The 53,086-nt window shown below is 68.2% G+C and carries 73 protein-coding genes (2 of these 73 only partly in view); 58 read left to right on the forward strand and 15 right to left on the reverse strand.

The window, feature by feature from the left end:
- Positions 1-412, forward strand: the 3' portion of a protein-coding gene (locus ACT3T5_RS08530; protein ID WP_444579950.1) for an IMPACT family protein. The gene continues 242 nt to the left of window position 1, outside the view; the window shows 412 of its 654 coding nt (coding positions 243-654); its start codon lies off the left edge, out of view; it ends in the stop codon at positions 410-412.
- A 94-nt stretch (positions 413-506) separates the two neighbouring features.
- On the opposite strand, the gene ACT3T5_RS08535 is transcribed toward ACT3T5_RS08530, so the two are convergent.
- Positions 507-791 (reverse strand): GlsB/YeaQ/YmgE family stress response membrane protein, encoded by a 285-nt coding sequence (locus ACT3T5_RS08535; protein ID WP_444579949.1) that lies wholly within the window; start codon positions 789-791, stop codon positions 507-509.
- Between the two features lie 271 nt (positions 792-1,062).
- Here ACT3T5_RS08535 and ACT3T5_RS08540 point away from each other — a divergent pair, with 271 nt between their 5' ends.
- Both ACT3T5_RS08540 and ACT3T5_RS08545 read left to right on the forward strand, forming a co-directional pair.
- Entirely contained in the window at positions 1,063-4,950 is a 3,888-nt protein-coding gene (locus ACT3T5_RS08540; protein WP_444594148.1) for a Pls/PosA family non-ribosomal peptide synthetase, read from the forward strand.
- Positions 4,947-6,278 carry a M1 family metallopeptidase gene (locus ACT3T5_RS08545; protein WP_444594149.1) on the forward strand — a complete coding sequence of 444 codons (1,332 nt, stop codon included), beginning with the start codon at positions 4,947-4,949 and terminating at the stop codon, positions 6,276-6,278. The genes ACT3T5_RS08540 and ACT3T5_RS08545 overlap by 4 nt, the downstream gene beginning before the upstream one ends.
- A 49-nt stretch (positions 6,279-6,327) precedes the next feature.
- Here the strand turns inward: ACT3T5_RS08545 and ACT3T5_RS08550 are convergent, their stop codons facing one another.
- Complete coding sequence (locus tag ACT3T5_RS08550) at positions 6,328-6,687, reverse strand: 4'-phosphopantetheinyl transferase family protein (protein ID WP_444594150.1); 360 nt, start codon at positions 6,685-6,687, stop codon at positions 6,328-6,330.
- Between the two features lie 351 nt (positions 6,688-7,038).
- Positions 7,039-8,007 (reverse strand): class 1b ribonucleoside-diphosphate reductase subunit beta, encoded by a 969-nt coding sequence (nrdF, locus tag ACT3T5_RS08555; RefSeq protein WP_343922057.1) that lies wholly within the window; start codon positions 8,005-8,007, stop codon positions 7,039-7,041.
- A gap of 466 nt (positions 8,008-8,473) precedes the next feature.
- Between nrdF and ACT3T5_RS08560 the strand changes: the two genes are divergently transcribed.
- Positions 8,474-10,087 carry a DUF418 domain-containing protein gene (locus ACT3T5_RS08560; protein WP_444594151.1) on the forward strand — a complete coding sequence of 538 codons (1,614 nt, stop codon included), beginning with the start codon at positions 8,474-8,476 and terminating at the stop codon, positions 10,085-10,087.
- A gap of 103 nt (positions 10,088-10,190) precedes the next feature.
- On the opposite strand, the gene ACT3T5_RS08565 is transcribed toward ACT3T5_RS08560, so the two are convergent.
- The 7 genes from ACT3T5_RS08565 to ACT3T5_RS08595 form a co-directional block, all read right to left on the reverse strand.
- A complete protein-coding gene (locus ACT3T5_RS08565) occupies positions 10,191-11,651 on the reverse strand; it encodes an MFS transporter (protein WP_444594152.1) in 1,461 nt (486 codons plus the stop codon).
- 297 nt (positions 11,652-11,948) lie between these two features.
- Positions 11,949-12,722, reverse strand: coding sequence for an IclR family transcriptional regulator (locus tag ACT3T5_RS08570; protein WP_444594153.1), 774 nt, complete (start codon positions 12,720-12,722; stop codon positions 11,949-11,951).
- A gap of 96 nt (positions 12,723-12,818) precedes the next feature.
- Positions 12,819-14,006 carry a D-2-hydroxyacid dehydrogenase gene (locus tag ACT3T5_RS08575; protein WP_444594154.1) on the reverse strand — a complete coding sequence of 396 codons (1,188 nt, stop codon included), beginning with the start codon at positions 14,004-14,006 and terminating at the stop codon, positions 12,819-12,821.
- Positions 14,007-14,295: 289 nt separating this feature from the next.
- Positions 14,296-16,428 carry a class 1b ribonucleoside-diphosphate reductase subunit alpha gene (nrdE, locus tag ACT3T5_RS08580; protein WP_444594155.1) on the reverse strand — a complete coding sequence of 711 codons (2,133 nt, stop codon included), beginning with the start codon at positions 16,426-16,428 and terminating at the stop codon, positions 14,296-14,298.
- Positions 16,429-16,433: 5 nt separating this feature from the next.
- On the reverse strand, positions 16,434-16,832 hold the full coding sequence (nrdI, locus tag ACT3T5_RS08585) for a class Ib ribonucleoside-diphosphate reductase assembly flavoprotein NrdI (RefSeq protein WP_343922047.1): 399 nt from the start codon (positions 16,830-16,832) through the stop codon (positions 16,434-16,436).
- Positions 16,833-16,862: 30 nt separating this feature from the next.
- Positions 16,863-17,120: a glutaredoxin-like protein NrdH gene (gene nrdH / locus ACT3T5_RS08590; protein WP_193118877.1), complete on the reverse strand. Its 258-nt coding sequence runs from the start codon at positions 17,118-17,120 to the stop codon at positions 16,863-16,865.
- Positions 17,121-17,731: 611 nt separating this feature from the next.
- Complete coding sequence (locus ACT3T5_RS08595; RefSeq protein ID WP_444594156.1) at positions 17,732-19,309, reverse strand: Gfo/Idh/MocA family oxidoreductase; 1,578 nt, start codon at positions 19,307-19,309, stop codon at positions 17,732-17,734.
- Between the two features lie 268 nt (positions 19,310-19,577).
- On the opposite strand from ACT3T5_RS08595, the gene ACT3T5_RS08600 reads away from it, so the two are divergent.
- Complete coding sequence (locus ACT3T5_RS08600) at positions 19,578-20,252, forward strand: lysophospholipid acyltransferase family protein (RefSeq protein ID WP_444594157.1); 675 nt, start codon at positions 19,578-19,580, stop codon at positions 20,250-20,252.
- A 102-nt stretch (positions 20,253-20,354) separates the two neighbouring features.
- On the forward strand, positions 20,355-20,738 hold the full coding sequence (locus ACT3T5_RS08605; RefSeq protein ID WP_444578293.1) for a universal stress protein: 384 nt from the start codon (positions 20,355-20,357) through the stop codon (positions 20,736-20,738).
- A gap of 158 nt (positions 20,739-20,896) precedes the next feature.
- Here the strand turns inward: ACT3T5_RS08605 and ACT3T5_RS08610 are convergent, their stop codons facing one another.
- Together ACT3T5_RS08610 and ACT3T5_RS08615 are read right to left on the reverse strand one after the other, a co-directional pair.
- Positions 20,897-22,390 (reverse strand): catalase, encoded by a 1,494-nt coding sequence (locus ACT3T5_RS08610; RefSeq protein ID WP_444578292.1) that lies wholly within the window; start codon positions 22,388-22,390, stop codon positions 20,897-20,899.
- Positions 22,391-22,497: 107 nt separating this feature from the next.
- On the reverse strand, positions 22,498-22,965 hold the full coding sequence (locus ACT3T5_RS08615) for a Fur family transcriptional regulator (protein WP_444594158.1): 468 nt from the start codon (positions 22,963-22,965) through the stop codon (positions 22,498-22,500).
- Positions 22,966-23,257: 292 nt separating this feature from the next.
- Between ACT3T5_RS08615 and ACT3T5_RS08620 the strand changes: the two genes are divergently transcribed.
- Complete coding sequence (locus ACT3T5_RS08620; protein WP_444594159.1) at positions 23,258-23,803, forward strand: hypothetical protein; 546 nt, start codon at positions 23,258-23,260, stop codon at positions 23,801-23,803.
- A gap of 105 nt (positions 23,804-23,908) precedes the next feature.
- On the opposite strand, the gene ACT3T5_RS08625 is transcribed toward ACT3T5_RS08620, so the two are convergent.
- Positions 23,909-24,262: a hypothetical protein gene (locus ACT3T5_RS08625; RefSeq protein ID WP_444594160.1), complete on the reverse strand. Its 354-nt coding sequence runs from the start codon at positions 24,260-24,262 to the stop codon at positions 23,909-23,911.
- A 311-nt stretch (positions 24,263-24,573) separates the two neighbouring features.
- On the opposite strand from ACT3T5_RS08625, the gene ACT3T5_RS08630 reads away from it, so the two are divergent.
- Entirely contained in the window at positions 24,574-25,812 is a 1,239-nt protein-coding gene (locus ACT3T5_RS08630) for a tyrosine-type recombinase/integrase (RefSeq protein WP_444594161.1), read from the forward strand.
- A 56-nt stretch (positions 25,813-25,868) separates the two neighbouring features.
- On the opposite strand, the gene ACT3T5_RS08635 is transcribed toward ACT3T5_RS08630, so the two are convergent.
- Both ACT3T5_RS08635 and ACT3T5_RS08640 read right to left on the reverse strand, forming a co-directional pair.
- On the reverse strand, positions 25,869-26,183 hold the full coding sequence (locus tag ACT3T5_RS08635) for an ImmA/IrrE family metallo-endopeptidase (protein ID WP_444594162.1): 315 nt from the start codon (positions 26,181-26,183) through the stop codon (positions 25,869-25,871).
- Between the two features lie 22 nt (positions 26,184-26,205).
- A complete protein-coding gene (locus tag ACT3T5_RS08640; protein WP_444594163.1) occupies positions 26,206-26,691 on the reverse strand; it encodes a hypothetical protein in 486 nt (161 codons plus the stop codon).
- Between the two features lie 177 nt (positions 26,692-26,868).
- Here ACT3T5_RS08640 and ACT3T5_RS08645 point away from each other — a divergent pair, with 177 nt between their 5' ends.
- From ACT3T5_RS08645 to ACT3T5_RS08890, 50 genes are all read left to right on the forward strand, one after another.
- Complete coding sequence (locus ACT3T5_RS08645; RefSeq protein ID WP_444594164.1) at positions 26,869-27,141, forward strand: helix-turn-helix transcriptional regulator; 273 nt, start codon at positions 26,869-26,871, stop codon at positions 27,139-27,141.
- Between the two features lie 65 nt (positions 27,142-27,206).
- Positions 27,207-27,413, forward strand: a complete 207-nt coding sequence (locus ACT3T5_RS08650) for a hypothetical protein (protein ID WP_444594165.1) — start codon at positions 27,207-27,209, stop codon at positions 27,411-27,413.
- Entirely contained in the window at positions 27,410-27,811 is a 402-nt protein-coding gene (locus tag ACT3T5_RS08655) for a GIY-YIG nuclease family protein (RefSeq protein ID WP_444594166.1), read from the forward strand. The genes ACT3T5_RS08650 and ACT3T5_RS08655 overlap by 4 nt, the downstream gene beginning before the upstream one ends.
- A 133-nt stretch (positions 27,812-27,944) precedes the next feature.
- Positions 27,945-28,091 (forward strand): hypothetical protein, encoded by a 147-nt coding sequence (locus tag ACT3T5_RS08660; RefSeq protein WP_444594167.1) that lies wholly within the window; start codon positions 27,945-27,947, stop codon positions 28,089-28,091.
- 5 nt (positions 28,092-28,096) lie between these two features.
- A complete protein-coding gene (locus ACT3T5_RS08665) occupies positions 28,097-28,423 on the forward strand; it encodes a hypothetical protein (protein WP_444594168.1) in 327 nt (108 codons plus the stop codon).
- Positions 28,420-28,764, forward strand: coding sequence for a hypothetical protein (locus tag ACT3T5_RS08670; RefSeq protein WP_444594169.1), 345 nt, complete (start codon positions 28,420-28,422; stop codon positions 28,762-28,764). The genes ACT3T5_RS08665 and ACT3T5_RS08670 overlap by 4 nt, the downstream gene beginning before the upstream one ends.
- A complete protein-coding gene (locus tag ACT3T5_RS08675; protein WP_444594170.1) occupies positions 28,757-28,948 on the forward strand; it encodes a hypothetical protein in 192 nt (63 codons plus the stop codon). Before ACT3T5_RS08670 ends, ACT3T5_RS08675 begins: the two co-directional genes overlap by 8 nt.
- Entirely contained in the window at positions 28,945-29,148 is a 204-nt protein-coding gene (locus ACT3T5_RS08680) for a hypothetical protein (RefSeq protein ID WP_444594171.1), read from the forward strand. The genes ACT3T5_RS08675 and ACT3T5_RS08680 overlap by 4 nt, the downstream gene beginning before the upstream one ends.
- Positions 29,145-29,267, forward strand: a complete 123-nt coding sequence (locus ACT3T5_RS08685; protein ID WP_444594172.1) for a hypothetical protein — start codon at positions 29,145-29,147, stop codon at positions 29,265-29,267. Before ACT3T5_RS08680 ends, ACT3T5_RS08685 begins: the two co-directional genes overlap by 4 nt.
- Positions 29,257-29,484 (forward strand): hypothetical protein, encoded by a 228-nt coding sequence (locus ACT3T5_RS08690; protein WP_444594173.1) that lies wholly within the window; start codon positions 29,257-29,259, stop codon positions 29,482-29,484. Before ACT3T5_RS08685 ends, ACT3T5_RS08690 begins: the two co-directional genes overlap by 11 nt.
- On the forward strand, positions 29,481-29,900 hold the full coding sequence (locus tag ACT3T5_RS08695; protein WP_444594174.1) for a hypothetical protein: 420 nt from the start codon (positions 29,481-29,483) through the stop codon (positions 29,898-29,900). The genes ACT3T5_RS08690 and ACT3T5_RS08695 overlap by 4 nt, the downstream gene beginning before the upstream one ends.
- A gap of 174 nt (positions 29,901-30,074) precedes the next feature.
- A complete protein-coding gene (locus ACT3T5_RS08700; protein ID WP_444594175.1) occupies positions 30,075-30,764 on the forward strand; it encodes a lambda exonuclease family protein in 690 nt (229 codons plus the stop codon).
- On the forward strand, positions 30,764-31,345 hold the full coding sequence (locus tag ACT3T5_RS08705; RefSeq protein ID WP_444594176.1) for a hypothetical protein: 582 nt from the start codon (positions 30,764-30,766) through the stop codon (positions 31,343-31,345). The genes ACT3T5_RS08700 and ACT3T5_RS08705 overlap by 1 nt, the downstream gene beginning before the upstream one ends.
- A 4-nt stretch (positions 31,346-31,349) precedes the next feature.
- Complete coding sequence (locus ACT3T5_RS08710) at positions 31,350-31,853, forward strand: single-stranded DNA-binding protein (RefSeq protein WP_444594177.1); 504 nt, start codon at positions 31,350-31,352, stop codon at positions 31,851-31,853.
- Between the two features lie 38 nt (positions 31,854-31,891).
- Entirely contained in the window at positions 31,892-33,082 is a 1,191-nt protein-coding gene (locus tag ACT3T5_RS08715; protein WP_444594178.1) for an AAA family ATPase, read from the forward strand.
- A gap of 168 nt (positions 33,083-33,250) precedes the next feature.
- Entirely contained in the window at positions 33,251-33,559 is a 309-nt protein-coding gene (locus ACT3T5_RS08720; protein WP_444594179.1) for a hypothetical protein, read from the forward strand.
- Positions 33,560-33,829: 270 nt separating this feature from the next.
- The gene (locus ACT3T5_RS08725) at positions 33,830-34,255 is read left to right on the forward strand and encodes a hypothetical protein (protein ID WP_444594180.1); all 426 of its coding nucleotides are present in this window, start codon (positions 33,830-33,832) and stop codon (positions 34,253-34,255) included.
- Positions 34,252-34,446: a hypothetical protein gene (locus tag ACT3T5_RS08730; RefSeq protein WP_444594181.1), complete on the forward strand. Its 195-nt coding sequence runs from the start codon at positions 34,252-34,254 to the stop codon at positions 34,444-34,446. Before ACT3T5_RS08725 ends, ACT3T5_RS08730 begins: the two co-directional genes overlap by 4 nt.
- Before the next feature lie 145 nt (positions 34,447-34,591).
- Positions 34,592-34,744, forward strand: a complete 153-nt coding sequence (locus tag ACT3T5_RS08735) for a hypothetical protein (RefSeq protein WP_444594182.1) — start codon at positions 34,592-34,594, stop codon at positions 34,742-34,744.
- 2 nt (positions 34,745-34,746) lie between these two features.
- Complete coding sequence (locus ACT3T5_RS08740) at positions 34,747-35,523, forward strand: hypothetical protein (protein WP_444594183.1); 777 nt, start codon at positions 34,747-34,749, stop codon at positions 35,521-35,523.
- A 166-nt stretch (positions 35,524-35,689) separates the two neighbouring features.
- Positions 35,690-35,899, forward strand: a complete 210-nt coding sequence (locus tag ACT3T5_RS08745; RefSeq protein WP_444594184.1) for a hypothetical protein — start codon at positions 35,690-35,692, stop codon at positions 35,897-35,899.
- A complete protein-coding gene (locus ACT3T5_RS08750; protein ID WP_444594185.1) occupies positions 35,896-36,075 on the forward strand; it encodes a hypothetical protein in 180 nt (59 codons plus the stop codon). Before ACT3T5_RS08745 ends, ACT3T5_RS08750 begins: the two co-directional genes overlap by 4 nt.
- A gap of 100 nt (positions 36,076-36,175) precedes the next feature.
- A complete protein-coding gene (locus tag ACT3T5_RS08755) occupies positions 36,176-36,490 on the forward strand; it encodes a hypothetical protein (RefSeq protein WP_444594186.1) in 315 nt (104 codons plus the stop codon).
- On the forward strand, positions 36,483-36,797 hold the full coding sequence (locus tag ACT3T5_RS08760) for a hypothetical protein (RefSeq protein ID WP_444594187.1): 315 nt from the start codon (positions 36,483-36,485) through the stop codon (positions 36,795-36,797). The genes ACT3T5_RS08755 and ACT3T5_RS08760 overlap by 8 nt, the downstream gene beginning before the upstream one ends.
- The gene (locus ACT3T5_RS08765; protein WP_444594188.1) at positions 36,794-37,297 is read left to right on the forward strand and encodes a hypothetical protein; all 504 of its coding nucleotides are present in this window, start codon (positions 36,794-36,796) and stop codon (positions 37,295-37,297) included. Before ACT3T5_RS08760 ends, ACT3T5_RS08765 begins: the two co-directional genes overlap by 4 nt.
- 456 nt (positions 37,298-37,753) lie before the next feature.
- Complete coding sequence (locus tag ACT3T5_RS08770; protein ID WP_444594189.1) at positions 37,754-38,926, forward strand: RtcB family protein; 1,173 nt, start codon at positions 37,754-37,756, stop codon at positions 38,924-38,926.
- Between the two features lie 71 nt (positions 38,927-38,997).
- A complete protein-coding gene (locus ACT3T5_RS08775) occupies positions 38,998-39,120 on the forward strand; it encodes a hypothetical protein (protein ID WP_444594190.1) in 123 nt (40 codons plus the stop codon).
- Positions 39,120-39,485, forward strand: coding sequence for a hypothetical protein (locus tag ACT3T5_RS08780; protein WP_444594191.1), 366 nt, complete (start codon positions 39,120-39,122; stop codon positions 39,483-39,485). Before ACT3T5_RS08775 ends, ACT3T5_RS08780 begins: the two co-directional genes overlap by 1 nt.
- Positions 39,486-39,496: 11 nt before the next feature.
- Positions 39,497-39,898 carry a GIY-YIG nuclease family protein gene (locus ACT3T5_RS08785; RefSeq protein ID WP_444594192.1) on the forward strand — a complete coding sequence of 134 codons (402 nt, stop codon included), beginning with the start codon at positions 39,497-39,499 and terminating at the stop codon, positions 39,896-39,898.
- Entirely contained in the window at positions 39,898-40,749 is an 852-nt protein-coding gene (locus ACT3T5_RS08790) for a hypothetical protein (protein WP_444594193.1), read from the forward strand. Before ACT3T5_RS08785 ends, ACT3T5_RS08790 begins: the two co-directional genes overlap by 1 nt.
- The gene (locus tag ACT3T5_RS08795) at positions 40,746-41,210 is read left to right on the forward strand and encodes a hypothetical protein (protein ID WP_444594194.1); all 465 of its coding nucleotides are present in this window, start codon (positions 40,746-40,748) and stop codon (positions 41,208-41,210) included. The genes ACT3T5_RS08790 and ACT3T5_RS08795 overlap by 4 nt, the downstream gene beginning before the upstream one ends.
- A complete protein-coding gene (locus ACT3T5_RS08800) occupies positions 41,207-41,572 on the forward strand; it encodes a hypothetical protein (protein ID WP_444594195.1) in 366 nt (121 codons plus the stop codon). Before ACT3T5_RS08795 ends, ACT3T5_RS08800 begins: the two co-directional genes overlap by 4 nt.
- 82 nt (positions 41,573-41,654) lie before the next feature.
- On the forward strand, positions 41,655-41,819 hold the full coding sequence (locus ACT3T5_RS08805) for a hypothetical protein (protein ID WP_444594196.1): 165 nt from the start codon (positions 41,655-41,657) through the stop codon (positions 41,817-41,819).
- On the forward strand, positions 41,816-42,055 hold the full coding sequence (locus tag ACT3T5_RS08810; RefSeq protein WP_444594197.1) for a hypothetical protein: 240 nt from the start codon (positions 41,816-41,818) through the stop codon (positions 42,053-42,055). Before ACT3T5_RS08805 ends, ACT3T5_RS08810 begins: the two co-directional genes overlap by 4 nt.
- Positions 42,052-42,705: a hypothetical protein gene (locus tag ACT3T5_RS08815; RefSeq protein ID WP_444594198.1), complete on the forward strand. Its 654-nt coding sequence runs from the start codon at positions 42,052-42,054 to the stop codon at positions 42,703-42,705. Before ACT3T5_RS08810 ends, ACT3T5_RS08815 begins: the two co-directional genes overlap by 4 nt.
- Before the next feature lie 659 nt (positions 42,706-43,364).
- Positions 43,365-43,670, forward strand: a complete 306-nt coding sequence (locus ACT3T5_RS08820; RefSeq protein WP_444594199.1) for a hypothetical protein — start codon at positions 43,365-43,367, stop codon at positions 43,668-43,670.
- 153 nt (positions 43,671-43,823) lie between these two features.
- Positions 43,824-44,423, forward strand: a complete 600-nt coding sequence (locus tag ACT3T5_RS08825) for a hypothetical protein (protein ID WP_444594200.1) — start codon at positions 43,824-43,826, stop codon at positions 44,421-44,423.
- A 38-nt stretch (positions 44,424-44,461) separates the two neighbouring features.
- Entirely contained in the window at positions 44,462-44,842 is a 381-nt protein-coding gene (locus ACT3T5_RS08830; protein ID WP_444594201.1) for a hypothetical protein, read from the forward strand.
- Positions 44,826-46,646, forward strand: coding sequence for a terminase (locus ACT3T5_RS08835; RefSeq protein WP_444594202.1), 1,821 nt, complete (start codon positions 44,826-44,828; stop codon positions 46,644-46,646). Before ACT3T5_RS08830 ends, ACT3T5_RS08835 begins: the two co-directional genes overlap by 17 nt.
- On the forward strand, positions 46,643-47,980 hold the full coding sequence (locus ACT3T5_RS08840) for a phage portal protein (RefSeq protein WP_444594203.1): 1,338 nt from the start codon (positions 46,643-46,645) through the stop codon (positions 47,978-47,980). Before ACT3T5_RS08835 ends, ACT3T5_RS08840 begins: the two co-directional genes overlap by 4 nt.
- Positions 47,955-48,779, forward strand: coding sequence for a VG15 protein (locus tag ACT3T5_RS08845; protein WP_444594204.1), 825 nt, complete (start codon positions 47,955-47,957; stop codon positions 48,777-48,779). Before ACT3T5_RS08840 ends, ACT3T5_RS08845 begins: the two co-directional genes overlap by 26 nt.
- Before the next feature lie 79 nt (positions 48,780-48,858).
- Positions 48,859-49,416 carry a hypothetical protein gene (locus tag ACT3T5_RS08850; protein ID WP_444594205.1) on the forward strand — a complete coding sequence of 186 codons (558 nt, stop codon included), beginning with the start codon at positions 48,859-48,861 and terminating at the stop codon, positions 49,414-49,416.
- 66 nt (positions 49,417-49,482) lie between these two features.
- Entirely contained in the window at positions 49,483-50,385 is a 903-nt protein-coding gene (locus ACT3T5_RS08855; RefSeq protein WP_444594206.1) for a hypothetical protein, read from the forward strand.
- Positions 50,386-50,390: 5 nt separating this feature from the next.
- The gene (locus ACT3T5_RS08860) at positions 50,391-50,843 is read left to right on the forward strand and encodes a hypothetical protein (RefSeq protein ID WP_444594207.1); all 453 of its coding nucleotides are present in this window, start codon (positions 50,391-50,393) and stop codon (positions 50,841-50,843) included.
- 10 nt (positions 50,844-50,853) lie between these two features.
- Positions 50,854-51,285 carry a DUF6093 family protein gene (locus ACT3T5_RS08865; protein WP_444594208.1) on the forward strand — a complete coding sequence of 144 codons (432 nt, stop codon included), beginning with the start codon at positions 50,854-50,856 and terminating at the stop codon, positions 51,283-51,285.
- Entirely contained in the window at positions 51,275-51,661 is a 387-nt protein-coding gene (locus ACT3T5_RS08870; protein ID WP_444594209.1) for an HK97 gp10 family phage protein, read from the forward strand. The genes ACT3T5_RS08865 and ACT3T5_RS08870 overlap by 11 nt, the downstream gene beginning before the upstream one ends.
- Positions 51,658-52,074: a hypothetical protein gene (locus ACT3T5_RS08875; protein ID WP_444594210.1), complete on the forward strand. Its 417-nt coding sequence runs from the start codon at positions 51,658-51,660 to the stop codon at positions 52,072-52,074. The genes ACT3T5_RS08870 and ACT3T5_RS08875 overlap by 4 nt, the downstream gene beginning before the upstream one ends.
- Entirely contained in the window at positions 52,074-52,238 is a 165-nt protein-coding gene (locus ACT3T5_RS08880; protein WP_441448959.1) for a hypothetical protein, read from the forward strand. Before ACT3T5_RS08875 ends, ACT3T5_RS08880 begins: the two co-directional genes overlap by 1 nt.
- Positions 52,239-52,240: 2 nt before the next feature.
- On the forward strand, positions 52,241-52,765 hold the full coding sequence (locus ACT3T5_RS08885) for a phage tail tube protein (RefSeq protein WP_444594211.1): 525 nt from the start codon (positions 52,241-52,243) through the stop codon (positions 52,763-52,765).
- Between the two features lie 143 nt (positions 52,766-52,908).
- A protein-coding gene (locus ACT3T5_RS08890) for a hypothetical protein (protein WP_444594212.1) crosses the window boundary here: on the forward strand, positions 52,909-53,086 show its start. Its footprint extends 392 nt past the window's final position; 178 of the gene's 570 nt are visible here — the first part of the coding sequence; its start codon is at positions 52,909-52,911; its stop codon lies beyond the right edge, outside the window.

Consider the following 53,086-nt stretch of genomic DNA (forward strand, 5'->3'; position numbering starts at 1 on the left):
GATGCCGATGCTGCAGTCGCTGCTGCATGCCGGGCTCGTCGACACCCTCGCGATCGTCATCCGCTATTTCGGCGGGGTGAAGCTGGGAGCCGGCGGGCTGGTGCGCGCCTATACCGCCGGGGTCGAGCAGGCCGTCTCCGCAGCGACTCTGCTGCGTCGCACCGAGCTGGTCGTCGCCGAGCTCGACGTGCCGCTCGCCGAAGTGGGCATCGCGGAGAACGCGGTGCGGATCTGGGCAGGGGCGCACGCCGCCCCGGTGGAGCCCACGACGTACTCCTCCCGGGACGCGACCCTGACTGTGCTGCTCAGCCCCGAGCTCCTCGAGGACCTGCGTGCGGATACCGCACGGTGGTCCTCCGGACGCATCGAGGTGCGCGACGCGGGTCGTCGCACCGCGGACCTTCCCCGCTGACCCGTCCTGCTCCGGCGCGACACCGCCGGACACGACGGCGGCGCCGCCCCGGAGATCCGGGACGGCGCCGCCAGTGTGAAGACGCTGCCTAGGGTCAGGCGCGGTTCTTCGTCGCGAGACCGTAGATGAACATGACGATGAGGGCACCGATCACCGAGAGCACGATGGTCCAGAGGCTCCACGGGTCACTCATGACGCCGCTGATGCCCTTGCTGCCCAGCAGGCCGCCGATGAAGCCGCCGACGATCGCGCCGATGACGCCCAGGACGATGGTCAGACCGAGGCTCATGGCCTGCTTGCCGGGCATGATCGCCCGAGCGATGAGGCCGATGATGCCGCCGATGATGATCCAGGAAATGATTGCCCAGAGAAGTCCCATGATCGGATCTCCTGTCTATGAAGGGGAAGGGAAGTATTACTGCACCCATAGTGTGCACCGTTTTGAACACGTATTGCGGGATGCGAGCATCAACGCAGATCAGACGGACGACCACGCGGTCTATGTGATCTGCACGAGTCGTAGGACATTCCTCGGATGCGACGTCCGGGAAAGGCGAGAATTTTCGACCATCGGCTCGACGTGCGCGGCATCACGTCCAGGACGACGCCCTGGACACCTTCTCGTCACCTCGACGTACGACACTCCCGGGGTGACCCCCGCCCAGTACGGCCTCCTCCCCGAGCTCCTCGCCGCAGATCGGGCCCCCGCCCCGAGCTCCCTCGTCGAGATCTTCCGACGCACCGTCGAGACCTGCGGCGACTCCCTCGCGGTCGACAACGGGATCGACCCGCTGACCTACACGGAGCTCCACGAGGCCGCCTCCGAGCTCGCGGCCCGGCTCGCCACGGTCGGCGTCGGCCCTGGCGACAAGGTCGGCGTGCGCATCAAGTCCGGCACCACCGACCTCTATGTCGCGATCATCGGCATCCTCGTCGCCGGCGGCGCCTACGTGCCCGTCGATGCGGACGACCCCGACGAGCGCGCCCGGGTGGTCTTCGAGGAGTCCGCCGCCGTGGCCCTGGTCGGCAACGACCTGGCCATCACACCCACCGCCGTCGGCCGCGCCGCCACCCCCACGCCCCCGCGCGAGGTGCGTCCCGAGGATGACGCCTGGGTGATCTTCACGTCCGGCTCCACGGGCAGGCCCAAGGGCGTCGCCGTCACCCATCGCAATGCGGCCGCCTTCGTGGACGCCGAGTCCGCGATGTTCCTCCAGGAGCGGCCGATCGGTCCCGGGGACCGGGTGATGGCCGGGCTCTCCGTCGCCTTCGATGCCAGCTGCGAGGAGATGTGGCTGGCCTGGGCGTACGGCGCCTGCCTGGTCCCTGCCCCGCGCTCGCTCGTGCGCTCGGGGGTCGACGTCGGCCCCTGGCTGGTCGCCAACCGCATCACCATCGTCTCCACGGTCCCCACCCTCGTCGCCCTATGGCCCCACGAGGCCCTCGCCGAGGTGCGGCTGCTGATCATGGGAGGTGAGGCCTGCCCGTCCGAGCTCGCCTCCCGGCTCCAGGCCGAGGGCCGCGAAGTGTGGAACACCTACGGGCCCACGGAGGCCACCGTCGTCGCGTGCGGTGCACTCCTGGACGGCACCGAGCCGGTGCGGATCGGGCTGCCGCTGGACGGCTGGGACCTCGCCGTCGTGGACCCCGAAGGGCACCCTGTCGGCCCGGGCGAATCCGGCGAGCTGATCATCGGCGGGATCGGGCTGGCCCGCTACCTCGACCCGGAGAAGGATGCCGAGAAGTACGCCGCCATGCCCACGCTGGGCTGGGAGCGGGCCTACCGATCCGGCGACATCGTGCGCAACGACCCCGCCGGGCTCCTGTTCGCCGGCCGCTCCGACGACCAGATCAAGCTCGGTGGCCGACGCATCGAGCTCGGCGAGATCGACGATCAGATGCTGCGACTGCCCGGCGTGGTCTCCGCGGCGGCCGCCGTGCGCTCCACCCGCTCGGGCAACAAGCTGCTGGTCGGGTACCTCACGACCGATGCACGGTACGACGCGGGCGCCGCCAAGCAGCTGCTGCGCGAGCGGATGCCCGCCGCCCTCGTGCCCCGCCTGGCGGTGCTCGACGAGCTCCCCACCCGCACCTCCGGCAAGATCGACCGCGACGCGCTGCCCTGGCCGCTGCCCACCCGGCATGAGCCGGCCGCCGCGCTCGCGGGCACGAGCGCCTGGATCGCGGAGATCTGGGCCGAGGTGCTCGGCGCCGAGGTCACCTCCCCCGCCGATGACTTCTTCGACGCCGGCGGCGGCTCGCTGAGCGCCGCCCAGGTGGTCAGCCGGCTGCGGGAGAAGCATCCCGAGGTCACCGTCGGCGATGTGTACTCCCACCCGTCGATCGCCGGACTCGCCGTTCACCTCGACGCCATGGGCACCACCGTGACCCGCAGCGACCGCACCGTGCGCCCCCTGCGCCGCCGCAGCCAGCTCGCGCAGCTGCTCGCCCTGGTGCCGCTGCGGGCGCTGGCCTCGATGCGCTGGATCACCTGGCTCATGATCGCCTCGAGCCTCGGGACCGCTCTCACCCCGATCCCCTGGCTCACCGCCTTCCCGCTGTGGCTGATGATCGTGATGGGCCTCGTGTTCGTGCTGCCACCGGGCCGGATGGCCCTGGCCGCGGGCCTCGCCCGGCTGCTGCTGCGCGGCGTGACCCCGGGCAGCCACCCCCGCGGCGGCCGGGTCCACCTGCTGCTCTGGCTCGCCGAGAAGATCCAGGAGGAGCTGGGCGCGGCGGGCCTCGCCGGGGCCCCGTTCTTCCTCCCCTACGCCCGCCTGCTGGGCGCACAGATCGGCCGCGACGTCGATCTGCACGCCCTGCCCCCGGTCACCGGGATGCTCACGATCGGGGCGGGCGCCTCGATCGAACCGGAGGTCGACCTCGCCGGCTACTGGATCGACGGCGATCTGCTCCATATCGGGGAGGTGCGGATCGGTAAGCGGGCACGGATCGGCGCTCGCAGCATGCTCAACCCCGGTGCGACGATCGGACGGGAGGCGGAGGTCGCTCCGGGCTCCTCCGTGCTGGGCGAGGTCCCCGCCGGAGAGTTCTGGTCCGGCTCCCCTGCCGAGCACCAGGCCGCCTCGCGCGGCCCCTGGTCCACGGACGCCCCGCCCCGCGGCACCGCCTGGCTGCTCCTGTACGCCCTGGTGGCCGGCGTGATCGCGGCGCTCCCTGCGATCGCGGTGCTCGCCGGAGCGGCCGTGCTCCTGCCGGCGCTGTCCGGCACGCAGAGCCTCGGGCAGGCTCTCGGCGCGGCCCTGCTGCGGCTGCCGCTCGCGGCCCTGGCCGGCTACGCCCTGCTCATCCTCCTGGTGCTCGGACTCACCAGGCTCTTCGGCCTCGCCATCAGCCCCGGCCACCGCCCGGTGCGCTCCCCGTCGGGCCTCGCGATCTGGGGAACGCTCCGGCTCCTCGACGAGGCCCGCACCTGGCTCTTCCCGATCTACTCCGGAGCCCTCACCCCGATCTGGCTGCGGCTGCTCGGCGCCAGGGTGGGCACGGGCGTGGAGGCTTCCACCGTGCTGCTGATCCCCTCCCTGGTCACCGTCAACGACCACGCCTTCCTGGCCGATGACACCCTGATCGGACCCTATGAGCTGGGCGGCGGCTGGATCCGCGTCGAACGGGTGAAGGTCGGCAAGCGGGCCTTCGTGGGCAACTCCGGCATGCTCGCCCCGGGCCGCAAGGTCCCCAAGCAGTCGCTCGTCGCGGTGCTCTCCGCCGCCCCGCGTCGCACCCAGGCCAAGGCCGGGACCTCGTGGCTGGGCAGCCCGCCGCGGAAGCTGCGTCGGGCCCAGGACGAGCAGGACGACAGCCGCACCTACGCGCCCTCGCGCCGCCTGCACGTGTATCGCGGACTGGTCGAGACCCTCCGGGTCGTGCCGATGCTCCTGGCCGTGCTGCTCCGCCTCGGCGTCGGCGTGCTCCTGTACCTGATCCTGCGCACGGGCCAGGTCGAGGGCGTCGGGATCCTGCCCGCCCTGCTCCTCGGCGGGCCCGTGCTGATCGCCGGCAGCCTCGCCGCCGCCGCAGTCACGGTGCTCGCCAAGTGGACGATCGTGGGCCGTCACCGCATCGGCGAGCACGCCCTGTGGACCTCCTTCGTGTGGCGCAACGAGCTCGCCGACACGTTCACGGAGGTGCTCGCCGCCCCGTGGTTCGCGCAGGTCGCCTCGGGGACCGTCGCCCTGAACGCCTGGCTGCGCCTGCTGGGCGCGAGGATCGGCACAGGGGTGTGGTGCGACTCCTACTGGCTGCCCGAGACGGACCTCGTGGAGCTCGGCGACGGGGCCACCGTCAACCGCGGCTGCGTGGTCCAGACCCACCTCTTCCACGACCGCGTGCTGAGCATGGACACCGTGGGTCTGGGTGCAGGTGCGACGCTGGGGCCGGGCAGCGTGATCCTTCCCGCCGCGTGGATCGACCGCCACGCCACCGTCGGACCCGTCTCGCTGGTCATGCGAGGTGAGAGAGTGCCTTCTGGAACACGCTGGACCGGCAACCCGATCGGTCCCTGGGAGGACGACGCATGAGCAGCACGCACTCTTCGACCAACGCCGGGAGCGACCCCTATGTGCCCGGACATGGCGACCGGAGCTTCGACGTCCTCCACTACGACCTGTCGCTGGTCTACAAGGTCGACTCGAACCGTCTGGACGGAGACGCCACCCTGCGGTGCCGCGCCGCCGGCGACACCGACGTCCTCCACCTCGACCTCCACGCCCTGCGCCTGCAGAAGGTGCTCGTGGACGGGCGCCCGCAGAAGGTCACCCACCACAAGGACCGCATCGTCCTGAAGCATCCGGTGCGTGCGGGCGAGGAGTTCGAGATCCGGGTGCGCTACTCCGGCAAGCCGAAGCCGGTGCCATCTCGGCTGCACGGGAGCACCGGCTGGGAGGAGCTGGCCGACGGGGTCATCGTCGCCGCGCAGCCCCATGGCGCCCCGTCCTGGTATCCCTGCAACGATCGGCCCGACAACAAGGCCACCTACTCCCTGGCCGTCGCGGTCCCGCCGGGCTATCACGTCGCCACCGCCGGCGAGCAGACCGGGACCCGGCGCAGCGGGGCCACCGTGACCTGGTGCTCCGAGCAGGCGGTGCCGATGCCGACCTACCTGGCCACGGTGCAGATCGGCCGTTACGAGGTGACCGAGCAGCGGGGCGCCCCGATCCCCGTGCGCACCATCGCCCCGCCCCAGCAGGACGCCGAGGAGTTCGCGGCCTCCTTCGGCCGGCAGCCGGAGATGATCCGCTGCTTCGCCCGCCTCTTCGGGCCCTACCCGTTCCCCTCCTACACCGCCGTGATCACCGAGGATGATCTCGAGATCCCGCTGGAGTCCCAGGGGCTGTCCACCTTCGGCCAGAACTTCGTGGACTCCGACTGGGAGGCCGTGCGCCTGGTCGCCCACGAGATCTCCCACCAGTGGTTCGGCAATGCGGTGACCCTCGCCCGCTGGCAGGACATCTGGCTGCACGAGGGCTTCGCCTGCTACAGCGAATGGCTCTGGGCCGAGGAGTCCGGCGTCTCGACGGTGCAGGAGCAGGTCGACGAGCATCACGCGAAGCTCGCGGACCTGCCGCAGGACCTCCTGCTCGCCGACCCCGGCGCGGAGCTGATGTTCGACGACCGGATCTACAAGCGCGGCGCCCTGACCGCGCATGCGCTGCGGGTGCGGGTGGGCGACGCGGCCTTCTTCGAGATCCTCCAATCCTGGATCGCGGAGAACAGCGGCGGCAACGTCACCACCGGGATGTTCCGCGAGCATGCGCAGCGCGTGTCCGGTGAGGACCTCGAGGACCTGTTCACGCCGTGGTTGGATGCCCTCGAGCTCCCTGCGTGCCCGCGCGGCATCCGCGCCTGAGCCTGCTGCGCCCGACGTTCACGCCGCTCCGACCACGCTGCAGCAGCGGTCACCGGCGGCGGCCGAGGCCTGAGGCCTGGTCGGGGGCTGCGACGAGCAGGCCGTCGCTCGCGACCGCCGCGACGTATCCGGGCGGAGCCGGCACGTCTATCACCTCGTGCTCCGCCAGGACGATCTGCGCCATCGGCACCGCGAGGCCCGTGCCGCGCGCCTTGAGCACGGCCTCCTTGCGGCTCCACATCCGCGCCTGCTCCAGCGCGGTCGTCGCGAGGCCCCGTTCGCTCGGGTGCGCGACGAGCGCCTCGTCCCAGCGCGAGGCGACCGCCCGGATCTCCTCGATGTCCACACCGATCGGACCGCCCGCCCGGCAGGCGGTGGCGAGGTGGGGTCCGGAGCGGGAGAGGCTCACCCCGATCGGCGTCGACAGGGCCGCGACCCGTGCCCAGGGCCGGCCGTGCGCGGCGGAGCCGCAGCGCGGGCAGAGGCGGCCGACGTGGATCGCGGCAGCGGCGTGCGCTCCTGCGCCCGCGTCGGCGTCGGCGTCGGCGTCTGCGTCTGCGTCTGCGTCTGCGTCTGCGTCGCACGATGCGAGCGTGCTGGTGGCCGCACCGAGCAGGTCCGCGATGCGTGCGCGCAGGATGTCGTCGGCGTCCTGCTCGACGGCGTGGAAGCGGACCGTCGCTCGCAGATCGCCGGTCGACCCCGGGATGTGAAGCGCCGTCGGCGGGATGTGCGGGCATGGGCTGCTCCGCGGCGGGGCTCAGAAGTCCCAGTCGTCGTCCTCGGTCTCGACGGCCTTGCCCATGACGTAGCTGGAGCCCGAGCCGGAGAAGAAGTCGTGGTTCTCATCCGCGTTCGGGGAGAGCGCGGCGAGGATCGCCGGGTTGACCTCGGTCTGATCCTGCGGGAACAGACCTTCGAAGCCGAGGTTCATGAGCGCCTTGTTCGCGTTGTAGCGCAGGAAGGTCTTGACCTCCTCGGTCCAGCCCACCGGGTCGTAGAGATCCTCGGTGTACTCCTCCTCGTTCTCGTACAGCTCGAACATCAGGGACATCGTGTAGTCCTTGAGCTCCTGGCGGCGCTCCGGAGAGGCCTTCTCCATCGCCTTCTGGAACTTGTACCCGATGTAGTAGCCGTGGACCGCCTCGTCACGGATGATCAGGCGGATGATGTCGGCGGTGTTGGTGAGCTCGCCGTGGGCGGAGTAGTGCATGGGCAGGTAGAAGCCCGAGTAGAACAGGAACGACTCCAGCAGCGTGGAGGCGACCTTGCGCTTCTCCGGGTCATCGCCCGCGTAGTAGCCCATGACGATCTGAGCCTTCTTCTGCAGCGGCTCGTTGAACTCGCTCCAGCGGAACGCCTCGTCGATCTGCTTCGTGTTCGACAGCGTCGAGAAGATCTGGGAGTACGACTTCGCGTGCACCGACTCCATGAACGCGATGTTGGTGTACACCGCCTCCTCGTGGGGGGTGATCGCGTCGGGGATCAGCGAGACCGCGCCGACGGTGCCCTGCACCGTGTCCAGCAGGGTGAGCCCCGTGAACACGCGCATGGTCAGGTTCTTCTCGGTCTCGGGGAGCCGGTTCCAGGACTGGATGTCGTTGGACAGCGGGACCTTCTCCGGCAGCCAGAAGTTGCCGGTCAGGCGGTCCCACACCTCCTGGTCCTTCGGGTCCGGAATCCGGTTCCAGTTGATCGCCTGGACCGTCGTCTTCAGGTGGTCGTTCACCGCAGCCTCACTGTCGCAAAGAATCGGGGGTGTAGCTCCCCGCCAGGGGGTCTAGTTCCCCGCCAGTCTAGGCAGTACGGGCGCTCGGCCGGGCCATCCCCGCTCCTCCGGGACGGGTGTCTCTGGACACCACGTCCGCGCCATGGCCACGACCTGCATCGCGGTCCCAGGAACGGCGGTGCGGAGTGCGGAGATCCGCCCCCAGGACCTCGTCCCGGCGCGTCGTGTCGCGCGGCCCGTCGAACCGCATCGCACCATCCCCGACGCCCTGACCGCTGCGATCGCTCCGATCGCTCCGAGCGCTCCCGCCCGTCCCTGACATCCGTCACGCCGATCCATGACAGGCACCCGACTTTGGTCGCGGGACATCCTCCCTGCGCCTCACTAGGTTCGGGAGACGACGCGAAGCGCCCGCAGCGAGCAGTGCTGGAGATCCGGGTGCGCCGCCGCAGAGGAAGGCCCCGACGTGACCGACGTACCCACCCCGGCCACCGACCCGACCCCGTCCGACCGGAACCCGCCTGATCCCGCCCCGGCCGATCCGAGGCCGTCCGATCCGAGGCCGGCCGACCAGGGGCCATCTGCGCCGGCGATTCCGTCCGCCGCCCCGCCGCGGTCCCTCGCGCCGGACATCGCCCGTGGGCTGATGCTCGCGCTGATCGCGATCGCGAACGTGTCCTGGTATCTCTGGGGCCACGAGGGCTCCGTGGGCATGACCCCGCACGTCCCTGCCCGCAGCGGCGCCGACTGGGTGGTGCAGGTCGCCATGACCATCGCGGTCGACCACCGGGCGATGCCCCTGTTCGCGGTCCTCTTCGGCTACGGGATGGTGCAGTTCTACCGCTCCCGCCTCGACCGCGGCATGGAGCCACGCATCGTGCGCGCCATGATGCGCCGCCGCCACTGGGCGATGCTTCTGCTGGGCCTGCTCCACGCCGCTCTGCTGTTCTACGGGGACATCCTGGGGGCGTACGCGGTCGCCGGACTGCTGATGGTGTGGATCTTCTTCGGTCGACGCACGCGCACCCTGGTAATCTGGATCGGGGTGCTCGTCGCGCTGATCCTCCTGTTCGCCCTGTTCAGCATCCTCAGCGCCATCTCACTGGCCTTCTTCGCGCCGCCCGAGGTCATCGGCTCCATGGAGTCCGGATCCTTCGGGATGGGGCTCGTGCGGGACTACGCCTACGGGCAGCCGTATCTGGTCTCCATCCTCGCCCGCCTGGCGATCTGGACCATGGGGCTGCTGCCTGGCGCTCTGCTCCTCACCCCGGTGTCGATCCTGGTGGGCTGGGTCGCCGCCCGCCACCGGGTGCTCGACGAGCCGCGGCGACACACCCGCCTGCTGGCACGCGTGGCGGTCGGCGGCATCGCCATCGGCTGGCTCGGCGGGGTGCCCGACGCCCTCCTCATCACGGGGGTGATCCCCCTGCCAGAGGCGGTGGGCTGGGCGTTCAGCGGTCTCAACTCGCTGGCCGGCATCGCCTGCGGGATCGGGTACGCCGCGGCGTTCGGCCTGCTCGCAGTCCACCTGGAGGGACGTGCCCCCGCGAGGACGACGTCAAGTCCTGACCTGGACCCGGGCTCGGAAACGAGCTCAGGCGCGGGTGCGGGCTCTGGCTCGGGCTCGGGCTCGGGCTCGGGGGACGGTCCTCTGGACAAGGCGGCCCAGCGCGAGAGACGCCGGGAGGCCGCCGCCGCGGACGCGGCGCGGGAACCGGCTCAGCGTGCCTATGGCCTTCCCTCCTCCACACAGGCGCGAGTTCCCGGGGTCGCCCCGACGGGGGCGTCGGCGCCCCGGACCGGCGCGCTGGTGCGTGCGCTGAGCGCCGTCGGGCAGCGCTCGCTGACCTTCTATCTGCTCCAGTCCCTGCTGCTGGCGCCGCTGATGGCGGACTGGGGACTGGGACTCGGCGTGCACCTGAGCACTGCCGGCGCCGTCGCGATCGCTCTCCTGGTGTGGCTGCTCTCCCTGCCCCTCGCAGCCTGGATGGACTCACGAAGCGTGCGCGGCCCGGCGGAGATGCTGCTGCGGCGGCTGACGTACGGTCGCCTCGATCCGCAGCGGCCCCGGCAGCCCTGATCACCGGCCCCCGACGGGAGGGAGACAGTGAGACCTCGGAGTCTCCCTCGTCGCCGACGGCCCGCCGTCGGACGCTCGACCGCTCGGCACGGCACCGCCGGCCTCAGGACTGTGGCGTGCTGAGGGTCCTCGAGGCGGAGGTTCGCGCACTGCCCGAGGCGAGAGCCAACTCCGCCGCACGGTCCTCGCGGTCGGACTCATCGAGCGAGAGGCGCAGGGCGTCCTGCACCGACAGCAGGTCCCGGCCGCGGGTCTCCGGCACCAGGAACGTGGCACCCACGGTGATGGAGGCGAGCGTTCCCATGTAGACGGCCAGCACGATCCAGTTCCCGTCGGTCCAGGCCAGCAGCGCCGCACCGAGCACACCGGCCAGGCCGCCGGCGAGCACCGCGGAGATCTCCCGGGCCATGGCGACGCCGAGGTAGCGGTGGCGGGCGCCGAACAGCTCGGGCAGCATCGCGCACTGCGGACCGAGCATGGTGTTCACCGCGATGCCGAGACCGATCGCGATGACCGCCACCGCGACGACCTCGCTGCCGATGGACAGCAGGTACCAGGCCGGGAACGTGTACGCGAGCATGAACACGGCGCCGGCGCGATAGACGGGCACCCGACCGAAACGATCGGAGAGGTGCCCGCTCAGCGGCACGGTGACCATGCCCAGCAGCGAGCCGAGGGTGACGCCCCAGGTGACGATTCCCCGGTCCAGGCCGATCGCGGCAGAGGTGACGAAGGCGAGCGCGAGCGACTGGAACATATAGCTGCCGCCGTTCTCGGCCATGCGCAGCCCGATGCCCACGACCACGCCGGGCCGGCCGCGGGTGAAGATCTCCCGCAGCGGCCGCTCGGCGACCTGCTCGTGCTTCTCGAGATGCACGAAGGTGGGGGTCTCCCGCAGGTGGGAGCGGATCAGCAGCGCGACGATGATCAGCACGAACGACGCGAGGAACGGGATCCGCCAGCCGTAGGCGAGGAAGGCGTCCTCGGGCATCAGCGTGAGCAGCGTGAAGACGAGCGCCGCGAGCAGCGTGCCGGCCTGGATGCCGATGAACGGCAGTGCGGAGAAGAAGCCGCGGCGTCGCACCGGGGCGTACTCGGCCATGAGCACGGTGGCCCCGGCCTGCTCGGCGCCGGCTCCGAGGCCCTGCAGCAGGCGCAGGATCACCAAGAGGATCGGGGCGAGGTAGCCCGCCTGGTGGAAGGTGGGCAGCACCCCGATGAGGGTCGAGGAGCCGCCCATCAGCAGCACCGTGACGACCAGGACCCACTTGCGTCCCACCCGGTCACCGAGGGTGCCGAAGATGAGGCCGCCGAAGGGGCGGGCGACGAACCCGACGCCGTAGATCCCGAAGGCGGCGACCGTGTTCATCGCCGGGTCACCGTCGGGGAAGAAGAGGGTGTTGAAGACCAGGGCGGTCATCAGGCCGTACATCGCGAAGTCGAAGTACTCCATCGCGCTGCCGATGCTCGAGGAGAGCGTTGCACGACGGAGGTTCGCGGCGTACTCCTGATCGGACAGATGCTGCGCGCCCTCGGGGCGAGGTGCGCTCGTCGTCGAGCTCATGGCATCTCCTTCGATGCGTCGGGTGCGTGCGGTGGCGCTGGAGCGCGGCAGAGCCGCGCGGCGTCGCCCACTGTACTCAATTGTGAACGCAGTGCAGCTGGTTGAACACGTGGCGGGCAGAGCGTGGGTGGTGAAGGGCCACCGATCAGGGGGCGCGACTGGATCGCCGTCGGGCGAGACAGCGCGACAGCAGGCCGGTCCTCACGCGGGTCGGCCCGACAGCGGGCTCGCCGTCACGCGGGTCGGCGCGACAGCGGGCTCACCGTCAGACGGGTCGCCCCGACAGCAGGTCGGTCTTCACGCAGGCCGGCGCGACAGCGGATTCGTGAGCTCCGCGGAGATATCGAGCAGTGCGGCGCCGAGGGCGGCGATGGTCGTCTCGTCGGCCTCGGAGGCACCGAGAGGGACGCCGACGGCCATGCGTGGATCGCCCGGCTGCCACGGCTCCAGGGGTGCGGCGACGCCGAAGATGCCCGGGAAGGACTCGCCGTGGTCGACGGCATAACCGCGCTCGCGGCCTTCGGCGATCTTCGTGCGCACCTGATCGGGTGTGGTCACGGAGCGCTCGGTCTTCGGGACGAAGGTCGACGCGGACAGGACGGCCTCGACCTCCTCCTCCCCCATCCCGAGCAGCATCGCGTTGCCGACCGCGCAGTAGACCAGTGGCAGCCGGGAGCCCAGGGGCGTGCCGAGGCGCTCGGTGCGCCCCTCGTGACGGGCGAGGTAGATGGCGTCCGGAGCATCCAGCATCGCGATCTGCACGACATGGGTGCGCAGCAGCGGATCCGCTTCGACCACGCTGAAGAATTCACGCACCTGGTTGAACTGGGCGGCGAAGGCCCCGCCGAGCTCGGCCGTGCGCAGGCCGAGCCGGTAGCCGCTCTCGGCGCGCTGGATCATGCCCTCCCCCTCGAGCGCCTGGCAGATGTTCGAGGCGGAGGACTTCGCGATCCCGACCTCACGGGCGATCTCCGAGAGCGTCAGGGGCACACCGGCGACCTCGAGGGCGCGCAGGATCCCCAGGGCTCGGGAGACGGCGGGCGACGGGTCGCGGGTCTCAGGGCTGGACATGACAGGTCCTTCCTTCGGGGGCTCTCGGGAGCCTCAGCAGAACGCTCGGGAGTTCCAGCAGAACTCTCGAAAGTCTCAGCAGAACTCTCGGGAGTCTCAGTAGAACTCGACGGTGTCCACTACGTTGCGCAGCTCTGCGCCGTCGAGGAGACGACCGAGGTTGTCGAGGAACAGTCGCACGATCCGCGCCTCCTCGTGCGAGCTGAGGGCAGCGGTGTGCGGGCTGACCAGGACACGAGGATGATCCCACAGCGGGCTGGTCGACGGCAGCGGCTCGGTCGCGAAGACGTCGAGGGCGGCGAAACCGATCCGACCGTCCTCGAGCGCGGCGAGAAGCGCGCTCTCGTCGACCACGGTGCCGCGCCCGACGTTCGCCAGGATGGTTCCCGGCCGCACGGCCTCGAGCACCTCCGCGCCGACGAGCCCCTCGGTCGCCGCGGTCCCGGGCAGGGTCACGACGATCGCGTCGGCCCGTGCGGCGGCCGCAACCAGCTGGTCGGCGGGGACGAGCTCGTCGACACCGTCCACGGGCTCCCCGCTGCGGGTGGTGCCGAGCACGTGCGCACCGACTGCGGAGAAAAGGCTCGCGCAGGCGCTGCCGATGCCGCCGAGGCCCACGATCAGCACGGTCATCTCGTCGAGCTGCTTCATCTCCCAGCGGTCGCTCCACTCATGGGCCCGCTGCTGGGCGGCGAGCTGCGGGAGGGTCTTCGCGCCGGCGAGGACGCCGAAGAGGGCGAACTCCGCGAGCGGGCGGCCATGGACGCCGGCCGTGGTGGTGACGGTGATCCGCTCGAGCGTGGCGGGGTCGAGGCCGGCAGCCCGGACCTGCGCACCGCTCCCGGCGGCCATGGCCTGCACCCAGCGCAGGCGCGGGTTGGCCTCGGCCGTGCGGCGCAGGGCGGAGGGGTCGACGTCGGGCAGGGAGAACAGCACGTCGGCCGAATCGACCATCTCGTCGTAGGCGGTCTGCTCCGCGGGAGTGCGGACATGGTCGGGATCGCCGGCCCAGTCCGCCGGTCCGCGACGGGGCCGATAGAGCGTGTGGTCGCGGATGACGTCGACGCGGGGCTCGGCCTCCGCGATCTGCTGGCAGAGCGCCTCGGGGAGGTCCACGGCGATGACCACCCGAGGCCGGGATCCGCGCTCCGGATCGTCGGCCGGGGTCGGCGCCGGCCGAGAGTCCGATGCACCTTGCGGGACGACGGAGGGGGCGGCGGAGGGGGCGGCGGAGGGGGCGGCGGTTGTGGCTGCGTTCGGGGCTGCGGAGTCTTCGGCACGCATGGGAGCTCCTTCGCTCGAGGGATGGCGGATGTCCGTGCCAGCCTACCCAGTAGAGACAGTCCGTTGGACACCGTTCGCCCTATTGGACGCCCGTTCTGCGCTCGCCGCCCCGCTGACGTGCGCTCACCGCGTCGCTGATGTGCGCTCACCGCCCCGATGATGTGCGCTCACCGCCCCGATGATGAGCGCACACGACCCAGATGATGAGCGCCCGCCGCCCCCGCAGAGACGACAACGGGCGGGCACCCGGTGATCCGGATGCCCGCCCGTCGTGATCGGGGTCAGAGACTCACAGCATGCAGCTGACGCAGCCCTCGACCTCGGTGCCCTCGATCGCCATCTGGCGCAGGCGGATGTAGTACAGGGTCTTGATGCCCTTGCGCCATGCGTAGATCTGCGCCTTGTTGATGTCGCGCGTGGTAGCGGTGTCCGGGAAGAACAGCGTCAGCGACAGGCCCTGGTCCACGTGCTGCGTGGCCTCGGCGTAGGTGTCGACGATCTTCTCGTAGCCGATCTCGTACGCATCCTCGTAGTACTCGAGGTTGTCGTTGGTCATGTACGGCGCGGGGTAGTAGACCCGGCCGATCTTGCCTTCCTTGCGGATCTCGATCTTGGAGACGATCGGGTGGATCGAGCTCGTCGAGTGGTTGATGTACGAGATCGACCCGGTCGGCGGGACCGCCTGCAGGTAGGCGTTGTACATGCCGTGCGCCTGAACGTCCTCGCGCAGCTGCTTCCAGTCCTCCTGGGTGGGCAGGTGCACGCTGGAGCTCTCGAACAGGCCGCGGACCTTCTCAGTGCGGGGCTCCCACACCTTGTCGATGTACTTGTCGAAGTAGGTGCCGGTGCCGTAGGTGGAGTTCTCGAAGTCGTAGAAGACCTCCTTGCGCTCCTTGGCGATCCTGTTCGACGCCTTGATGGCGTTGTAGGTGACCGCGTAGAAGTACATGTTCGTGAAGTCCAGGCCCTCTTCGGAACCGTAGAAGATGGACTCGCGAGCGAGGTAGCCGTGGAGGTTCATCTGGCCCAGGCCGATGGCGTGCGACTTGCGGTTGCCCTCGGCGATCGTCGGCACCGACTCGATGTCGGAGTTGTCCGAGACCGAGGTCAGACCACGGATCGCGGTCTCGATGGTGCGGCCGAAGTCCGCGGAGTCCATCGCCTTGGCGATGTTCATCGAGCCGAGGTTGCAGGAGATGTCGCGACCGAGCTCGTCGTACGTCAGGTCGACGTTCATGGTCGACGGGGTCGAGACCTGCAGGATCTCGGAGCACAGGTTCGAGTGGGTGACCTTGCCCGGGATCGGGTTGGCCCGGTTCACGGTGTCCTCGAACATGATGTACGGGTAGCCGGACTCGAACTGGATCTCCGCCAGGATCTGGAAGAAGTCGCGCGCCTTGATCTTCTTCTTGGCGATCTTCGGGTTGTCGACCATCTCGCGGTAGGACTCCGAGACGTTCACCTCGGCGAACGGCTTGCCGTACTCGCGCTCCACGTCGTACGGGGAGAACAGGTACATCGGCTCGTTGTTCTTGGCGAGCTCGAAGGTGATGTCGGGGATGACCACACCGAGGGAGAGGGTCTTGATGCGGATCTTCTCGTCGGCGTTCTCGCGCTTGGTGTCGAGGAACCGCAGGATGTCCGGGTGGTGGGCGTTGAGGTACACCGCGCCGGCACCCTGACGCGCACCGAGCTGGTTCGCGTAGGAGAAGGAGTCCTCGAGCAGCTTCATCACGGGGATGACGCCGCTGGACTGGTTCTCGATGCGCTTGATCGGCGCACCGTACTCGCGCACGTTGCTCAGCAGCAGGGCGACGCCGCCGCCGCGCTTGGACAGCTGCAGCGCGGAATTGATGGAGCGCCCGATGGACTCCATGTTGTCCTCGATGCGCAGCAGGAAGCAGGAGACGAGCTCTCCGCGCTGAGCCTTGCCGGCGTTGAGGAAGGTGGGGGTGGCCGGCTGGAAGCGCCCGTCGAGGATCTCCTCGACGAGGTTGCGGGCCAGCTGCTCATCACCCTCGGCGAGGGTGAGCGCCACCATCACCACGCGGTCCTCGAAGCGCTCCAGGTACCGCTTGCCGTCGAACGTCTTCAGCGTGTACGAGGTGTAGTACTTGAACGCGCCCAGGAAGGTCGGGAAGCGGAACTTCTTCGCGAAGGCCTGCTCGGACAGCGACTCCACGAAGGAGAAGTCGTACTGCTCGATGACCGCGGCCTCGTAGTACTGGTTCTCGATCAGGTAGTCCATCTTCTCGCGCAGCGAGTGGAAGAACACCGTGTTGGGGTTCACGTGCTGCAAGAAGTACTCGCGAGCGGCGAGCCGATCCTTCTCGAACTGGATCTCACCATCCGCACCATAGAGGTTGAGCATCGCGTTCAGCGCGTGGTAGTCGAGCTGCCTGTTGTGCTCGACCGGGGGCATCTCGGTCAGTGTCGCCAAAACTCTTCCAATCCGTCGTGGACCCGCTGCACGTCGCGAGGGGTACCGAACAGTTCGAACTTGTACATGTGCGGGACGCGGCACTTGGCGGAGATGATGTCTCCGGCCAAGCAGTACGCCTCCCCGAAATTGGTGTTGCCAGCACCGATCACGCCCCGGATGAGGTTCCGGTTGCGTTCGTCGTTGAGGAACTTGATGACCTGCTTGGGAACGGCACCGTGGCCGTTGCCGCCGCCATAGGTCGGGGTCACCAGGACGAACTCCTTGTCGGCGACAAGGTGCTCGTCCCGGGGGTAGAGCGGGATCCGGGATGCAGGCATCCCGAGCTTCTCGACGAAGCGATGGGTGTTGCCCGAGACCGAGGAGAAGTAGACGAGGTCAGTCACGCCGATTCGCCCTGCAGCTCCGGGAGCCAATCAGATCGCGGCGGCGCTGCGCTGAGCGCCGGTGGCGGCCACGACGGCCTTGATCTTGTCGGGACGGAAGCCGGACCAGTGGTCCTGCTCGGTGATGACGACGGGCGCCTGGACGTAGCCCATCGACTTGATGCGAGCGAGTGCGTCGGCATCCTCGGTGATGTCGACGACGTCATAGGCCACGCCCGCCTTGTTGAGGGCGCGCTTGGTGGCGTCGCACTGCACGCAGAGGGGCTTGGAGTACACGGTGATGTCCAAGGGAAGGGGCCTTTCTCGAGCGCCGCGCCGGCGGCGCGATGAGGATGGTTCTTGCTGGTGGTTCAGGAGGTCCGAGGACCGTGTCGCGATGCTCTGGAATCTCCCCGTCACCTCTGCCACGAGGGCTTCTGATGCGGTGACAGTTCCCCGGGGAGCCCGGATCGCTGCGACAACGTCAACACTACACCTAGTGGTGCCCCGGCGGAACGACCACAAGATGTACTGAGTTACAACCCTGTCATCCACAATCGACTGTTGACGGGCTGTGGACAGATCGGGAGGGATGGGGACAACCGTCGGAGGCCACGCACGAAAGCCGGGAAAGCATGCACAGAGCAGTGTGGACGACGGGTCCGACAGCCCATCGGCGCGGTGGACGACGGGCTCCGACGAGCGCTGCGGAGCACTCCGACACGCCCCTCACGTGAGGAGGATCCCGGCGTGTCCTGACGGCGCCCGGGCGTGTCGTCGCCATGTCTCTCAGCGGGCCTCGGCGTGTCGTTCCCGGACGCGACGATCCCCGCCTCTCCTGACGATCGGAGCTGCGGGGATCCGGGCCTCCCGGAGGAGAGGTCGCGTGCTGACGGCGGGTCGAGACGGGGCGGGCGGCTTCAGCGGTGCGCCGGGCCCTCCGGCCGGTCCTCGGGCGAGTCCGCGCCCTCGGCGTCCGCCTCGTTCTGCGTCCCCGGGACGATCCAGGCGTTGACCACAGGGTCGGTGGGGACGAGCGGCGTCTGGGCCCCGTCCACGCTTCCGCCCGCGCTGTCGGATCCCTCAGGGGCCGCGTCGGCCGCAGGCGGCGCGGTGACCATCATGGGCGGGCTCGTGGGCGTCGACCGCGACCTGTCGACCGCCGCCTCATCGGCGCTCGGAGCGCCACCATCGATGCCGTCAGCCCCATCGGCGCTGCCGGCCCCATCGGCGCTGCCGGCCGCATCCGTGCTGTCGGGGGCATCCATGCTGTCGAGGGAATCCGTGCCGGCGGGGACATCCGTACCGACGGCCTTCGTGTCGTCGGCCTTCTCCTCACCGGCCGGGTCCTCGTCGTCCGTGGGCTCCGCCTCGAGGCTCCGCCCGTCGGCGACCACGATCGCAGAGAGCACCTCGCGCAGCAGCGCGACCTGGGTCTGCGCCTCGGCGGCTCCGGAGTAGGGCAGCGTTCCCTTCTCGACGAAGGCATGGAACGCCTCCCACATCAGCTCCACCGAGCCCTTGGCCGCGGTCGTGGAGGTCTCCTGGACCACGCCGGCCTTCTTCTCCCGCAGCGAGACCGTCGAGCGGCGATCGCCGTGCGAGGGCGCGGGCAGCTCGACCTGCATCCGCCTGCGGGCGGAGAGCACCTGGATGGTCTCGGAGTACTCCGGGGCGAACGGGAGGTAGTGCCAGACCAGCCTCACCTGCGCTCCGCCCTCGAGCTCGCCGAGCAGCTCGATCGAACCGGGGATCACGCCCTTGGGCCAATGACGCACGGCGACCAGGCGCGCGACCGGGCCGTACACGGCCTCGAGCACGGCCAGCTGATGGGCCACGCCGGTCAGCAGGCCCTTGACGTAGAGGTCGCGATCGCGCTGGGTGGCGCCGTCACCGGAGCCGGCGACCACTGCCGCCTGGAGATTCGTGCGGCGCTGGGAGCGCACCTCGGAGGGGAGGTCGTACGAGGACGTGGTGACGTGCGCGCCGCCGAACAGCGGCTGGCTCGCCGGCATCAGCACCTCGTGGTCCACCATCCGCAGGTCCTTGGTGGCGATCTGCTCGGCCATCCGCGACACGGAGTCGTCGTACTGCTGCGGGTAGGCCATCATCACGAGGCGGCGACCGGTCATCCGCTCGAAGTCCGCCACCCGAGCGACCTCTTCCTCGGAATAGCCCAGGGGCGGCTCGGCGAGGATCGGGATGCCCCGCTTCATGAGCTGCAGCAGGTCGTCGACGTGCAGGCCATCGGTGGACAGCACCACAGCATCCACGGCGACGCTCTTCGCGCGCACCGCAGCGATCAGGTCGGCGACGCTCTCATAGCGCGCCTCCTCCCCGACCCCCCACACCTCGGAGGATTCCCGGCGGCGACGCGGGGAATGATCCACCAGTGCAGTGACCGCGAAGCGGTCCCAGCGCCGACGCAGCACCGGAAGATGCACGGCCTGCGCCATGGTTCCGGCGCCGATCACGGCGATGTTCAAGGTCTTCGGCATCGACAGGCTCCTCGGGATCGACGGGGACAGCGGCAGCACCACCGACCTGCGGCGGGCGCATCGGCCGTCCCCGGCTGCGCGCCTCGGATTCGGCGCGTGACGCACGCCTGTTCTACCACATCAGCCCGTGCCCGCCCCGTCCGCTTCACCGGCGCGACCAGCGCATCATCTGCGCCTGCGACGAGGCATGCGCTGCGACCATCGGCACCAGGCACCCGCCCGACAGGGATATCGTGGTGCGCGTTCTGAGCCGACCCAGGAGGACCACGTGACCCAGCGCTTCTACATGGGAGTCCGCACCGCTGTGCGCCCTTTCGTCTCTCTCATCTGGAGCCCCCGGATCACCGGACTGGAGAACGTGCCGACCGAGGGCGGCTTCATCATCGCCTCCAACCACCTCTCCAACATCGACAGCTTCGTGCTCCCGGTGGCGTTCCCGCGCCAGATCCGGTTCGTGGCCAAGTCGAGCCTGTGGTCCCAGAAGGGGCTCAGGGGCAAGGTCCTGAAGTGGTTCTTCACGGCCGTCGACGCCGTGCCCGTCGACCGGGAGGCCCTCGCCTCCGGCAAGGGCGCGCTGCAGTCCGCGCAGGTCATCCTCCGCGAAGGGGCGGGCTTCGGCATCTACCCCGAGGGTTCCCGCTCGAAGGACGGCCTGCTGCACCCGGGGAAGCAGGGCGCCGCCTGGCTCGCACTGGAGTCCGGCCGGCCGATCATCCCCGTGGGACTCAAGGGCACGCCCGAGCTCATGAAGAAGAAGCTTCCCGAGCGCGGCGTCGTCAGCGTGCGCATCGGCCGCCCGATCGACTTCAGCGATATCGACCCCGGCGCCTCCAAGGGTGTCAAGCGCCGCCTGATGACGGCACGGATCATGGACGAGATCCAGCAGCTCTCCGGCCAGCAGCGCTCCGAGACCCCCATTTCCGGGTCCGGCACCGGAGTCTGAGAGCGGCACCGGTCCCCTCCCGGGGCCGTCAGCCCGTAGGATCGGAGCTGGCCGCTCCCCCACGGGCACGGCCGACGCCCGGACCGCACCCGAGGAGAACAGATGGCAGTCGTCGTCGGATTCATCCCCACCGACGTGGGTTTCAAGGCGCTGGCAGCCGCACGCGAACAGGCTGAACGGCGCGGCGGGCCGCTGATCGTGGTCAATGTGGTGCGCGACGGCGTCACCTCGGATCCCCGTCACGCCGACGACCAGCAGCTCGAGATCGCCCGTGACCAGCTCCGGCAGGCCGCCGTGCGCGTCGCGATGCGCCAGGAGCACACCGAGGACGACATCTCCGACGTGCTGCTGCACGTGATCGAGGAGGAGAAGGCGGACCTGCTCGTCCTGGGCATCCGCCGTCAGAACGACCTCGCCCGTCACCTGCTCGGACTCACCGTCCAGAAGCTCCTGCTCTCCGCTCCCTGCGAGGTGCTGGTGGTCTGAGGGCCCTGCCGACACCCCCGGCGCCCTCCCCCAGCACTCCCCTCCGCACGAGCCACACGCACGCACATACACACACGAGCGCGGCGCGCCCCCGGATGCCGGGGACGCGCCGCGCTCGTGTGGCGAACACCGGGCCACCTGGGGTGGCCCGGGACGGATCAGCTGTTCAGCGGGTCGCCGCCGGACTGCTCGTCGGCCGCGGCGGTGCCAATGGCCTTCTCGATGCGCTCACCGATGGTCTGGTCGATGCTCTTCCAGTACTGCAGAGCCTTGGACAGGACAGGCTCCTCGACGGTGCTCAGACCGCCGGAGACGGTCTCGACCAGGCGGTCGCGGTCACCGTCGTCGAAGACCTCGCGCACCAGGATGCCGGGCTGCACGAAGTCGCCGTCCTCGGAGTGGAGGGTGTAGGCGGCGCGCACCAGCTCGCCGTCGGTCTCCCAGCCGTTGTCGACGGGGCCCTGCTCGTCCTGATACGCACGACCGTAGGAGTTCGGCGAGTACACCGGCGCGTCACCGGAGTGCAGGAACTGCATGAACCCCTCCTTGTCGTAGGAGTTCGTGGGCACGACCGGCTGGTTCACCGGCAGCTGGTTGAAGTTCGTGCCGATGCGGTGGCGCTGCGCGTCCGGGTAGGAGAACACGCGGCCCAGCAGCATCTTGTCCGGGGAGACCCCGATGCCCGGCACCAGGTTCGAGGGGCTGAAGGCCGCCTGCTCCACCTGGGCGTAGTGGTTCTGCGGGTTCTTGTTCAGGGTCATCGTGCCGACCTTGATCAGCGGGTAGTCCTTCTTGGACACCGTCTTGGTCAGGTCGAAGATGTTGAAGCGGTAGGTCTTCGCATCCTCATAGGGGATGACCTGGACGGACAGGGTCCAGCTCGGGTTCTCACCGCGGTCGATCGCGTCGAAGAGGTCCCGGCGGTGGTAGTCGCCGTCGGAGCCGGCGATCTTCTCCGCCTCCTCATTGCTGAGGAACTCCAGGCCCTGATCCGTGTGGAAGTGGTACTTGACCCAGAACTTCTCTCCGGACTCGTTGATCCACATGTAGGTGTGCGATCCGTAGCCGTTCATGTGGCGCCAGGACTTGGGCAGACCCCGATCACCCATGAGGTAGGTGACCTGGTGGGCGGACTCCGGGGAGTTCGACCAGAAGTCCCACTGCATGGTGTTCGAGCGCAGGCCCGAGTCCGGGGTGCGCTTCTGGGAGTGGATGAAGTCGGGGAACTTCATGGGGTCGCGCACGAAGAAGACCGGGGTGTTGTTCCCGACCAGGTCGTAGTTGCCCTCCTGGGTGTAGAACTTCAGCGCGAAGCCGCGCACGTCCCGCCAGGTGTCGGGCGAGCCCAGCTCGCCGGCGACGGTGGAGAAGCGAGCCAGCATCGGGGTCTTGCGACCGGGCTGGAAGAGATCCGCCTTGGTGTACTGCGAGACGTCCTCGGTGATCTCCAGCTCACCGAAGGCGCCGGAGCCCTTCGCGTGGGGGCTGCGCTCCGGGACGCGCTCGCGGTCGAAGCGCGCGAGCTTCTCGACCAGGGCGGTGTCATGGAGCATGAGCGGGCCGTCGGCGCCGACGCTGAGGGAGTTCGCGTCGGACTCGCGCGGAGCGCCGGATTCCGTGGTGCTCGGGATCGTGGGATCGAAGTCGGTCATATGCGTCTCCTAGGGGTCGTGATGGTTTCTGACACGTTGTAACGATAAGTGCGGACAGTGACGTTCGGACAGTGACGGTCGGGGACAAGGACCCGAACCCCGGAGGGTCAGGGGGATTCGGGGGTGGCGTGCGCGGCGGACGGCTCAGCCGACGAGTGCGCGGCGCGGCACCGGGAGCAGATGCCTCGGTAGACGACGTCGGCGATCTCGATGTCGAAGCCGTGGTCGTCGGAGGGGGTCAGGCACGGCGAATGGCCGATGGAGCAGGGCACGTCCTCCAAGCGGCCGCAGCTGCGGCACACGAGGTGATGGTGGTTGTCGTGCCGATGCAGCTCGTACTGCATGCTCCGACCGCCCACGGAGACGCGGCGCAGGAGTTCCGCGTCGGACAGAGCGTTGAGCACGTCGTAGACAGCCTGCCGGGACACCGTCCCGAGCTGCCCGCGCACCGCATGGGCGATCACCTCGGCGTCGGCATGAGGATGCTCGGCGACCGCGGCCAGCGTCGCGAGCCGCGGGGCGGTCACGCGCAGTCCTGCCTCGCGCAGGGCGGAGGGGTGGTCGAGCGTCGGCATACCCCGACCATAACGTGCACTCTGGACTTAATCAAGAAAAGGTGGACGGGCCCGACCGACGGCACCGCTGCCGCGCCGCCTCGTCCGTGCACACCTCATGACAACACGGGGCGCAGGCGGGGCAGGCGATCCGTGCCGCACACAGCCTGCGGGTCAGCGCCCAGCAATGGTGCACGCAGCAGTACATTGTCCTTCGGCCCGCGCAGTCCGGCCGCACGGCAGCACGGCAGCACGGCAGCACGGCAGCACGGCAGCACGGCACAGACACCACGATCACAGGGATTCGACACATATGAGCACACCAACGAAGAATGCCGCCGCCTGGGCCTCGACCCTCGCCCAGGAGGAGCCGGTGACCTTCCGCTTCTCCCGCCTCCGGGCCGCGCTGCTCGCTCTGCTCTGCGTGCTCCTCATCCTGGTCGGCTTCGTCCTCGGCCTCGCCGCCAGCGGCGTCGTCATGCTGCTCGGCTGGCTGATGGTCCTCGGATGTCTGCTCCTGATGGTCGTCCAGATCCGTCGCGCGATCAGCCCGGCCGTCGGCCTCACCGTCGCACCCAGCGGCCTCACCATGACGACCGCGCAAGCGGGCGAGATCCCCTGGGCGGAGATGCTCGACGTCGAGCTCATCACGCAGGATTCCAACCGCCAGATCGAGCTCGGGGTGACCAACGCCGAGGCCCAGCGGCAGTTCGACGCCGGACTGGTCACGGTGTTCGATCGCGAGAAGGCGGATGGGCGCATGCAGAAGGCACTGTGGCTGCCCGCCGGCCTCGCCGCGTCCACGCCCGCGCTCACCTCCTGGATCGACGAGGAGCTCACCGCGCGTCGCCGCGCCTGAGCGCGACTCCCTCGGGGTCGTCGATGCCCGAGACGCGTCACGATGTCGGCGCGAGCCGGGCACGAAGGTCTTTCTCGGCGCGCGTCCGCAGTCCTCGAGGGATGCTCAGCCGAGCAGAAGGACGACGACCTGCGATCCGACGAATCCGACGATGGCGGTGACCAGGTGCGACGCGCCGATGGTGGTGCCGATGATCGCGGCGACCCGGCGTCGGCCCTTGGCGAGCAGCCCGACGATGCCGAGCACGGTCCCGACCAGGGCGATGAGCGCCTGCGGGAGCGCCGTCAGCAGCCCCACGAACTGATAGGAAAGCTGGAACCTCGAGAGGATCAACGGAATCGCCGGAGAGAGCATGATCGTCGCGGTGCCGACGAGGAGCAGCAGCACTCCCGCGATCACGGAGGCCACGCCGAACGGGTTGGCGCCTCGAGATGCATCGGGGGTTACGGCGTGGTCCATGGCAGCTCCTGCCGGGTCGGGATCGTGAGGCGACTCTAGCGCCGGCAGCCCCCTCGGCGCCGGGGACCGACGTCACCCACCCGCGTGACCATGACAGCAGAAGACCCCCGCACCTGGGAGGTGAGGGGGTCTTCTGACACTCGGAGCCGCCTACCAGAATCGAACTGGTGACCTATTCATTACGAGTGAATGAGTCTGCTAGAGTGAGGGAGAGACGAAACCAGGTCTGACCTGCCCTTATAGGTGCACCGCGAATGCCTAGCATACGCTCAGCATGGGTAACCGAATGGGCATCCAGAGAGAGGGGCATCATGGCCAAGGAGAAGAAACGGCGACAGTACGGGACGGGCAGCGTCTCGCAGCGCGCCGACGGCAAGTGGGTCGGCCGCTTCGACGCAGGCTTCACCCGCACTGGAGGACGCCGCCGCAAGACCGTCGTCGCCACCACCGAGGCCGACGCCAAGCGCCGACTTCGGAACGCGATCCGCGACCACGAGGAAGGCCGCGGAGACCTCGACACGAAGACGACCGTCAAGGTCTGGTGCGACGAATGGCTCCCCCGCGCGCAGAAGCGCCTCCGCCCCTCATCCTTCACCGCCGACCGCTCCGCCGTCACCAACTGGGTCATCCCCACCATCGGGCACCGCAAGCTCTCCGTGCTCACCGCCGCCGACATCCGCAAGGTCCACACCGCCATGCGGAAGGGAGACCGGAAGCCGTCGACCGTCACGCGCGCGCACAACGTCCTCGCGAAGATCCTCAAGGACGCCCGCCGCGACGGCCATCAGGTCCCCGCCGCCGCCACCGACGTCCCTCCACCCAGTGCTGGACTCACCGATCGTGACGCGATCCCCCTCGAGGACGCGCTCAAGATCCTCGCCTGGGTCACCGAGCACCGAACCGACCGGACTCGCTGGGCCGCGGCGCTCCTGCAGGGAATGAGGCAGGCCGAGTGCCTGGGCCTCACGTGGGCGGCGCTCAACCTCGAGACCGGCACGGCAGACATCTCCTGGCAGAGGATGGCCCTGACGTGGCAGCACGGCTGCGAGGCGCCCTGCAAGAAGAAGCGCGGCGTCGACTGCCCCGAGGCCCGATTCATCTACCCGGACGACTACGAGGTGCGGCACATGCACGGGAGGATCCACTGGGCGCGACCGAAGTCCACCGCCGGACACCGCATCATCCCTCTGGTCCCCTGGATGGTCGACGCACTCCGGGAGTGGCGCACCGTCGCCCCGTCGTCCGAGCTCGGCCTGGTGTGGCCCCGCCTCGACGGGCTCTCCCGCAACGAGGGCGACGACCTGCAGGACTGGAAGGACATTCAGGAAGCCGCCGGTGTCGCCCACGAGACCGGACGCCGCTACGTACTCCACGAAGCCCGCCACACCACCGCCACGCTTCTCCACGAGGCAGGCGTGGACTCCGAGATCATCCGCATGATCGTCGGCCACTCCTCCATGGCCTCGACCCGCGGGTACCTCCACCTCTCCGACAAGCGCGCCCGTGAGGCGCTCGAGCAGATCGCGACCCAGCTGCAGCTCACCACCTGACCCACAGACACAAGCCCCCTCTCGCCACGTCGGCGGGAGGGGGCCTTTCGTCATGCCTACGCGGCGAACGCGTAGACCACTTCTATGGTGACGCCGAGGTGATCTGCGATCGCGCCGGCTGATTGGTGCTCAGCCTCGGCCTCGGCGTAGTCCCGGGCCGGGATCAACAGCCGCGCCGCCCACCGCCACGCCCGGCGCCCCACCGGAGGCGTGCAGAGCGCGTCGCCGTAGTAGTGGTGCGCGAGCTCGTGAGCGAGCGTCGAGACGGTACGCCGTTCGGTCATGCCGTGCCGCAGGACGATCACATCAACGCCCGGGTAGTACCGACCACGCTCCGGGAGATCCCGGGCCCAGAAGACACTGGCGCCCATGTCCTCCGCGTGGAGGATCAGGTTAGTCGTCGTCCTCGCCGGGATCGTCCCCTGGCTTCTCCTCGTCTGCAGCAAACGGCAGCCCCCTCAGATCCGGTACGTCTTCTGAGACGAGTGTCAGCCGCCGGCCTGACGTTCGAGTTGTTGAGCCATCCGCGACAGCTCGATCCGCCAGCTTGTCGTTCTGCTCGACGAAGAGACGCACGGTCGTGCGGATCGCCTCGCGCTGAGGGCCAGTGAGCCGGGCAGCGTCCGCGCCGAGCTCGAACGGCTGACCGATACCCGGAAGGCCGGCGGCTTCTCGGAGTCGGTCGACGTTGACGCTGAACACGTCTGCGAGAGCCTGCAGTGTGTCTGCGCCGGGACGGTCCGGGTGGTCGCCTCGGATGTACTTCGCCGCTGTCGCGTTGGATAGCTGGTGCCCATGGCTCGCCGCCTCCCTCTCGATGCGGCGAGACGACCAGCCCTCGGTGTTGAGGTGCTGCAGGAGATCGCTCAGTCCGCTCATGGGGCAACCTTCCAGGTCAGGGGGCAGATCTGGCAAGCCTACGCTTGCACTCGCAGTTCACAAACAACACGGGTGTAATTCCTGGTCAGGCATGACTTTCGCTCTAGGGCTTGCACTCGACAGTGCACAGTGTGTAGTGTGAGCTTCACGCACCGCACCCCAGGAAGGAGGCACCGAATGAACTACGAAGACTCGCGCCGGACCCTCACGGCCCGCCCCAACGTCCACGCCATCAAGATGGCGATGAAGTTCCGGAACAACATGAGCAAGGCCGACCTGGCCCGCCTCTCTGGGCTCAGCAAGGGCACCGTCGGCAACGTCCTGAACGGGAACCGCCGGACGTTCAACCCTGAGACCGCTACCGCCTTCGCGACCGCTCTCGGCGTCAGCTCCGACGACCTCTTCACGCTCGAAGCGTTAACCGTGAAGACCACGCGCCGCGCAGCCTGACCTACCCACTCGCAGTACCCCCGTTCGTTGGTTCGCCGACGACGCAGAAACCCCCAGGGAGACGTATGTCCACCACCGGTTTTGAGAAGCGCATCGCCGCCGAAGCTCCCGACCTCTCCCGCGGTCAGGTGAAGAAGCTCGCCGCCCGCCTCGCCCGCCGCGCCGCCGACATGCAGGAGGAGTTCGACTTCTACGAGTGCCTCCGCATTCTCGGCATGACGAGCGACACCACTGCCCGTGACGCGATCCGCTCCATGGAGGCGGCGGCATGAAGGCGGGACGGCACTTCGTGTACCGGTGCCTGAACGGCGCCGGAGAGATCGTGTACGTCGGCTGCAGCCACGATGTCGCCAAGCGCTGGAAGCAGCACGGCAAGACCGGAGTCGCGTCCGCAACAGAGCGCATGCGGATCACGGTCCACCCAACCCGGGTGGCTGCACTGGCAGTCGAGCGGGCTGAGATCGCCATGCACGAGCCGCTGCTCAACCGACAGATCTACGTGATGAGTCCAGAGACGTGGAGCCGCGGGAAGCTGCTCGCCCGGCTCCGAGCGGAGCTCTCCAACCGCCATGGGCTCCCCTTCACCGGGGACTCGAACAGTGCGATCACGACCATCCGGCGCGTATACCGCCATCGGTTCGGCGCAGACCCACTCGACGAACTGTCCTGACCGCAACCACCCAATGCCCGCCGCACACGCGACGGGCTTTCTCTATGCCCAGGAGGCACCACATGAAGATCACCGACACGCACGGCACGAGCGCCGACAGCTTCGACTACCTCGACAGCGGCGAGGTCGAGGCATGACCGCCACCCACATGGCCCCGCCGTGGGTCGCCGCCATGCAGGCCGAAGCCGACCGAGCCCAGGCCGCCCTCACCGCCCGCGACATCGCACGCAGTGCATACGAGGACGTCGTCGGCCCCCACCCCCAGACCCACAGGAAGTGACCACCGTGAACCGCAACACCGTCCTCACCGGCCTCGCCGTCGGCGCTCTCGCCTTCGCGTCCATCGGCTCCGCCGCCCTCGGCTTCGGCACCGGCCGCGCCACCGCCCCCACCCCGAAAGCCTGCCTCATCGCCATCGACGAGGGAGACCGCGCCCTCGACCTCACCTCCGAAGCGCTCGGCCTCGCCGGCGAAGCAGTCGTCGCAGCAGCGACATGGGACGCGGCCACGCTCGATCGGATCAACGGCGACCTCGCCGACATCAACGACGACCTCGGCGACCCCGACGCCTACCTCGACGCGAAGGCCGAGTGCAGAGGTGAGAACCGATGAGCACCCCCCTGTACGACCGCCTCCACGCGGCCCGCTTCACCGACCCGACCACCTCGCACGAAGCCGTACCGACCGGCGAGAAGGTCCGCGTCATCCAGCAACGGATCCACGCGATCCTCACCGACCACGGGCCCTGTACCCACGACGAGATCCGCGACTGGTATCTGCTCCGCCATGGCTACGGCCGCGGCACATCACCGACCAGCATCCGCACCCGCACCAGCGAGCTGCACGAGGTCGGCGGCGTCCGCGCCGTCGACACCCTCGGCGTCACCGACTCCGGGCGCCGCGCCACCAGGTGGGACATCCACCGAGACACCGAAGGAGCCGACTGTGGCTGATCAACCTCTCGCCATTGCCCTCAAGGACGCACCGAACTACGTCCCCTTCTCGAAGGACTACATCTTCCGGGCAATCAGACGCACCGAAGGCAACGTCCTTCGCGCTCGACTCGCGGGCGGCAAGTACGTCATCACTACCGAGAACCTGCGCGACTGGGTGCAGAAGGAAGGGGTCGAGTCATGACCACCACCCCGAATCCTGGCCCGTTCGTCCCGAAGCGCGAGCCGGCGCTCGGTGCGGGCGTCAACAACGACGCGATCGAGACTCGGTCCCGGCTGATGGATCTGGTTCTGCGGAACGGCATCAGGGACGAGGGAACCATCCTCACGCTCATGGACCGCATGGAGCTCGGCCCCGACTTCGACAAGGAGGACGAGTCGTGATCGATGACCTGCTCCTGACCGTGACCTTGCTCGGCGGTGGCGCTGTCGTCGGCGTCGGCTGCTGCCTGGTCGTCGTGAAGCTGTTCCTCGACTGGGAGGACCGGCGACATGGCGGATGACGTACTGGCCGCGATGCTCGCCGCGATCGACAAGAGAGCGAACGACACGGACCTCCCCCGCATGCCGCGCAACCCCCGCAGCACCGCGAACATCAACAACCCGATGAAGCCGACCTACACCCGTCCACGGCGCGGCGGGCCCACCTACCGAGACAAGACCGCCAACGACGCGATCGGCAACGTCGACAGTCAACGCAAGAAGGAGAAGAACCGGTGACCACCACCCCCAGCAAGTTCCGCAAGAAGCCCGTCGAGATCGAGGCGATGTGTTTCGTGCCGCCGCCCTCACACGCCCACACGCTGACCTCGTGGATGGAGCGGAACCTCTACCCGTTCCTCGTGGGGAACGCGTTGGAGCCCGAGACGCTCCGATACCCGGACCAGGTCGAGAACGACGACTCCCGACCCGACAAGGGCATCTACATCGACCCTGCGACCGGCGAGCTGATGATCCGCACGCTCGAAGGCGACATGCGAGTCAGCATCGGCGACTGGGTGATCCGCGGCGTACACGGCGAGTTCTACCCCTGCAAGCCGGACATCTTCGAGGCGACGTACGAGGCGGTGACTCCCGGCTACGACCAGGAGAAGGTTCTCTCCGCGATCGCTCAAGCACGGAAGGCGCTGAACTGACATGGCCATCCTCACCGATCAAGCGATCGCACGAGCGTGCGACGCCGACCACGTCCGCAAGAGCCCGTGGCAGAGACTCACTCGCCGCGACTCCGCCGTGAAGCTCGGGCAGGACCCGAAGCTCCACGCCTGGACCGACCGATTCGATGTGTGGGAGAGCGCGGGTGAGCGGCGATGACACTCACCGTCTACAAGGAGCTCGAGCAGGGGTCCGAAGCCTGGCTGCAGGCACGCGCCGGGATCCTCACCGCTTCGGTGGTCGGGCAGCTGATCACGCCGAGCAAGGTGCAGTTGTCGAAGTCGGATACTGCCCGCGCCGTGATGGAGAACCTGCTCGCCGAACGGATCGCCGGGCACGTCGACGAGTTCCCGATGACTGCTGACATGGAACGCGGCACCCTCGACGAGCCTTACGCCCGCGACCTGTACGCCGAGCACACCGGGCAGAAGATCGACGAGATCGGATTCGCCGTCTACGAGGACCCGCTCGGGCGGCGACTCGGCTACTCCCCCGACGGCATGATCGGCGACGACGGCCTCCTCGAGATCAAGTCCCGCAAGCCGAAGATTCACCTCCGCACCTGGCTCGACGACACGGTGCCCGCCGCGAACATGGCCCAGCTGCAATGCGGCCTGTACGTCACCGGGAGGGCATGGATCGACTACGTGTCCTACGCCGGCGGATGGCCGCTGTACATCAAACGCGTCACCGCCGACCCCCACTGGCAGGACGCGATCCAGGACGCACTCATCGCCTACGAGACGTTCGCGGACCTCATGACCGAGACGTACAAGACCCGCACCGAGGGCGCACCCATCGCGCCCCGCATCGACCACTGGGCCGAACAGGAGATGACTTTCTGATGGATCTGTCCACCACCATCGAACCCAAGAGCGACCAGCTCAACGCCGACAGCCTCAGACCCGGCCCCGTCACCGTCACGATCCAGAACGTGACCAAGGGGACCGAGGAGCAGCCTGCGAACCTCCACCTCGTCGAGTACCCCGGCCGCGCTTACCGTCCCTCCCTGACGATGCGACGCCTGCTCGTCGAGATCTGGGGAGGAGACACGACCACGTACACCGGTCGCCGCCTGACCCTGTTCCGGAACCCGAGCACCAAGTTCGGCCGCGACACCGTGGGAGGCATCGAGATCTCCCACATGTCCCACATCGAGCGACGCACCACAGCCATGCTCACCGTTACCCGCGGCAAGAAGAAGCCGTTCCACGTCGACCCCCTCATCGAGCACCAGGCAGCGCCCGCTCCCCCGTCCCCGCGGAACCAGATGTTCGAGCTCCTCAAGGTCCAGGGCATGACCGAGAAGGACCCGATCCTCGCCTACGTGACCGAGACCCTCGGCCGCGACGTGCAGTCGTCCCAGGAGCTCACCGACGACGACGTGACCACCATCCTCACCCGCCTCACCACACTGGAGAACTGACCCCATGGCAGACGCAACGATCATCATCGGCGGCGGCATCGTCGCTGACCCCCGCTGGAACACCCCGAACGGCAACCGGGTCGGGAACCTCACCGTCCGTGCAGGCCGGTCTCGGAAGAACGATCAGGGCGGCTACGACCAGCTGTCGTCGACGCCGTTCGACGTGGCGTGCTGGAACGAGATCCACGACCTCCTCGCCGCGCAGATGCCGGAGAAGGGATCCCAGGTCCGCATCACAGGGACCGTGACCGGCGTCCGTACGTACGAGGACAACCAGGGGCAGGCGCAGGCGTCGGTCGAGGTGCGCGCCGAGGGCGTCAAGGTCTGGCCGAAGCGCCAGCAGCAGGGCGGCGGCTACGGCGGCGCCTCGCAGGGCCAGCAGGGCGGGTACGGAGGCCAGTCCCAGGGCGGCTATGGCGCGCCGCAGGGTGGCGCGCCGCAGGGTGGCGCTCCGCAGGGTGGCGCTCCGCAGGGTGGCGGGTTCGACGACTCGCCGCCGCCTTTCTGACCGACCAGTAACTAACCCGATCCCACCAGGAGAACAACATGAAGATCATCGAACTTAGAGCCACGAACGTGAAGCGGCTCAAGGCAGTGCACATCACCCCGGACGGCACCCTGCAGGTCGTCGGTGGCAGGAACGCGCAGGGCAAGTCGTCGGTGCTGGACGCGATCTGGCTCGCGCTCGGCGGCGGCAAGGCAGGGAAGGCGACCACGGTCCCGATCCGTGACGGCGAGGACCACGCATCCGTGACCCTCGACCTCGGTGAGCTCGTCATCACACGGACGTGGACCGGGTCGAACACGGCGCTCAAGGTCACGTCGGCCGAGGGCGCATCGTTCTCGTCGCCGCAGAAGATGCTCGACGCGCTCGTCGGGCAGCTGACGTTCGACCCGCTCGAGTTCACTCGCCTGTCTGCGAAGGACCAGCGGGACGCACTCGTCGGTCTGGTCGACCTGCCGATCGATCTCGACGAGCTGGACCGTCAGCGGGCCGGCCTGTTCGCGGATCGCACCGCGGTCGGGCAGGAGGGCAAGCGCATCGGCGACGTGAAGGTCGACCCGAACCTCCCCGAGGCTGAGACGAGCATGTCAGACGCGCTGGCCGCGCTCCGAGACGCCGAGCGCAAGTCGGACGAGGCGAACCAGGTTCGCGCCAACCTGGAAGCGGCAGAGACCACCGTCGAACAACTCAAGGAGTCGCTCGCCAAGGCAGAGACGTACGCCGCGCAGTGCCAGTCCGATGTCGACGGACTCGGGGACACCCCGGACCCGGCGCCACTGGCGGCTCGCCTCGAGACGCTCGAGGAGGAGAACCAGCGGATCCGCGCCAACAACACGGCACGGGCCCGCGCCGCAGAGCAGGAGCAGCTGCGGGAGAAGTACGCCGGCCTCACTCAGGCGATCGACTCGCTCGACGAGGCGAAGCGCGACGCACTCGCCGCCGCAGAGTTCCCCGTCGACGGCCTCGGCTTCGACGAGACCGGCGTGACCTATCAGGGCGTGCCGTTCTCCCAGGCGTCCAGCGCCGAGCAGATCCGCGTGTCCCTCGCAATGGCGATGGCCGCGAACCCGAAGCTCCGCGTGATCCGCATCCTCGACGGATCCCTGCTCGACGACGAAGCGATGACCGCGATCCGAGAGCAGGTCGCCGAGCGTGACTTCCAGCTGTGGATCGAACGCGTCGGTGACGCCGACGAGGGCGCGGTCATCATCGAAGACGGCTCCATCGCCTGACCCGCACGACCCCCGAGGCCTTCACCGATCCGGTGGGGGCCTTCCGTATGCCTACTCGCAGCTACTCGCAACCGTTTCGAGTAGGTAGCCCCGATGGTCGCAGGCCGGGTTCGACTCCCGGCCGGGGCGCTTATCCACATCCTCATCCACAACTGAGAGGTAACCACTATGCGATCCCATGGCACCCGCTCCAAATACTCGATCGACTCGTGTCGCTGCGCGTCCTGCACCCGTGCGAACGCTGACTACCAGCGGGACTACTACCGGGGCGGTGGATCCCGCACGGTCGACGCGGCACCGATCCGTGAACACCTACTCGCGCTCAGGGCGGACGGATGGACGCAGGCCGCGATCGCCACCCATTCCGGGTACGGCATCTGGACGATCAAGCACATCTATCAGGGCCGTGCGCAACGCGTCCGCGAGGCGACCGCAGTGGACCTGCTGTCCATCCCCGTCAGGAGCGCCGCCGCGTGATGTGCCCCCACCTCGTCCGGGGCCGACGCCCCTGCGAACGCCCGGAAGGGCATGACGGGATGCACCACGCCGGGTTCAGCGATTGGCGGCACCCGTGACCACCACCCCGACCGGGATCCCGATCCAGGACTGTCCTCACTGCGGGAACCGACATCCCGTCACTCGCAGGCATTGCCCATCGTGCGGGCTCGCCACGCTCTTCGGCCACGAGGAGTGCACACCCAACCCCGAGCAGCTGGACATGCTCGCCCTACTCGAGGAGATGACCTCATGACCACTATCAAGGCCGCTGAGGCGGCACTCAAAGCCTGGGACCTCGCTCACCAGGTCCAGCCCACCGACCCCGGATTGCAGTCGATGCGATTCCACGAGTCCCAGGCGAAGCGGAACAAGAGCCTGCGCTCATACCTGAACCGTCTGAGCCGTGAGTCTCGGGAGCGGGACCGCCTCGAGGAAGCAGTGCTGAAGGCGCGGCGCGAGGAGCGGGAGGCGGCACGTGCCGCCCTCTCGCCCGTGGATCCTGCCCGACTCAAGGGTGCGTCCCTGGTGATGGTCCGTCGCCATACCGGCTTGTCCTGGCATCGCGTGGTCCGGGTCAACGCGAAGACCGTCACGTGCTGGGCCGCGCCTGGTATGGACCAGCCCCGCTTCCTGCACGACCAGATCGTCGATGTTCGCAAGGAGGACCCGTCATGACCACCATTCAACGCGCCCAGCACGCGATCGCGACCTTGTTCTACCCGGGCTGTGGCGGTGACTTCCCGGAGCCGTGGCAGCGGGTCTACATGTGCACGTGCGGCGTCGAGCTCGGGTTCGACGAGCAGGGCCTCGGGGCATGCGACCCGGAGGCCGCACTGGCCGAGCACATCAAGGAGGAGGACCGGTGAGCGCCTGCCCGTACTGCTCCGAGGTCGAACCGATGGACGAGGCGTGCTTCGCGGAGTCCATCGGCGTCTGCACCCGCAAGCCGGGACACGACGGACCGCACGTCGCGTGCGGCACCGACCACCAGATCGACACATGGGAGAACCGATGACCCCCTACTGCCACCAGGAGGTCACCGACGAGGACGGTCATCTCGACGCCTGCAACGAGCCCGCGACCACCACCCGCACCGATCCCGAGGACGGGCACGAGTACCCCGTCTGCCACATGCACAGAACCCGATCCCCCGAAGGAGCATGACCATGATCGACCACGAACTGACCGACCCCGCAGGCGGGGCACTGACCATCACCCACGACCACCAGGGCGTGTGGATCACGGCGACGGAGGGCCGCGACGAGGTCACCGTCGGCCCGTTCCCCGCCCGTACCCTCCGCGCATCGTTCGACATGGGCGACGACCTGATGGACGGTGGCGTAACCGCTGCCGCCATCGAGGCCGAGGTCGACGGCAAGGCTATGTGGGAGAAGACCCGCACCGACCACCTGTCCCCCGAGCGGGCACGGTCCCTCGTGCAGGAACGCGACGAGGCGAAGGCTGAGGCCGCGATGTGCCAGACCTCTCTGCGCGGGCAGATCCGCCGAGCCGAGCAGGCCGAGGACACGCTCCTCATGGTCCAGCAGCAGAGGGACCACCTCCGTGCCACCCTCGCCACCACCGCCCGGCAGCGGGACGAGGCCGACAAGCGCGCCGCAACCGCTTCCCCCCGCCCCCTCACCGCCGACGACATCACCGACGAGATGGTCGAGCGGGGAGCGCGACAGTACATCGAGGAGGACTACACCTCCTGGGAGCGTTCGCCCGCACTCGCCAAGAACAACGCCCGCGAGTCGGTGCGCGGAATCCTTGAGGCCGCTCTCACCCCGCCCCCGTCCCGCCCCGAAGGAGCCGAGGGGCTGGCGGACGACCTCTCCGGCTGGGACGAGATGGACGACTACGGCAACCGGCGCTTCACCCACGAGGAGCTGGACGACCTGGCCGACCACCTCGCCGCACTGGGCTACCGGAAGACGCCGTGAGCACGTACCACGTCTACCCCACCCGGGACCTCATCGACCACGACACCGAAACCGAAGACTGCGTGTGCGGACCCCTGATAGAGCCCGTCCCCCGCGACGACGGGTCTATGGGATGGGTCGTCACTCACCACTCACTCGACGGACGAGAGAAGCAGGAGCAGAACAGATGACGCACTACACCCTCCGGGCCGGGATCGCCCTGCAAGACGAGCACGCCGGAGTGATGATCGACAGCGTCGGCAACTACGTCGCGAAGACGAGATCCGACCCGCGATCGCTCGCCCTGCTGCTCCGCATGATCGCGGACCAGATCGAGTCGGACGCGGCCTCTGTCGACCTCACCCCCACCAACCCCGAGAAGGAACAGAACCGATGATCATCTGCCATCACTGCAATGACGAGAAGGTCACGGACGACAACGACGACATCACCGAACGCGTCCCGTGGTCGTTCTGGCAGAAGCTCACGCCGCCGTCCGACATGGCCGTCCGCATGGGGATGGTCAAGCCGATCCCGTGCGCGCACTGCCAGGCCCCGAGGGAGCAGTCATGACCACCGACGAGAGGGAGCGCCTGATCGCCTACCACGACTCGTTCTGCAGGTGTCACGACGACATCTCCACCTACCCCACGCCGCCCGACGATTGGAAGCCATGACCACCGACGAAGCACTAGTCGAACAGATCGCACGGGCGATAGCGGCCCGCGTCCACGTTCGGGGGGAGGGTGCGTGGCGCGATTACCGGGCGTACGCCACAGCCACCCTCCCGATCCTCCGTGGTCTGGCAGAGTCGCTCGCCGCGCTCGCACCCGACGTCCTCAAGGCACAAGCCGACGCATGGGGCGAGGGGCGGGAGTCCGGCTGGGACGAAGCGCAGTGCACATGGCAGGAGACCGGCGGCGTGGGTGACGGATGGAAGCACTCCACCGACCCCAACCCCTACCGAGGAGAGCAGACCAATGACTGACCAGCCTTACACGCCCGACAAGGAAATGGCGAGACGTCACTACTTCACCGGCCGGCTCGTGCAGCACAACCGGGTGCCTCACCGTCTAAGCCTTCCCGAGCCCAGCGCCGCCGAGTTCGACCGGTTCATCGAGGCGGTCAAGCGTGACGCCGCACGGGAAGCACTCGACGGGCTGATCGCGGAGGAGGAAGAGAGCTTCCTTCGACTCCACACGAAGGGCGCAGTGATGTCCGCAGAGGCCTGCAGCCACGCCCGGTTCTCAGCAGAGGCATACCGGGACACCCACTACCCCAAGGAGACCCCATGACCACTCACCCCATCGACCGAGACGCGATGCTCCATCTTGCGGAGGGACATGAGCCCGACGAGCACGGCCCCGACAAGTGCGGGAAGGACGGCTGCTACCCCTCGTGCGCCGAGTGCGGAGACGACTGGCCGTGCGTGACGGTCTGCGCGTTGCGCGCACTGGACGCCGCCGAGTCCCGCCCCCTCACCGCCGACGACATCACCGACGAGATGCGGATTCGCGCATGGCGGGCGATGCGTGAATGGGAGAACCGTGAGTGGAGCCTCACGCACGAACAGGCCGGTGACATGGTTCTCCGCGCCGCTCTCACCGAGCCCCCGTCCCGACCCGAGGGAGCCGAGGAGATCGAAGCGTTAATGCGCGAGTTGGTCCCCTCCCACCCCGAGGACAACTACGGCAAGCTGGCCGACCACCTCGCTTCCCGTGGACTGCTCCCGCCCATCACCGACAAGTCGGAGCCCAGGCGCGACGCCCTCGTCTTCACGGAGGGGGAGTGGTGATCCACCCCGGTGACCACATCCGCGCTTACGCCGGACGGTCCGCGCACATCGCAGACTCCAAGAGCGAGTGGCTCCCCCGAGTGTCCACACTTTGCGGCCAATGGCATCCGCGAAGTGGCAAGTTTGCGCCCACAGCCGCACCCGACCTGCCCGTCTGCAGGGCGTGCCAACGGGAGCAGAACTTCCGCCGCGCCCTGGACGCTCCGTGACCGGCTGGATCGTCTGCACGCTCGCCATCGCCGTGCCCGCATGGGTGATCGGGCACCTCATCCACCGAAGTGATACCAGCCCCGACCAGTAACCACACTTCCGCACGAAACCGATACCCGAGGCCGTCCCGATGGGGCGGCCTTCCTCGTGCCCTCGGTACGGAATAAGCCGTCGCCAAGAGGAGCGCAACCCCGTAGGTTGACCCAGTCGCGACCGCGACCGGGCACCACCACGAAAGGACCACCCATGCCCATGAAGATCACCAGCGACGTACTGTCCTGGGCCAGCATTCTCGACGACAAGACCAGCGAGCAGGCCGCAACCACCGGCTCGATGCCGTTCGTCAACCCCCACCTCGCACTCATGCCCGACGCACACCTCGGCAAGGGCGCCACCGTCGGCTCCGTCATCCCCACCGAGCGCGCCATCATCCCCGCCGCCGTCGGCGTAGACATCGGCTGCGGCATGATCGCCGTCCGAACCCAGTGGACCACCGACCAGATCCGCGACGCCGGCCCCCTGGCCCACCTCCGCGAAGGCATCGAGAAGCGCGTCCCCGTGTCCGCAGGTGTCTACAACAAGCACCTCACCGACACCGCGAAGACGCGCATCACTGATCTCGAGGAGCAGTGGCCCACCGACGGCTCCCCGGACAAGTACTCCGGCACGTGGCGCCAGCAGCTCGGCACCCTCGGCGGTGGCAACCACTTCATCGAGATCACCGCAGACGAGACCAGCACGGTGTGGGCATTCCTCCACTCCGGCTCCCGCGGCGTCGGCAACAAGATCGCCCAGCACCACATCAAGACCGCACAGCAGGTCGCGAAGCGCTACTGGATCGACCTCCCGGACCCGGATCTCGCCTACCTCGCCGAGGGCACGCCCGAGTTCGACCAGTACATCGCCGAGCTCCGCTGGGCGCAGGACTTCGCCCTCGCCAACCGCGCCGAGATGATGGACCGCACCCTGGACGCTCTCACCGAGCACATGGGCATGGCCGTAGAGCAGCTCGAGAAGATCCAGTGCCACCACAACTGGACCGACCGCGAACACCACATGGGCCGAGACCTCTGGATCTCCCGCAAGGGAGCGATCCGCGCCCGAGTCGGCGACCCCGGACTGATCCCCGGATCCATGGGCACCGCCTCGTACGTCGTCGAAGGCAAGGGCAACGCGGCATCGTTCAACTCCGCACCCCACGGAGCCGGCCGCGAGTACAGCCGATCCGCCGCACGGAAGAAGTTCACCGGCGACGACCTCCGCACTGCAATGGTCGGCATCGAATACCGCGACTCCGACGCGTTCATCGACGAGATCCCCGCCGCGTACAAGGACATCGACCAGGTCATGGCAGACGCCGCCGACCTCGTCGAAATCCGCCACACCCTCCACCAGCTCGTCAACGTCAAGGGCGACTGACCCCAACCCCCACCAAAGGCCCTCGTCACGTGATGTGACGGGGGCCTTCCTTATGCCCGAAAGGCCCCCTCATGGAAGACCGTCCCGCAGTCATCCTCGCCGCCATCCGGCGCCTCGCGAACGACGCTCAACGCCGCGGCACCCTCCTCAACCCCAGGCAGCTGCTCGACATCATCGCCGGGAAGAAGGCCTGATGCAGGAGCTCACGATCGACATCCCCGCCGCGATGTGGCAGTCATCGAACCAGCGACTCCACCACATGGAGCGCGCACGCCGGACCAGACACGTCCGCACCCTCGCCGGCTGGACCGCCCGACAGCTCGAACCCGTCACCGGCCCCGTCCACGTCATGGCCCACGTCTCCGCACCCAAGAAATCCCGCGCCGACGTCGGCAACACCTACCCCACCGTCAAAGCCATCATCGACGGCTGCACCGACGCCGGCATCTGGCCCGACGACAACGACGACCACCTCACCGGACCCGACATGCGCCGCGGCCAACCCACCGGCCTCCCCGGCACATACCGCGTCCGCCTCGTCATCACCCCCACCACCTGAAAGGAGGCACTGTGCGAATCCGCAGCATCCGGCCAGAGTTCTGGTCCAGCGAGGACATCGCCGCGATGGACTGGCAGGTGACGTACGACGGCCCGGTCCCGAAGCGGGTCAACACGATCGCGCCCATGACCAGTGCAGCCGAGTACGTCTACCTGCTATTCGACAGCCTCGACGAACTCGTTTACGTCGGACGGTCGTTCCGCCCCGCCGATCGGTTCACGAAGCACCGCCGCAAGTCGTGGTGGAAGCGAGTGGCCACCGTCGCGATCGTCCGAATCACCGAAGCCCCTCCTCACACCCGTCCGCCGTGGATGACCTACGGCCCCAACACTGCCCGGTTCGAGGCGCTCGCCATCGACCGCCTGAATCCACCGGCCAACATCGCGGCCCCGTCCAGATTGGTGATGACCTGATGGCCCGCATCCGTTCGATCAAGCCCGAGTTCTGGGACTCCCCCAGTACCGCGAACGCCTCCCCGTGGGCACGCCTCCTATTCATCGCCATGTGGAACTGGGCCGACGACTACGGACGCGGCACCGCCAACATCAAGGAGCTCGAAGGGTTCGCGTTCCCCAACGACGACACCTTCACGGACAGGCACGGAAATACCGTGCAGTTCCGTGCACTCGTAGCGGAAGTTGCAGAGTGCTTCGGCGTGCTGTTCTACGAGGCCGACAATCGGCCCTACTACGCGATCCCGACATGGGAGGAGCATCAGCGCAACGAGCGCCGCGCCAAGCAGTCCAAATACCCCGACCCACCCACATCACCGCAGGCCAGCACCACAAACGGGAACATGCACGGTATTTCCGCTACAGAGGAGCGGAAGGTCACGGAAGCACCGAGAAGTTCCGGCACTGGAACAGGGGAACAGAGGAACAGGGGAACAGAGGAACAGACCTCTTCGTCGGAGGTCGCTACCGCGCCCATCCGACCCGAGATCGAAGCGCTCTGCACCCTCCTCGCCGACCTCGTCGAACAGAACGGCTCGAAGCGCCCCACCATCACCCAGAAGTGGCGCGACGCCGCCCGGCTCATGCTCGACCGCGACGGCCGCACCCCCGAACAGATCGCCTACCTGATCCGCTGGGCACAGGCCGACGAGTTCTGGCGATCCAACATCCAGTCCATGCCGAAGCTGCGCGACAAGTTCGACCAGCTCCGCCTCAAGGCCCAGCAGCCCGACCGCACACAGCGCCGCGGCGTCGGCCTCCAATCCTCCATGGAAGGCCTCGCCTTCTTCCAACCCCAGGAGAACCAGTGAACGAATACGAAGCCGGGAAGATCATCGCCATGGTCGCCGGCATCGACCACCGAGTCCCGCCCCTCGACCGCACCCGCCCCGACGAACGCGTCCCCGTCTGGCAACAAGTGCTCGAGCCCCTCGACTACGCCACGGCCGAGAAGGGCGTCCTCGAGCTCGCCCGGGACCCCGGCCTCGTCGCCATCCGCCCCGGCGACATCTTCCAGGCCACGAAACGCGTCATGCGCCGCAACCTCGACCGGGCCGACATCGCCGCCATCGAACCACCAGACGACATCGACACGAACACGACGCTCGCATGGCGACGCGCCCTCGTCCGCGCACTCGGCCGGGGCGCAGAGACCGCTGCCGCACGCGCAGAAGCCGACCACGCCGTCGGAGCCCGCCGCCGCACCCTCGGCCCCGCCGAACCCAGAGACGTCCGCGCACTCATCGCAGGCACCACGAAGGAGACCCCGTGAAGCTCTACCGCCCCGTCCTGATAGAGACCGCCGAGCAGGCCGAAGTGCTGCCCGATGACGCAATCGTGATCAGCGTCGAGACCGGGGAACGCTATACCCGAGGATTCGAGGGCGACTGGTGGGGCGTGACCGAGATGGGCACCCGCCTCGCCGTAGACCTCTATGCCGGCGATGTGGTGACGGCTCTCGTGCCCATCGAAGCCGAGGAGGAGGTGCGAGTGACACCCGAGGCGCTCGCCGAAGCGGCTCAGCAGACCCTCGCCCGCGCAAACCGAGCAGCAGCCACCGGCATACTCCCGCCCGACCGCCTCACCATCCAGCAGCAGACCCGCTACGTCACCCCCTGGCGCGCACAGGACTAGCCCAGGACGCGACAGAACACCCCGAGCCGCACCCGTAGAGGGTGCGGCATTTCTATGCCCGCACAAAGCCGCAGGAGAACTCATGGTCAACCTTGCCCTCCTCACCCCCGAGCAGTGCGACAAGATCCGCGCCCTCGCCACCGAACCCAACCCCGACGACCTGCTCGGAATGGGCGAGGACTACTTCGGAGCCGACATCGTCCTCGCGCTCCTCGACACCATCGACCAGCTCAGGGAGAACGCATGACCACCATCGGAGACCTCACCCCGAACATGATCGGCCGAAACACCATCCGCACGAAGCACGAAGGCTGCACCGTCGCCGGACCGCTCACCGACATGCAGCTCCACACCGAGACCAGCGACGTCTCCACCCTCGTCGAGAACATCACCAAGGTGACCCGCGTGCGCATGAGCATCCGCCTCGGCTCCATCACCCTCGATGGACTCGACCGTGACCACCACCGCGAGGTGATCGCATGACCGACGCCAACTCCGTCATCCGATCCGTGAACCAGGCCGAGGAGATCCACGACGGCCTCAAGGTGCGCGGCGAGATCCGATCCCACAACGGACCCGCAGCCCCCGGCGCATCCGGGTCACGCCCACCCACCGACATCGGCATGCTCGACCTCGCCGTCCATATCGAGGGCCTGCTCCAGTCGTGGTCGCGGCTCGTGCACGAGGAGTCCGGCGACGACCTGCCGGCCGACACTCCGGCGGCCCAGTCGCTGTTCATGCGACAACGATCCATCTGGATCGCAGGCGCGGCATGGGCGCCCGACATGCTCGACGAGCTCGACGACGCCACGCGCAAGGGCACCGGCATGCTCGGCATGCTCCCGTCACGCACGTACATGCCTGAGCCCTGCGGGATCTGCCATGCAGTCCAGTGGATCTATCACGAGCGACCACCCGTCGTGAGGTGCCAAGCGGGCCACGAGAGCGAGCTCATGGAGCATCTGCAAGGCCGTGGCACCGAGGCCGTCACGCACGCCCAGGCGGCATGGGTGCTCGGCATCAAGCGGCCCGCCGTGTCCATGGCCGTCAAGCGCGGCACCCTCGTCGCATCGCCGGGCGGAGGTGTCACCCTCGAGTCAGTGCGTGTCCGACTTGCAAAAGTCAGCGTGTGACCCTAATCTGTAGTTGCCTGGAATTACTGTCTCCGGCACTCAAGCCTCGACCACTGCGGTCGGGGCTTCTTCTGTATCCAAGACCGGCAGATCACTGCGACCCCGTCGCCGCACATCACCGGCACTAGCCCCCGCTCGAGCCACCAGCTCGCGGGACGCACCCACCCAGGCACCGCGCACACCTGCCGTACCCACGGCCCACGCGAGCCAGGCAGGTGCACGCCCCGGCACCACCCCAACCCGGCACGACCGGTACACGGGACGCCGGGGCACCAACGTGCAGGTCTCCAACCCCGCCCCTGCCCGGACGCGACCCGGGCAGGCACGGCGGGGCCCAGCAACAGGGAGGACGGCATGGCCTGGCACACCAGTGACCGCCGCTCCCGCCTCCCCGACGACTGGCCCCAACTCAGATCCCAGGTACGCAAGCGGGCCGGCAACCAGTGCGAGTGGGTACTCGAGGGCGGGCGACGATGCCCCACCCCAGGCAGCGACTGCGACCACGTCATCCCCGGCGACGACCACAGCATGGGGAACCTGCAGTGGCTCTGCTACCCACACCACAAGGTCAAGACCACCCAGGACAACGCCCGCGCCCAGGCCCTACGCCTGGCCCTACGGGTACGCCCCACCCCACCACACCCCGGACGGAGGACCCCATGAAGATCACCCTCACACGAACCGTCGGCGGACTCGCGAAGGGCGCTACCATCGACCGCATCGACAGCGTCGCCGAACACCTCATCGCAGCAGGAGCAGCAGTCGCGACCGAGCCGACGAAGGCCGAGAAGGTCGAGAAGGTCAACGCGACCGACATGAAGGCCAAGCGAACCCGCAGGTCACAGAGGCGCGACGAGGTCGCGGACGAGGCCGACGGCTCGACAACGACGACCGGCGCGGACAAACCCGCAGGTCAGGAGGGTGGGGGCCCCCCCCCGGCTCCCCCCGCCCCACCCGCCGGATAGCAACTCCGATCCTGCGTGCGCTCTTTCCTGGGTTTTTTGCCCTGACCTGCAGTGATGTATGGCCTGGAAAGCGGACACTTCCTGCCCGTCTGTCAGCACCAGTGATGGCGCAGGTCATGGCGCTATAGGCGTTACATCGGGTAGGATATGGGCGTGCGACGAACCTGCTCCGAGTGCCCCAAGCCGATCCCGATCGGCCGGCGCAGCGATGCCGCGTACTGCTCCCCTGCCTGCCGTGTCCGCGCGCACCGTCGCTGCACTGCTGACGCGATCCCGCAGGAGATGCGCGCAGCTGATCGGTGGATGCGTTACCGCCTGGTGCCGCGTGCAGGCCGCTTGACGAAGGTGCCGACGCAGATCAATGGTCGGCAGGCGTCGTCGACGGACTCGCGCACGTGGAGCACGTACTCCGAGGCGAAGGGCTCGACGGTCGGCAGCGGCCTGGGCTTCGCGCTCGGCGAGAACGTGGGCTGCATCGACCTGGACGACTGCATCGTCGACGGTGTCGTTGCGCCGTGGGCTCAGGCGATCCTCGATGCCGCTCCGGGGACCTACGTGGAGGTCTCCCAGTCCGAGGAGGGGATCCACATCTTCGGCCTTCTCGCTGAGGGGCCGGGCAGGAACCTGCGCTCGTCTGGGCGCACGGTGGAGGTGTACTCCGCTGGCCGCTACATCGCTGTGACTGGGCGCCGCTTCGGTGATGCGCCGTCTCGGCTCGCTGATCTTGGGGGCCTGGTGTCCTCGCTTCTCTGACGCCCCTGGTGGGCGAACACTCGTCCCTGGAGGGCATGATGGAACCGACGAAGCTGTCCCGGAAGGCTCCGGCGGGGCTCAACGCGAAGGGCAAGCGCCTGTGGTCCGAGGTGACGACTGGCTACCAGCTCCGTCACGATGAGCTCGACGTCCTCGAGGATGTGTGCCGCGAGGCTGACCTGATCGACAAGATCGAGCAGGCGCTCGCGTCCGCAGATCTGATGACGACTGGCTCGATGGGTCAGATGGTCGTGAATCCGCTGATTGCTGAGGCCCGGCAGCATCGTGCGACGAAGATGTCGCTATGGAAGCGTCTGGCGCTCCCGGATCCGGTGTCGTCTGAGGCGCCGGCCGCGTCGAATCAGCAGCGCTCGGCTGCGCAGTCGCGATGGGCTGTGTCCCATGGCGCTGGCGCTTGATGCGGGCGCCCCTGCCTTCATCCCGTCGCGCGAGGCCGAGTATCGAGAGATCGAGGACTGGTATCGCGAGCGCCTGACGGATCCGTTCCGGTTCGCGGGCACGTTCCCGCTGTATGAGCCGAAGCTGCCGGAGCCGTGGCCTGTTGATGCTGTGCGGCTCGGGCCGACGTGGCAGTGGGACGAGTCCGGGTGGGTCCTCCCGGAGCGGACTCTCGGGTGGCGGGCGCTGTCGTTCGCGGGCTACTGGCTCGAGAACAAGGGCAAGCCGTGGATGTACACGATGGAGCAGGCGCGCTTCCTGCTGTGGTTCTGGTCGCTGGACGAGCAGGGGCAGCTGGACTACCACTCGGCGGTTCTGCAGCGCATGAAGGGGCACGGCAAGGATCCGGTCGGCGCCACGGTGTCGACGACGGTCCTCGTCGGCGATGTGGAGTTCGATCACTTCGACCACAACGGTGACCCGGTGGGTCGTCAGGTCACGGACGCGTGGGTGCAGATCGCCGCGGTGTCCCAGGACCAGACGAAGAACACGATGAAGCTGTTCCCGTCGCTGATCCCGGCACGGACTCGGAGTCACTTCGGGATCCAGCTGGGCAAGCTGAACGTGTGGGCGCGCGGGGATCAGGCGCAGATCGAGGCGGTGACCGCGTCGCCGATGGCGATCGAGGGTGGCCGGCCGAAGCTGATCATCCGCGCGGAGACGCAGAACTGGAACGCGTCGAACGGTGGCATCGACATGGCTGGCGCCATGGAGGGCAACGCCGCGAAGGCGGAAGCCGGTGCGCCCGCGCGGGTGCTCGACATCTGCAACGCATACCGCGAGGGCGAGGACAGTGTCGGGCAGGCTGAGCGCGAGGCGTGGGAGTCCACGCAGGGCGACAATGCCGAATTCGGCGAGTACGGGCTCATGTACGACTCGCTCGAGGCGCCGGAGGACGCGGCGCTCGCGCGGGACGTGATCCCGGAAGTCCTCGAGTACGTGAAGGGCGACTCCTACTGGCTGCAGACGGCGGCTGGTGGTCGCGTCACGAAGTCGATCCTGAACCCCCGCAACTCGCAGGACGAGTCGCGGCGCAAGTGGTACAACCAGCGTCGCGCCGCCGAGGATGCATGGACTGTTCCGTCGGAGATCGACCCGCTGGTCGACGGCGACAAGATCCTCGAGCCTGGCGAGCCTGTGGCCCTATTCCTGGACTGCGCGAAGACCGACGACGCGACCGTGCTGGTCGCCTGCCGCATGACCGATGGGCATGTGTTCACGGTCGGTCTCTGGCAGCGCCCGCCCGGGCGCCGCGGCGATGAGTGGATCGTCCCCCGCAACGAGGTCGACATGGAGGTGCGCCGCATGGTCGCAACTCAGCAGGTCGTCGGGTTCTTCGGCGACCCCGGTCACGCCCGCGAGGACGAGTCGGATGCGTCGTTCTGGGATCCGCTGTTCTCCCGCTGGCATCAGGACTTCGGGCGCCGCTTGAAGATCTGGGCCCGCGGCACGAAGGGTGGCCGGAACGCGCACGCGGTCATGTTCGACATGGCGAAGAAGGACGTGTCCGGGCAGTTCGCTGACGCGGTCGCGTTCACGCTACAGGAGATCAAGGACGCGGCATTCACGTGGGACGGCGACGTCCGCATGCGCCGGCACCTGCTCCACGCTCGCCGCTACCCGATCAACGGAGTCGTGTCGATCGCGAAGGAGCACCGCGAGTCCCGCAAGAAGATCGACCTGGCAATCGGCCTGGTCGGCGCCCGCATGGTGCGCCGCATGGTCCTGGAATCGAAGAAGAAGGGAGGTGGCTGGGCGCGATGACATCCAAGGAAGCGATCCGCGAGCTCGTCAAGGACCAGCTACTCCCCGCCTACTGGAAGCAGCGTCGAGAGATCGACTTCCTGGACTGCTGGTATCGGTGGTCCCCGGAGAAGGTCAAGGTGCACGCTCGCGCAACGGGTGAGCACAAAACGCTGCGGGACATGGGCGAGACGCCGTGGCTGTGGCTGACGGTGAAGACCACCGCGCAGGGCCTGTTCGCTGAGACGGTGACGGGCCGCGACGAGGCCTCGACGGGCCGGTTCGTCGACGTGTTCCGCCGGAACCGGTGGGCGCAGCGCCAGCCAATGGTGCACCGGGAGGGCATCGCGTACGGGCAGTCGTTCGTGCAGGTGCTCCCCGGCGACCCGGTGTCGCAGTGGACCGCCAAGTCCCCGCGGCGCATGCTCGCATCATGGCGGGATGAGGCGAACGACGAGTACCCCGAGTCGACGATCGAGGTCGTGCAGTCCGGCGACCACTTCCTCTACACCGTGATGGACGAGGGCCAGATCTACCGGCTCTCCTCAGAGGGCCAGGATGGCATCTCCTACATCGACGACGAGGTGCACGGAACCGGCGTCACCCCGGTCGTGCGCTACGTGAACTTCATGGACTCGGACGGCCGCGTGGTCGGTGAGGTCGAGCCGTACATCAACGTCGCGCGCCGGCTGAACAAGACCGAGTACGACCGGATGCTGATCCAGCACTTCAACAGCTGGAAGGTCCGAACGGCGACCGGCCTCGAGGGTGACGCGCCGACAGATGAGGAGTCCGCGCAGCAGAAGATGGAGCTCGCGCAGAGCGACATCCTGATGGGCGGCGATGGGGTCAGCTACGGCACGCTCGACGAGACGAACCTGTCGCCGATCCTGTCGGCCCGCGAGGCGGACATCGAGATCCTGTCGGCACTGACGCAGACCCCGCCGAACATCACTGGTCGCATGGTGAACATCGGTGCGGAAGCGCTGGCGTTCGCCAATGCGATGTACGCCCGGAAGCTGACGGACCTCCAGCGCTCCTACGGGGAGTCGAACTCCCAGGTGCTCCGTCTCTCGGCGTGGCAGTCCGGCAACGAGCTGGACGCTGAGGACTGGGAGCTCGCCACGAAGTGGGCGGACTTCGAGACGCAGTCGATGTCCCAGGCCGTGGATGCGCTCGGCAAGTCCGCGCAGATGCTCGACGTGCCGAAGGAGCTGCTGTGGGATCGAATCCCGACGGTGACGGCGCAGGAGGCCGAGTCGTGGCGCAAGCACGCGGCCAAGAACCCGTCGGCGTCGAACCGGATCGCAACCGCACTGGAGAAGTCTCGTGGCGCTGACATCACTGGGGAATGAGCTGACCCAGGCACACAAGCACGAGCAGATCCTCCTGGCGGCGAATGCAGCCGGGGAGGCCGACGTGCTGTGGTCCGAGCTGAACCCGTCGGATCCGTACCCGTGGGCGTACGCGCAGGCGCTGCTGCTGGCCGACCGTAAGGGTCAGTCGCAGCGCCTCACCTCGGCGTACCTCGCCGAGTTCGCGGGCGCGGAGATCGGCCAGCCCGTGGAGATCGTCGAGCCCCGCACCGACTTCGACCGCCTGATCGGCGTGTCAATCGGCGCCGGCGCGAACGCGGTCACGAATCTGGTCGATGAAGGAGTCCGCATGGACGTCGCCCTGGACCAGATGCGCGAGCGGTTCAACGAGATCGTCGCCGCGGAGACCCAGCGGACGTACCGCGAGATGATCGCGAACACCTCCGGGCAGCAACGGAAGGCGTGGCGCCGCGTCACGGACGGAAACCCGTGCGCGTTCTGCGCGATGCTCGCCGCACGCGGCCCGGTCTACATGGAGTCGACAGCGACCTCGTCGAAGTACGCCCTGCGGTACCACAAAGGCTGTGGGTGCACTGCGGAGCCCTGGTACGGGCAGTGGTCGGACTGGAAGCCGACGCCGCAGGAGCAGAAGTATGTCGACGCGTACTTCGAGGCTGCAGCGGGTGCAGATGCCGCCGACCGGGCACGCATCGCCCCGAAGACCATTCGTGACGCTGACGGCGTCATCACTGGACGCACGGAGGACAACATCCTCTGGCGGATGCGCAGGGCCAATCCGGACCTGTTCTCAGACGGCATCTTCGAGAAGGCCGCCTGACCCACACACTCCCACCCTTCACGGGGCGGGTCATGGCCCCTGGTGGGCCGTACTTCTATACGCCCCAGGAGGGCACGACATGCACTACACGCGACAGCAGATGCTCGCCCAGCTCGGCCACCTCATGTTCGCCGAGGAGCCGACCGCCCCCGAGGGCGGTGACGCGCAGGAGCCCCAGGAGGGCGACAGCGCAGAGGACACCGAGGGGGGCGACGAGAGCGGCGACGGCGACGAGTCCCAGGAGGACGAGACGGACGCGCCGTTCGACAAGGATCGAGCACTGCGGAAGATCCAGAAGCTCAACAGCGAGTCCCGGAACCTTCGTGATCGCGCCCAGGAGGCGGAGAAGAAGGCCGAGGGAGTCGACGAGCTCACCAAGACGAGCGAGTCCCAGGCGTCGGAGATCCTCCGGCTCCGGGTCGCTCTCAAGCACGGCCTGCCCGAGAAGCTCGTCGGCCGGCTGTCCGGGTCCACCGAGGAGGAGCTCCTCGCGGACGCGGAAGACCTGATGGGTCTGTTCGTCGCGAAGGAGCCGCCCTCGCAGGCGCCGAAGCGGAAGGCCGCACTGCGGACTCCCGGCTCGGCCGAGGACGGCGTCGACATCGACAAGCTCGCCCTGGATCAGCTGTCCAGCTGACACCACCCCCGCACGGCACCGCCACGGTCGCCGAGGCGGTTCATCCCGACCCTCTAGGAGGTCACCGTGGCACATACCCTTTTCACCCCGACTCAGGCCGCACAGGCCACGCTCACCGACCTGCGTTACCTGTCGGTCCTGCCGCGCACCGTCCGCATGGACTTCTCCAACGAGTTCGTCGCCGGCCGCGGGCAGACCGTGAACGTGCTCGCGCCGATCACCGTCGGTGAGGCGCGGGTCTACACGAAGGAGCAGCGCGACGCCCGCGAGGCGATCGTGTTCGATGACCTCGAGGAGACCTGGGTCCCGATCACCCTCGAGGACCAGATCTACAAGGCGATCCGTCTCCCCGACGACTTCGCGACCTTCACCCTCAAGGACGCCAACTCGCAGGTGTTCATCCCCATGGCGAAGGCTGTGGTCGATGGCCTGGCCGCTCCGCTCGTCACCCAGATGGCGGCGATCGAGAACGACGCGGACTCGCCGATCCCGGACGTCGCCGCGGACGGCTCGAACATCCTGCAGGTGCTGATCGCCGCGAACCAGGTGCTCAACCAGCGGAAGATCCCGCGTGAGGGCCGCACCCTCGCCGTGGGCACCGAGGTCGAGGCCGCGATCCTCGGCCTGCCGCAGCTGCAGAAGGTCAACGAGGCCGGCGACTCCGGCGACCTGCTCCGCAACGCCTCGATCGGGAAGCTGTTCGGCTTCAACATCGTGGTCGCCCCGGAGCTGCCGTCGAACTTCGCGGTCGCCTACCACAAGGACGCGTTCGCGTTCGTGACCCGCCCCTCGCGTCAGCCGCAGGGCGCCGCATGGTCGGCCACCGCGTCCCAGGACGGGTTCGCGCTGCGTCTCCTGCAGCACTACAACCCGACCCAGCTCGAGGACCAGGTCGTGGCTGACGCCTTCTACGGCGCTTCCACCCTGGACGCCGAGCGGGCCGTGTCCTTCACCGTCGCCGGAGCCTGATCCGGATGGCAGAGCAGACACTCGCGACCGTCGCGGAGCTGGGCGACTGGCTCGGTGAGTCGATCGTCGTCGACTCCGCAGAGGGCAAGCGTGCCGAGCTCTGCCTGCGTGCCGCGTCCGCCCTGGTTCGATCCGAGGCAGGGCGGACGTGGCTCGCCGACAACGGCACACTGCAGGACGTCCCCGAGAACGTCCGCATGGTCACCCTGTACTGCGCCTCCCGCGTGTTCGACAACCGCGAGGGGCAGAACAGGTGGAACGTCGACGACGCTGGCGGAGGCTGGAAGGTCGACGAGGCCGGCGCGTATCTCACCGCTTCCGAGAAGGACACGCTGAGCAAGTACGCGGGACGCCGCTTCGGTGGCATGGGCGTCGTGTCCACCACCCGCGGCGACCTCGCCGGCCCCGTGTCGGGGTACGTCCCCACCGAGGGCGGCCCGCCGTTCCCCTGGTACTGAGGAGGTCGGTATGCCACGCATGGATCGCACGATCCGGATCGGGCAGCGCATGGCCGCGTCGCTTATGGCCGACACGGTCCGTGTCACTCGCGCGGATCCCGATGGGGAACCGGGCTGGGATGCGGACGGCAATGTCACCGAGCCCGCCCCGCTCGTGATCTACGAGGGCCGGGCGAAGTTCCAGCACTCGGATCCATATCCGTCGACCCCCGATGCTGGCGAGGCCCGGTGGACGGCGGGCGTACGTCAGGTGCACTTCCCGATCGGCACCACGTCGGTGCAGACCGGGGATGTAACCGAGTGCGTCAAGTCCCGGAATGAGCGCCTGGTCGGGCTCAAGGTGCGCGTGCGCATCGATGGCGACAAGACGTGGACGACCGCGGTCAGGTTCAACGTGATCGAGGTTGTCCAGAACGCGAAGGTGGTGGGTAATGTCGGTTGACGTGTCCCAGCTGCGGGGGCTCACCCGGGACCTGCAGGCGTTCACGCCGAAGGTCGCGAAGGGCATTCCGCAGGTCGTGAAGAAGGGCGCGGTGAACATCAAGAAGACGATGCAGAGCGACTTCCGAGGGTCCCGGCACTTCGGGCAGATCGCCAAGTCGATCAACTTCGACGTGACAGCGTCCGGCGGCAACGTCGAGGCGGAGATCGGACCCGACAAGTCGGTCGCCAAGGCAGGCGCACAGCTCGCGCACATCGCCTACTGGGGCGGCGCGCGTGGCGGTGGCGGCAGTGTCCGCGACCCTGCGCATGCACTCGAGGAGGAGGGCGACAACTTCGAGAACGCGCTCGGCAACATGCTGGACGGTGACCTGTGATCGCTGAGCACTTCGAGGCCGTGAAGGCCCTCATCCCGAGCAAATACACCGTCTACGACACCGACGCCGGCAGTGAGCCGGTGTTCCCGTACATCGTCCTGTGGGGCGGCGACTTCGAGCGGTTCTCCGTCGACGTCGCGGGCTCGCGGGTCGAGGTGGCCGGCGACATCGGCGTCACGTGCGTGTCGACGGTGGCCGGCGCCGCGCGTCAGCTGCAATCCACGATCGCGGAGCTCCTCGATGGCGCTCTCGTGACCGTCCCTGGCCGCCACGGCTTCGAGCTGACCGGGCAGGAAGTGCGCCCCGTCCAGGTGGGCCGTGAGGTTCAGCTACCTACTGCGGGCGGCGGGGCACGGTATCCGTACTTCGGCGTCCTCACCTATCGAGTCGAGACGACAGAAGGGAGTGCGTGATGGCTGGCAAGGTCGACGCGTACGACAAGACCACGGGCCGGAAGATCCCGTACAAGGTCCCTGAGAAGTGGTTCGGCATCTTCCCGAACCTCCGCAAGACCCCCATTCAGAAGGCCGCTGAGGCCTCGAAGGCCTCGAAGGCCGCAAGCACGAAGGAGGGCTGACCATGCCCAAGTCCAAGGCCGAAGGCCGTGAGAAGTGGATGCTCCTGTCCGCACCGCCCGCCGACCCCGAGGCTGTCACGCTGACCGAGGCGAATGCCGGGGTCGACGCCTCGTGCGCGATCTCCTCGGCTGATTCCCGGATCAGCGCTGCCGCGTCGGCAACGTTCTCGGATCCCGCGATCTGCGACGAGATCGCCGTGACGGAGTTCGGGCAGTCGAACTTCGAGGGGAACGTGGCGCCTTTCCGATTCTTCGACGAGATGGGCGCGTCCGAGGAGGGCACGGATGGCGACGTTCGTGACGAGGTGTACCAGCTCCTCAAGGACAAGGACACCGAGCTGTACGTCCTGATCCGGGACACGTCGAAGCGGTCCCGTGAGGCGCTGGCCTCGGGTGACGAGTACGAGCTGTACCAGGTCGTCACCGACGAGCCGCAGCGTCCGTCGTCCCGCGAGGGCTATCAGAAGCGGATCGTGCCGCTGGCGATTCGGAACGCCTGGAAGGGCGAGATCGCCGCTGGCGCGTGACAAGGCCGGCATGACGGAGGACTCCTGACGGGGTCCTTTTTCTATGCCTGCGGGCCGGCGTCGAGCGTTTCCTGTGCGCTCCGTCGGCCCGCCCCTTCGGGGGCACCCCACAGGACACAGGAACACAGGAGAAGGAGAAGGACATGACTGAGAACTTTGGCGACACCCCTGAGGACTTCAACCTCGATGACTGGCTGGACCAGGGATCGCGCCCGCAGGCGACCGTGAAGGTGTACCGCGACTGGTCCCTCATGGGCGAGCTCGTGCGCATCGAGGAGAAGATCACCGCGGCCGATCAGGAGCAGGATCCGTCGATGGATG

The sequence above is a fragment of the Brachybacterium sp. AOP3-A1-3 genome, from assembly GCF_052378285.1.
Lineage (GTDB): Bacteria > Actinomycetota > Actinomycetes > Actinomycetales > Dermabacteraceae > Brachybacterium.

Excerpts from the sequence above, each read along its gene's own strand:
- ACT3T5_RS08535 (WP_444579949.1), bottom strand. The coding sequence starts at position 791 with ATGGGACTTCTCTGGGCAATCATTTCCTGGATCATCATCGGCGGCATC.
- ACT3T5_RS08545 (WP_444594149.1), top strand. The coding sequence starts at position 4,947 with ATGAGCAGCACGCACTCTTCGACCAACGCCGGGAGCGACCCCTATGTG.
- ACT3T5_RS08565 (WP_444594152.1), bottom strand. The coding sequence starts at position 11,651 with ATGAGCTCGACGACGAGCGCACCTCGCCCCGAGGGCGCGCAGCATCTG.
- ACT3T5_RS08570 (WP_444594153.1), bottom strand. The coding sequence starts at position 12,722 with ATGTCCAGCCCTGAGACCCGCGACCCGTCGCCCGCCGTCTCCCGAGCC.
- ACT3T5_RS08575 (WP_444594154.1), bottom strand. The coding sequence starts at position 14,006 with ATGCGTGCCGAAGACTCCGCAGCCCCGAACGCAGCCACAACCGCCGCC.
- nrdE (WP_444594155.1), bottom strand. The coding sequence starts at position 16,428 with ATGCCCCCGGTCGAGCACAACAGGCAGCTCGACTACCACGCGCTGAAC.
- ACT3T5_RS08595 (WP_444594156.1), bottom strand. The coding sequence starts at position 19,309 with ATGCCGAAGACCTTGAACATCGCCGTGATCGGCGCCGGAACCATGGCG.
- ACT3T5_RS08605 (WP_444578293.1), top strand. The coding sequence starts at position 20,355 with ATGGCAGTCGTCGTCGGATTCATCCCCACCGACGTGGGTTTCAAGGCG.
- ACT3T5_RS08610 (WP_444578292.1), bottom strand. The coding sequence starts at position 22,390 with ATGACCGACTTCGATCCCACGATCCCGAGCACCACGGAATCCGGCGCT.
- ACT3T5_RS08615 (WP_444594158.1), bottom strand. The coding sequence starts at position 22,965 with ATGCCGACGCTCGACCACCCCTCCGCCCTGCGCGAGGCAGGACTGCGC.
- ACT3T5_RS08620 (WP_444594159.1), top strand. The coding sequence starts at position 23,258 with ATGAGCACACCAACGAAGAATGCCGCCGCCTGGGCCTCGACCCTCGCC.
- ACT3T5_RS08625 (WP_444594160.1), bottom strand. The coding sequence starts at position 24,262 with ATGGACCACGCCGTAACCCCCGATGCATCTCGAGGCGCCAACCCGTTC.
- ACT3T5_RS08630 (WP_444594161.1), top strand. The coding sequence starts at position 24,574 with ATGGCCAAGGAGAAGAAACGGCGACAGTACGGGACGGGCAGCGTCTCG.
- ACT3T5_RS08635 (WP_444594162.1), bottom strand. The coding sequence starts at position 26,183 with ATGGGCGCCAGTGTCTTCTGGGCCCGGGATCTCCCGGAGCGTGGTCGG.
- ACT3T5_RS08640 (WP_444594163.1), bottom strand. The coding sequence starts at position 26,691 with ATGAGCGGACTGAGCGATCTCCTGCAGCACCTCAACACCGAGGGCTGG.
- ACT3T5_RS08645 (WP_444594164.1), top strand. The coding sequence starts at position 26,869 with ATGAACTACGAAGACTCGCGCCGGACCCTCACGGCCCGCCCCAACGTC.
- ACT3T5_RS08650 (WP_444594165.1), top strand. The coding sequence starts at position 27,207 with ATGTCCACCACCGGTTTTGAGAAGCGCATCGCCGCCGAAGCTCCCGAC.
- ACT3T5_RS08655 (WP_444594166.1), top strand. The coding sequence starts at position 27,410 with ATGAAGGCGGGACGGCACTTCGTGTACCGGTGCCTGAACGGCGCCGGA.
- ACT3T5_RS08660 (WP_444594167.1), top strand. The coding sequence starts at position 27,945 with ATGACCGCCACCCACATGGCCCCGCCGTGGGTCGCCGCCATGCAGGCC.
- ACT3T5_RS08670 (WP_444594169.1), top strand. The coding sequence starts at position 28,420 with ATGAGCACCCCCCTGTACGACCGCCTCCACGCGGCCCGCTTCACCGAC.
- ACT3T5_RS08680 (WP_444594171.1), top strand. The coding sequence starts at position 28,945 with ATGACCACCACCCCGAATCCTGGCCCGTTCGTCCCGAAGCGCGAGCCG.
- ACT3T5_RS08690 (WP_444594173.1), top strand. The coding sequence starts at position 29,257 with ATGGCGGATGACGTACTGGCCGCGATGCTCGCCGCGATCGACAAGAGA.
- ACT3T5_RS08700 (WP_444594175.1), top strand. The coding sequence starts at position 30,075 with ATGACACTCACCGTCTACAAGGAGCTCGAGCAGGGGTCCGAAGCCTGG.
- ACT3T5_RS08705 (WP_444594176.1), top strand. The coding sequence starts at position 30,764 with ATGGATCTGTCCACCACCATCGAACCCAAGAGCGACCAGCTCAACGCC.
- ACT3T5_RS08710 (WP_444594177.1), top strand. The coding sequence starts at position 31,350 with ATGGCAGACGCAACGATCATCATCGGCGGCGGCATCGTCGCTGACCCC.
- ACT3T5_RS08715 (WP_444594178.1), top strand. The coding sequence starts at position 31,892 with ATGAAGATCATCGAACTTAGAGCCACGAACGTGAAGCGGCTCAAGGCA.
- ACT3T5_RS08720 (WP_444594179.1), top strand. The coding sequence starts at position 33,251 with ATGCGATCCCATGGCACCCGCTCCAAATACTCGATCGACTCGTGTCGC.
- ACT3T5_RS08725 (WP_444594180.1), top strand. The coding sequence starts at position 33,830 with ATGACCACTATCAAGGCCGCTGAGGCGGCACTCAAAGCCTGGGACCTC.
- ACT3T5_RS08730 (WP_444594181.1), top strand. The coding sequence starts at position 34,252 with ATGACCACCATTCAACGCGCCCAGCACGCGATCGCGACCTTGTTCTAC.
- ACT3T5_RS08735 (WP_444594182.1), top strand. The coding sequence starts at position 34,592 with ATGACCCCCTACTGCCACCAGGAGGTCACCGACGAGGACGGTCATCTC.
- ACT3T5_RS08740 (WP_444594183.1), top strand. The coding sequence starts at position 34,747 with ATGATCGACCACGAACTGACCGACCCCGCAGGCGGGGCACTGACCATC.
- ACT3T5_RS08745 (WP_444594184.1), top strand. The coding sequence starts at position 35,690 with ATGACGCACTACACCCTCCGGGCCGGGATCGCCCTGCAAGACGAGCAC.
- ACT3T5_RS08750 (WP_444594185.1), top strand. The coding sequence starts at position 35,896 with ATGATCATCTGCCATCACTGCAATGACGAGAAGGTCACGGACGACAAC.
- ACT3T5_RS08755 (WP_444594186.1), top strand. The coding sequence starts at position 36,176 with ATGACCACCGACGAAGCACTAGTCGAACAGATCGCACGGGCGATAGCG.
- ACT3T5_RS08760 (WP_444594187.1), top strand. The coding sequence starts at position 36,483 with ATGACTGACCAGCCTTACACGCCCGACAAGGAAATGGCGAGACGTCAC.
- ACT3T5_RS08765 (WP_444594188.1), top strand. The coding sequence starts at position 36,794 with ATGACCACTCACCCCATCGACCGAGACGCGATGCTCCATCTTGCGGAG.
- ACT3T5_RS08770 (WP_444594189.1), top strand. The coding sequence starts at position 37,754 with ATGCCCATGAAGATCACCAGCGACGTACTGTCCTGGGCCAGCATTCTC.
- ACT3T5_RS08775 (WP_444594190.1), top strand. The coding sequence starts at position 38,998 with ATGGAAGACCGTCCCGCAGTCATCCTCGCCGCCATCCGGCGCCTCGCG.
- ACT3T5_RS08780 (WP_444594191.1), top strand. The coding sequence starts at position 39,120 with ATGCAGGAGCTCACGATCGACATCCCCGCCGCGATGTGGCAGTCATCG.
- ACT3T5_RS08790 (WP_444594193.1), top strand. The coding sequence starts at position 39,898 with ATGGCCCGCATCCGTTCGATCAAGCCCGAGTTCTGGGACTCCCCCAGT.
- ACT3T5_RS08805 (WP_444594196.1), top strand. The coding sequence starts at position 41,655 with ATGGTCAACCTTGCCCTCCTCACCCCCGAGCAGTGCGACAAGATCCGC.
- ACT3T5_RS08810 (WP_444594197.1), top strand. The coding sequence starts at position 41,816 with ATGACCACCATCGGAGACCTCACCCCGAACATGATCGGCCGAAACACC.
- ACT3T5_RS08815 (WP_444594198.1), top strand. The coding sequence starts at position 42,052 with ATGACCGACGCCAACTCCGTCATCCGATCCGTGAACCAGGCCGAGGAG.
- ACT3T5_RS08820 (WP_444594199.1), top strand. The coding sequence starts at position 43,365 with ATGAAGATCACCCTCACACGAACCGTCGGCGGACTCGCGAAGGGCGCT.
- ACT3T5_RS08830 (WP_444594201.1), top strand. The coding sequence starts at position 44,462 with ATGGAACCGACGAAGCTGTCCCGGAAGGCTCCGGCGGGGCTCAACGCG.
- ACT3T5_RS08835 (WP_444594202.1), top strand. The coding sequence starts at position 44,826 with ATGGCGCTGGCGCTTGATGCGGGCGCCCCTGCCTTCATCCCGTCGCGC.
- ACT3T5_RS08840 (WP_444594203.1), top strand. The coding sequence starts at position 46,643 with ATGACATCCAAGGAAGCGATCCGCGAGCTCGTCAAGGACCAGCTACTC.
- ACT3T5_RS08850 (WP_444594205.1), top strand. The coding sequence starts at position 48,859 with ATGCACTACACGCGACAGCAGATGCTCGCCCAGCTCGGCCACCTCATG.
- ACT3T5_RS08860 (WP_444594207.1), top strand. The coding sequence starts at position 50,391 with ATGGCAGAGCAGACACTCGCGACCGTCGCGGAGCTGGGCGACTGGCTC.
- ACT3T5_RS08865 (WP_444594208.1), top strand. The coding sequence starts at position 50,854 with ATGCCACGCATGGATCGCACGATCCGGATCGGGCAGCGCATGGCCGCG.
- ACT3T5_RS08870 (WP_444594209.1), top strand. The coding sequence starts at position 51,275 with ATGTCGGTTGACGTGTCCCAGCTGCGGGGGCTCACCCGGGACCTGCAG.
- ACT3T5_RS08880 (WP_441448959.1), top strand. The coding sequence starts at position 52,074 with ATGGCTGGCAAGGTCGACGCGTACGACAAGACCACGGGCCGGAAGATC.
- ACT3T5_RS08885 (WP_444594211.1), top strand. The coding sequence starts at position 52,241 with ATGCCCAAGTCCAAGGCCGAAGGCCGTGAGAAGTGGATGCTCCTGTCC.